At 59.5% G+C, this 54,903-nt stretch carries 55 protein-coding genes (1 of these 55 only partly in view); 28 read left to right on the top strand and 27 right to left on the bottom strand.

The window, feature by feature from the left end; translation table 11 throughout:
* On the bottom strand, window positions 1-287 hold the 5' portion of the coding sequence (locus AC1DKH_RS09985; protein ID WP_477756911.1) for a lysophospholipase. It extends 658 nt beyond the left edge of the window; the window shows 287 of its 945 coding nt (coding positions 1-287); the start codon lies at window positions 285-287; its stop codon lies off the left edge, out of view.
* Between the two features lie 245 nt (window positions 288-532).
* Between AC1DKH_RS09985 and fadD2 the strand changes: the two genes are divergently transcribed.
* A complete protein-coding gene (gene fadD2 / locus AC1DKH_RS09980) occupies window positions 533-2,221 on the top strand; it encodes a long-chain-fatty-acid--CoA ligase FadD2 (RefSeq protein ID WP_477760563.1) in 1,689 nt (562 codons plus the stop codon).
* A gap of 381 nt (window positions 2,222-2,602) precedes the next feature.
* Window positions 2,603-4,303 (top strand): long-chain-fatty-acid--CoA ligase FadD1, encoded by a 1,701-nt coding sequence (fadD1, locus tag AC1DKH_RS09975; protein WP_477760564.1) that lies wholly within the window; start codon window positions 2,603-2,605, stop codon window positions 4,301-4,303.
* 152 nt (window positions 4,304-4,455) lie between these two features.
* On the opposite strand, the gene AC1DKH_RS09970 is transcribed toward fadD1, so the two are convergent.
* Window positions 4,456-4,833, bottom strand: a complete 378-nt coding sequence (locus tag AC1DKH_RS09970; protein WP_223457969.1) for a hypothetical protein — start codon at window positions 4,831-4,833, stop codon at window positions 4,456-4,458.
* Window positions 4,834-5,188: 355 nt separating this feature from the next.
* Between AC1DKH_RS09970 and AC1DKH_RS09965 the strand changes: the two genes are divergently transcribed.
* A complete protein-coding gene (locus AC1DKH_RS09965; RefSeq protein ID WP_477798080.1) occupies window positions 5,189-6,145 on the top strand; it encodes a YihY/virulence factor BrkB family protein in 957 nt (318 codons plus the stop codon).
* A gap of 2 nt (window positions 6,146-6,147) precedes the next feature.
* Window positions 6,148-6,687 (top strand): peptide deformylase, encoded by a 540-nt coding sequence (gene def / locus AC1DKH_RS09960; protein WP_007990355.1) that lies wholly within the window; start codon window positions 6,148-6,150, stop codon window positions 6,685-6,687.
* A gap of 146 nt (window positions 6,688-6,833) precedes the next feature.
* On the opposite strand, the gene AC1DKH_RS09955 is transcribed toward def, so the two are convergent.
* The gene (locus AC1DKH_RS09955; protein ID WP_477798079.1) at window positions 6,834-7,250 is read right to left on the bottom strand and encodes a GNAT family N-acetyltransferase; all 417 of its coding nucleotides are present in this window, start codon (window positions 7,248-7,250) and stop codon (window positions 6,834-6,836) included.
* A gap of 329 nt (window positions 7,251-7,579) precedes the next feature.
* On the opposite strand from AC1DKH_RS09955, the gene AC1DKH_RS09950 reads away from it, so the two are divergent.
* From AC1DKH_RS09950 to AC1DKH_RS09935, 4 genes are all read left to right on the top strand, one after another.
* Window positions 7,580-8,521, top strand: a complete 942-nt coding sequence (locus AC1DKH_RS09950) for a fatty acid desaturase (protein WP_477798078.1) — start codon at window positions 7,580-7,582, stop codon at window positions 8,519-8,521.
* 56 nt (window positions 8,522-8,577) lie between these two features.
* A complete protein-coding gene (locus AC1DKH_RS09945) occupies window positions 8,578-9,369 on the top strand; it encodes a phosphate/phosphite/phosphonate ABC transporter substrate-binding protein (protein ID WP_477798077.1) in 792 nt (263 codons plus the stop codon).
* Between the two features lie 197 nt (window positions 9,370-9,566).
* Window positions 9,567-10,115 carry a sigma-70 family RNA polymerase sigma factor gene (locus AC1DKH_RS09940; RefSeq protein WP_477762812.1) on the top strand — a complete coding sequence of 183 codons (549 nt, stop codon included), beginning with the start codon at window positions 9,567-9,569 and terminating at the stop codon, window positions 10,113-10,115.
* Window positions 10,112-11,125, top strand: a complete 1,014-nt coding sequence (locus AC1DKH_RS09935) for an ABC transporter substrate-binding protein (RefSeq protein ID WP_477798076.1) — start codon at window positions 10,112-10,114, stop codon at window positions 11,123-11,125. Before AC1DKH_RS09940 ends, AC1DKH_RS09935 begins: the two co-directional genes overlap by 4 nt.
* Window positions 11,126-11,269: 144 nt before the next feature.
* Here the strand turns inward: AC1DKH_RS09935 and gstA are convergent, their stop codons facing one another.
* Window positions 11,270-11,872, bottom strand: coding sequence for a glutathione transferase GstA (gstA, locus tag AC1DKH_RS09930; protein ID WP_477798075.1), 603 nt, complete (start codon window positions 11,870-11,872; stop codon window positions 11,270-11,272).
* Window positions 11,873-11,971: 99 nt separating this feature from the next.
* On the opposite strand from gstA, the gene AC1DKH_RS09925 reads away from it, so the two are divergent.
* A complete protein-coding gene (locus AC1DKH_RS09925) occupies window positions 11,972-12,844 on the top strand; it encodes a LysR family transcriptional regulator (RefSeq protein ID WP_477798074.1) in 873 nt (290 codons plus the stop codon).
* A gap of 111 nt (window positions 12,845-12,955) precedes the next feature.
* Here the strand turns inward: AC1DKH_RS09925 and AC1DKH_RS09920 are convergent, their stop codons facing one another.
* Window positions 12,956-13,591, bottom strand: a complete 636-nt coding sequence (locus tag AC1DKH_RS09920) for a glutathione S-transferase family protein (protein ID WP_477798073.1) — start codon at window positions 13,589-13,591, stop codon at window positions 12,956-12,958.
* 399 nt (window positions 13,592-13,990) lie between these two features.
* On the opposite strand from AC1DKH_RS09920, the gene AC1DKH_RS09915 reads away from it, so the two are divergent.
* Entirely contained in the window at window positions 13,991-14,239 is a 249-nt protein-coding gene (locus AC1DKH_RS09915) for a DUF6124 family protein (protein WP_007974480.1), read from the top strand.
* A gap of 20 nt (window positions 14,240-14,259) precedes the next feature.
* Here the strand turns inward: AC1DKH_RS09915 and gntR are convergent, their stop codons facing one another.
* Window positions 14,260-15,291, bottom strand: a complete 1,032-nt coding sequence (gene gntR, locus AC1DKH_RS09910) for an HTH-type transcriptional regulator GntR (RefSeq protein ID WP_223445746.1) — start codon at window positions 15,289-15,291, stop codon at window positions 14,260-14,262.
* Window positions 15,292-15,506: 215 nt separating this feature from the next.
* Between gntR and AC1DKH_RS09905 the strand changes: the two genes are divergently transcribed.
* Window positions 15,507-16,040, top strand: coding sequence for a gluconokinase (locus AC1DKH_RS09905; protein WP_477762819.1), 534 nt, complete (start codon window positions 15,507-15,509; stop codon window positions 16,038-16,040).
* Between the two features lie 81 nt (window positions 16,041-16,121).
* Window positions 16,122-17,474, top strand: a complete 1,353-nt coding sequence (locus AC1DKH_RS09900; RefSeq protein WP_477762820.1) for a GntP family permease — start codon at window positions 16,122-16,124, stop codon at window positions 17,472-17,474.
* 186 nt (window positions 17,475-17,660) lie between these two features.
* Here the strand turns inward: AC1DKH_RS09900 and alaC are convergent, their stop codons facing one another.
* Window positions 17,661-18,878 carry an alanine transaminase gene (alaC, locus tag AC1DKH_RS09895; protein ID WP_108215157.1) on the bottom strand — a complete coding sequence of 406 codons (1,218 nt, stop codon included), beginning with the start codon at window positions 18,876-18,878 and terminating at the stop codon, window positions 17,661-17,663.
* A 138-nt stretch (window positions 18,879-19,016) separates the two neighbouring features.
* Here alaC and AC1DKH_RS09890 point away from each other — a divergent pair, with 138 nt between their 5' ends.
* The 3 genes from AC1DKH_RS09890 (at window position 19,017) to AC1DKH_RS09880 (ending at window position 20,819) form a co-directional block, all read left to right on the top strand.
* Window positions 19,017-19,679 (top strand): LysE family translocator, encoded by a 663-nt coding sequence (locus AC1DKH_RS09890; protein ID WP_477798072.1) that lies wholly within the window; start codon window positions 19,017-19,019, stop codon window positions 19,677-19,679.
* A 67-nt stretch (window positions 19,680-19,746) separates the two neighbouring features.
* Window positions 19,747-20,232 carry a GyrI-like domain-containing protein gene (locus AC1DKH_RS09885; protein ID WP_477755784.1) on the top strand — a complete coding sequence of 162 codons (486 nt, stop codon included), beginning with the start codon at window positions 19,747-19,749 and terminating at the stop codon, window positions 20,230-20,232.
* Window positions 20,233-20,330: 98 nt separating this feature from the next.
* Window positions 20,331-20,819, top strand: a complete 489-nt coding sequence (locus tag AC1DKH_RS09880; protein WP_477798071.1) for a GNAT family N-acetyltransferase — start codon at window positions 20,331-20,333, stop codon at window positions 20,817-20,819.
* Window positions 20,820-20,964: 145 nt separating this feature from the next.
* Here the strand turns inward: AC1DKH_RS09880 and AC1DKH_RS09875 are convergent, their stop codons facing one another.
* Window positions 20,965-21,450, bottom strand: a complete 486-nt coding sequence (locus AC1DKH_RS09875) for a GNAT family N-acetyltransferase (protein WP_223509179.1) — start codon at window positions 21,448-21,450, stop codon at window positions 20,965-20,967.
* A 141-nt stretch (window positions 21,451-21,591) separates the two neighbouring features.
* On the opposite strand from AC1DKH_RS09875, the gene AC1DKH_RS09870 reads away from it, so the two are divergent.
* The 3 genes from AC1DKH_RS09870 to AC1DKH_RS09860 all read left to right on the top strand — a co-directional run bounded on the left by AC1DKH_RS09870 (window position 21,592) and on the right by AC1DKH_RS09860 (window position 23,671).
* Window positions 21,592-22,017, top strand: a complete 426-nt coding sequence (locus tag AC1DKH_RS09870) for a YybH family protein (RefSeq protein ID WP_477755782.1) — start codon at window positions 21,592-21,594, stop codon at window positions 22,015-22,017.
* A 72-nt stretch (window positions 22,018-22,089) separates the two neighbouring features.
* Window positions 22,090-22,434: a YciI family protein gene (locus AC1DKH_RS09865; RefSeq protein ID WP_477798070.1), complete on the top strand. Its 345-nt coding sequence runs from the start codon at window positions 22,090-22,092 to the stop codon at window positions 22,432-22,434.
* A 1-nt stretch (window position 22,435) separates the two neighbouring features.
* On the top strand, window positions 22,436-23,671 hold the full coding sequence (locus AC1DKH_RS09860) for an RNA polymerase sigma factor (RefSeq protein ID WP_477798069.1): 1,236 nt from the start codon (window positions 22,436-22,438) through the stop codon (window positions 23,669-23,671).
* A gap of 106 nt (window positions 23,672-23,777) precedes the next feature.
* Here the strand turns inward: AC1DKH_RS09860 and AC1DKH_RS09855 are convergent, their stop codons facing one another.
* Window positions 23,778-24,632: a LysR family transcriptional regulator gene (locus AC1DKH_RS09855; protein WP_477798068.1), complete on the bottom strand. Its 855-nt coding sequence runs from the start codon at window positions 24,630-24,632 to the stop codon at window positions 23,778-23,780.
* 90 nt (window positions 24,633-24,722) lie between these two features.
* On the opposite strand from AC1DKH_RS09855, the gene AC1DKH_RS09850 reads away from it, so the two are divergent.
* Entirely contained in the window at window positions 24,723-25,157 is a 435-nt protein-coding gene (locus tag AC1DKH_RS09850) for a multidrug/biocide efflux PACE transporter (protein WP_477798067.1), read from the top strand.
* A gap of 147 nt (window positions 25,158-25,304) precedes the next feature.
* On the opposite strand, the gene AC1DKH_RS09845 is transcribed toward AC1DKH_RS09850, so the two are convergent.
* Window positions 25,305-26,063 (bottom strand): SDR family NAD(P)-dependent oxidoreductase, encoded by a 759-nt coding sequence (locus AC1DKH_RS09845; protein ID WP_477798066.1) that lies wholly within the window; start codon window positions 26,061-26,063, stop codon window positions 25,305-25,307.
* A gap of 122 nt (window positions 26,064-26,185) precedes the next feature.
* On the opposite strand from AC1DKH_RS09845, the gene AC1DKH_RS09840 reads away from it, so the two are divergent.
* On the top strand, window positions 26,186-27,082 hold the full coding sequence (locus AC1DKH_RS09840; protein WP_477798065.1) for a LysR family transcriptional regulator: 897 nt from the start codon (window positions 26,186-26,188) through the stop codon (window positions 27,080-27,082).
* A gap of 147 nt (window positions 27,083-27,229) precedes the next feature.
* Here AC1DKH_RS09840 and AC1DKH_RS09835 read toward each other — a convergent pair whose 3' ends face one another.
* From AC1DKH_RS09835 to AC1DKH_RS09820, 4 genes are all read right to left on the bottom strand, one after another.
* Window positions 27,230-27,952 (bottom strand): TylF/MycF/NovP-related O-methyltransferase, encoded by a 723-nt coding sequence (locus tag AC1DKH_RS09835; protein WP_108215167.1) that lies wholly within the window; start codon window positions 27,950-27,952, stop codon window positions 27,230-27,232.
* The gene (locus AC1DKH_RS09830; RefSeq protein WP_477760706.1) at window positions 27,949-28,815 is read right to left on the bottom strand and encodes a hypothetical protein; all 867 of its coding nucleotides are present in this window, start codon (window positions 28,813-28,815) and stop codon (window positions 27,949-27,951) included. Before AC1DKH_RS09830 ends, AC1DKH_RS09835 begins: the two co-directional genes overlap by 4 nt.
* A gap of 186 nt (window positions 28,816-29,001) precedes the next feature.
* Window positions 29,002-30,615 carry an inorganic phosphate transporter gene (locus AC1DKH_RS09825; RefSeq protein WP_477798064.1) on the bottom strand — a complete coding sequence of 538 codons (1,614 nt, stop codon included), beginning with the start codon at window positions 30,613-30,615 and terminating at the stop codon, window positions 29,002-29,004.
* A 242-nt stretch (window positions 30,616-30,857) separates the two neighbouring features.
* Complete coding sequence (locus tag AC1DKH_RS09820) at window positions 30,858-31,880, bottom strand: transporter (protein ID WP_477756221.1); 1,023 nt, start codon at window positions 31,878-31,880, stop codon at window positions 30,858-30,860.
* 273 nt (window positions 31,881-32,153) lie between these two features.
* Between AC1DKH_RS09820 and AC1DKH_RS09815 the strand changes: the two genes are divergently transcribed.
* Entirely contained in the window at window positions 32,154-33,779 is a 1,626-nt protein-coding gene (locus AC1DKH_RS09815) for a methyl-accepting chemotaxis protein (RefSeq protein ID WP_477798063.1), read from the top strand.
* A 60-nt stretch (window positions 33,780-33,839) separates the two neighbouring features.
* Here the strand turns inward: AC1DKH_RS09815 and AC1DKH_RS09810 are convergent, their stop codons facing one another.
* Together AC1DKH_RS09810 and AC1DKH_RS09805 are read right to left on the bottom strand one after the other, a co-directional pair.
* The gene (locus tag AC1DKH_RS09810; protein WP_108215173.1) at window positions 33,840-34,145 is read right to left on the bottom strand and encodes a PepSY domain-containing protein; all 306 of its coding nucleotides are present in this window, start codon (window positions 34,143-34,145) and stop codon (window positions 33,840-33,842) included.
* A gap of 207 nt (window positions 34,146-34,352) precedes the next feature.
* Entirely contained in the window at window positions 34,353-35,486 is a 1,134-nt protein-coding gene (locus AC1DKH_RS09805; RefSeq protein WP_477798062.1) for a glycerophosphodiester phosphodiesterase, read from the bottom strand.
* A 211-nt stretch (window positions 35,487-35,697) separates the two neighbouring features.
* On the opposite strand from AC1DKH_RS09805, the gene AC1DKH_RS09800 reads away from it, so the two are divergent.
* On the top strand, window positions 35,698-36,024 hold the full coding sequence (locus AC1DKH_RS09800; protein WP_477754440.1) for a DUF2025 family protein: 327 nt from the start codon (window positions 35,698-35,700) through the stop codon (window positions 36,022-36,024).
* Between the two features lie 142 nt (window positions 36,025-36,166).
* Here AC1DKH_RS09800 and AC1DKH_RS09795 read toward each other — a convergent pair whose 3' ends face one another.
* Both AC1DKH_RS09795 and AC1DKH_RS09790 read right to left on the bottom strand, forming a co-directional pair.
* Window positions 36,167-36,490 (bottom strand): antibiotic biosynthesis monooxygenase family protein, encoded by a 324-nt coding sequence (locus AC1DKH_RS09795; protein WP_477754439.1) that lies wholly within the window; start codon window positions 36,488-36,490, stop codon window positions 36,167-36,169.
* Window positions 36,487-37,194 (bottom strand): CTP synthase C-terminal region-related (seleno)protein, encoded by a 708-nt coding sequence (locus AC1DKH_RS09790; protein ID WP_477754443.1) that lies wholly within the window; start codon window positions 37,192-37,194, stop codon window positions 36,487-36,489. Before AC1DKH_RS09790 ends, AC1DKH_RS09795 begins: the two co-directional genes overlap by 4 nt.
* A gap of 15 nt (window positions 37,195-37,209) precedes the next feature.
* On the opposite strand from AC1DKH_RS09790, the gene AC1DKH_RS09785 reads away from it, so the two are divergent.
* On the top strand, window positions 37,210-38,151 hold the full coding sequence (locus AC1DKH_RS09785) for a LysR family transcriptional regulator (protein WP_477798061.1): 942 nt from the start codon (window positions 37,210-37,212) through the stop codon (window positions 38,149-38,151).
* Window positions 38,152-38,157: 6 nt separating this feature from the next.
* Here the strand turns inward: AC1DKH_RS09785 and AC1DKH_RS09780 are convergent, their stop codons facing one another.
* Both AC1DKH_RS09780 and AC1DKH_RS09775 read right to left on the bottom strand, forming a co-directional pair.
* On the bottom strand, window positions 38,158-38,691 hold the full coding sequence (locus AC1DKH_RS09780; RefSeq protein WP_477798060.1) for a DUF1003 domain-containing protein: 534 nt from the start codon (window positions 38,689-38,691) through the stop codon (window positions 38,158-38,160).
* A gap of 125 nt (window positions 38,692-38,816) precedes the next feature.
* The gene (locus AC1DKH_RS09775) at window positions 38,817-39,428 is read right to left on the bottom strand and encodes a TetR/AcrR family transcriptional regulator (RefSeq protein ID WP_477765449.1); all 612 of its coding nucleotides are present in this window, start codon (window positions 39,426-39,428) and stop codon (window positions 38,817-38,819) included.
* 215 nt (window positions 39,429-39,643) lie between these two features.
* Between AC1DKH_RS09775 and AC1DKH_RS09770 the strand changes: the two genes are divergently transcribed.
* Window positions 39,644-40,702, top strand: coding sequence for an MBL fold metallo-hydrolase (locus AC1DKH_RS09770; protein WP_477798059.1), 1,059 nt, complete (start codon window positions 39,644-39,646; stop codon window positions 40,700-40,702).
* Window positions 40,703-40,846: 144 nt separating this feature from the next.
* Here the strand turns inward: AC1DKH_RS09770 and AC1DKH_RS09765 are convergent, their stop codons facing one another.
* Together AC1DKH_RS09765 and AC1DKH_RS09760 are read right to left on the bottom strand one after the other, a co-directional pair.
* The gene (locus AC1DKH_RS09765; RefSeq protein WP_477754433.1) at window positions 40,847-41,164 is read right to left on the bottom strand and encodes a helix-turn-helix domain-containing protein; all 318 of its coding nucleotides are present in this window, start codon (window positions 41,162-41,164) and stop codon (window positions 40,847-40,849) included.
* Between the two features lie 119 nt (window positions 41,165-41,283).
* Window positions 41,284-42,249: a hypothetical protein gene (locus AC1DKH_RS09760; protein WP_477798058.1), complete on the bottom strand. Its 966-nt coding sequence runs from the start codon at window positions 42,247-42,249 to the stop codon at window positions 41,284-41,286.
* A 261-nt stretch (window positions 42,250-42,510) separates the two neighbouring features.
* Between AC1DKH_RS09760 and AC1DKH_RS09755 the strand changes: the two genes are divergently transcribed.
* The 3 genes from AC1DKH_RS09755 (at window position 42,511) to AC1DKH_RS09745 (ending at window position 48,263) form a co-directional block, all read left to right on the top strand.
* Window positions 42,511-44,277, top strand: coding sequence for a SulP family inorganic anion transporter (locus AC1DKH_RS09755; protein ID WP_477798057.1), 1,767 nt, complete (start codon window positions 42,511-42,513; stop codon window positions 44,275-44,277).
* A 173-nt stretch (window positions 44,278-44,450) separates the two neighbouring features.
* Window positions 44,451-47,954 carry an alkaline phosphatase family protein gene (locus AC1DKH_RS09750; protein ID WP_477798056.1) on the top strand — a complete coding sequence of 1,168 codons (3,504 nt, stop codon included), beginning with the start codon at window positions 44,451-44,453 and terminating at the stop codon, window positions 47,952-47,954.
* Window positions 47,955-48,017: 63 nt separating this feature from the next.
* Window positions 48,018-48,263, top strand: a complete 246-nt coding sequence (locus AC1DKH_RS09745) for a type II toxin-antitoxin system Phd/YefM family antitoxin (RefSeq protein WP_477760702.1) — start codon at window positions 48,018-48,020, stop codon at window positions 48,261-48,263.
* 236 nt (window positions 48,264-48,499) lie between these two features.
* On the opposite strand, the gene AC1DKH_RS09740 is transcribed toward AC1DKH_RS09745, so the two are convergent.
* The 5 genes from AC1DKH_RS09740 to AC1DKH_RS09720 form a co-directional block, all read right to left on the bottom strand.
* On the bottom strand, window positions 48,500-49,213 hold the full coding sequence (locus AC1DKH_RS09740; protein WP_477798055.1) for an HNH endonuclease: 714 nt from the start codon (window positions 49,211-49,213) through the stop codon (window positions 48,500-48,502).
* 115 nt (window positions 49,214-49,328) lie between these two features.
* On the bottom strand, window positions 49,329-49,862 hold the full coding sequence (locus AC1DKH_RS09735) for a BRO-N domain-containing protein (RefSeq protein WP_477798054.1): 534 nt from the start codon (window positions 49,860-49,862) through the stop codon (window positions 49,329-49,331).
* 1,089 nt (window positions 49,863-50,951) lie between these two features.
* Complete coding sequence (locus tag AC1DKH_RS09730; RefSeq protein WP_223534276.1) at window positions 50,952-52,199, bottom strand: ribonucleotide-diphosphate reductase subunit beta; 1,248 nt, start codon at window positions 52,197-52,199, stop codon at window positions 50,952-50,954.
* Between the two features lie 527 nt (window positions 52,200-52,726).
* Window positions 52,727-53,002 carry a hypothetical protein gene (locus tag AC1DKH_RS09725; RefSeq protein WP_477756284.1) on the bottom strand — a complete coding sequence of 92 codons (276 nt, stop codon included), beginning with the start codon at window positions 53,000-53,002 and terminating at the stop codon, window positions 52,727-52,729.
* Window positions 53,003-53,192: 190 nt separating this feature from the next.
* Window positions 53,193-53,456, bottom strand: coding sequence for a DUF2790 domain-containing protein (locus tag AC1DKH_RS09720; protein WP_477798053.1), 264 nt, complete (start codon window positions 53,454-53,456; stop codon window positions 53,193-53,195).
* Window positions 53,457-53,932: 476 nt separating this feature from the next.
* On the opposite strand from AC1DKH_RS09720, the gene AC1DKH_RS09715 reads away from it, so the two are divergent.
* Window positions 53,933-54,903: AMP-binding protein (locus AC1DKH_RS09715; RefSeq protein ID WP_477798052.1), on the top strand; the 971-nt coding region annotated here is incomplete at its 3' end.

Here is a 54,903-nt window from a genome sequence, read left to right as displayed (position 1 = left end):
TGGTTGAGGCAGGCCAGGTCGCTCACGACCTTGCACCAGCCATCGTCATCGGCGAAATGCCCGAGCGTCCCGTTTTCGGCAGTTTTGCCATGTCCACGCACGTCCGGCGCGCACACGCCATAGCCCTGATCACAGAGCTTTTGCGCAAGGGGGCCGTAGCGACCGCTGTGTTCGGCCATGCCGTGGGCCAGCAGAATCATTGCCTTGAGGCTGCCGTCGGGAAGCCACTGGTTGACGAAGAGGCGGCTGTGGTCGCTCGTGGTCAGCCAGAAAGTGTCGTGGATCATGGCGGTTCCTTTGCATGAGGCTGCCTGGTCGCAAACAGCTCGTTGCAGTTTATAGCGCATCCTTGGCTGGGCGTCTGATCAGCCTACGCCACGGCGAGTAGATTCATACGGTCAATGACGGCTGTGGGCATATTTGCCTGCTACGTCATAACTGCTAGTGTCCGTGAAGCTCCGCTTTTTGCATTTTTTTTGAAAAGTGACAGAAAAGTGGCCCCGGATAGATTCAGGTAAAGAGGACAACAACAATGCAACCTGATTTCTGGAATGACAAACGCCCGGCCGGCGTGCCCATGGATATCGATCTGGGAGCCTACAAGTCGGTAATCGAGGTGTTCGAGCGTTCCTGCAAGAAGTTTGCTGATCGCCCGGCGTTCAGCAACATGGGCGTGACCCTGACCTACGCCGAACTGGAACGCCAGAGCGCTGCCTTCGCCGGTTACCTGCAAGCCCACACCGACCTGGTGCCGGGGGACCGCATCGCGGTGCAGATGCCCAACGTCCTGCATTATCCGATTGCCGTGTTCGGTGCCTTGCGCGCCGGGTTGATCGTGGTCAACACCAACCCGCTGTACACCGCGCGGGAAATGCGTCACCAGTTCAAGGATTCCGGTGCCCGGGCACTGGTGTACCTGAATATGTTCGGCCAGAAAGTCCAGGAAGTGCTCCCCGACACCGATATCCAGTACCTGATCGAAGCGAAGATGGGCGACCTGATGCCCACTGCCAAGGGGTGGCTGGTCAACACTGTAGTGAGCAAGGTCAAGAAGATGGTCCCGGACTATTCCTTGCCCCAGGCCATTTCTTTCAAGAGTGCATTGCACATGGGCCGTGGCCTGGGCATCAAGCCGCTGAGCGTCGGCCTCGACGACATCGCCGTGCTGCAATACACCGGCGGCACCACCGGTCTGGCCAAGGGCGCGATGCTGACGCACGGCAATCTGGTGGCGAACATGCAACAGGCGCGGGCCTGTCTCAGCCAGTCGGCCAGCGACGGCCAGCCGCTGTTGCGCGAAGGCCAGGAGGTGATGATCGCGCCGCTGCCGCTGTACCACATCTATGCTTTCACGGCGAACTGCATGTGCATGATGGTGACGGGCAACCACAACGTGCTGATCACCAACCCGCGTGACATCGGCGGCTTCATCAAGGAGCTGAAGAACTGGCGGTTCTCGGCGTTGCTGGGGCTCAACACGCTGTTCGTCGCGCTGATGGATCACCCGGACTTCAAGACCCTGGACTTCTCCAGCCTCAAGCTCACCAACTCCGGCGGTACTGCGCTGGTCAAGGCCACTGCCGAGCGTTGGGAACAACTGACTGGATGTCGCATCACCGAAGGTTACGGCCTGACCGAAACTTCGCCGGTTGCCTGCGCCAACCCCTACGGCGATCAATCGCGGATTGGCACGGTCGGCATGCCGGTGCCGGGTACCACGCTGAAAGTCATCAATGATGACGGCGTCGAGCAACCTTTGGGAGAACGCGGCGAGTTGTGCATCAAAGGCCCGCAGATCATGAAGGGCTACTGGCAAAAACCCGATGCCACCGCCGAAGTGCTGGATGCCGAGGGCTGGTTCAAGTCCGGTGATATCGCGGTGATCGACCCGGACGGTTTCGTGCGCATCGTCGATCGCAAGAAGGACATGATCATTGTTTCGGGGTTCAACGTGTACCCGAACGAGATCGAAGACGTGGTGATGGCACACCCGAAAGTCGCCAACTGCGCGGTCATCGGTGTGCCCGACGAGCGGTCGGGGGAGGCGGTGAAGTTGTTCGTGGTGGCCCGTGAAGCCGGGGTCAGCCTTGAAGAGTTGAAGGCTTACTGCAAGGAAAATTTCACGGCGTACAAAGTACCGAAGCACATCGTGCTGCGTGAGTCGCTGCCGATGACGCCGGTGGGCAAGATCCTGCGGCGGGAGTTGCGTGATATCGCCTGATTGGTGAATGGCCGATCCCTGTAGGAGCGAGCTCGCTCGCGATGGACGTCAACGATAACGCTCCCTGTTTGAATGATCGCGTTGTCCGGACGTTTTTCGCGAGCAAGCTCGCTCCTACAGTTTTAGCGCGAAAGCCCCGATTTTCGGGGCTTTCGGAGATGTATAGAATTTTTGCTCTAAAATGACCGCTTGCAAGCCTTGAGTCACAAACGTGACCGTAGAGGCCTCTTTTGGCTCTAGTCGACCCTTGGCAAAGCTGCTACTCTCGGCGCGCTTTGTGACTTCTCGGCCTTCTATCAGCCAGATTCACCAATGACCAAACACCAATAATAATCGCATCAAATGCGGTGCTGAATTCGCGTTGCTGAGGAGTGGGCTTCCATGATCGAAGACTTTTGGAAGGATAAGTACCCAGCTGGGATTGCTGTCGACATCAATCCAGACGAGTATCCGAATATTCAGGCAGTGTTGAAGCAATCCTGCCAACGCTTCGCCAACAAGCCGGCATTCAGCAACCTGGGCAAGACACTCACCTACGGTGAACTGTACGAATTGTCCGGTGCGTTTGCCGCTTACCTGCAACAGCATACCGACTTGCAGCCCGGCGATCGAATCGCCGTGCAACTGCCCAATGTGTTGCAGTACCCGGTTGCCGTCTTCGGGGCCATCCGCGCCGGGCTGATCGTGGTCAACACCAACCCGCTGTACACCGCGCGGGAAATGGAACACCAATTCAACGACTCCGGTGCCAAGGCCCTGGTCTGCCTGGCCAACATGGCGCACCTGGCCCAAACCGTGGTGCCGAAAACCGGCGTCAAGCACGTGATCGTCACCGAAGTCGCCGACCTGCTGCCGCCGCTCAAGCGTCTGCTGATCAACAGCGTCATCAAGTATGTGAAGAAGATGGTGCCGGCCTATCACTTGCCCAAGGCCGTCAAGTTCAACGACGTGCTGAGCAAAGGCCTGGGCCAGCCAGTGGCGGAAGCCAACCCGGCCAGCGGTGATGTCGCGGTACTGCAATACACCGGCGGCACCACCGGCGTGGCCAAGGGCGCGATGCTGACCCACCGCAACCTGGTGGCGAACATGCTGCAGTGCAAGGCGCTGATGGGTTCCAACCTCAATGAAGGTTGCGAGATCCTGATCACGCCGCTGCCGCTGTACCACATCTATGCGTTCACCTTTCACTGCATGGCGATGATGCTGGCGGGCAACCACAACATCCTGATCAGCAACCCGCGTGACCTGCCGGCGATGGTCAAGGAATTGTCGAAGTGGAAGTTCAGCGGCTTCGTCGGCCTGAACACGCTGTTCGTGGCCCTGTGCAACAACGAAGGCTTCCGCAAGCTGGATTTCTCCGCGCTGAAAGTCACCTTGTCGGGAGGCATGGCCCTGCAACTGGCGGCGGCCGAACGCTGGAAAGCGGTGACCGGTTGCGCCATCTGCGAAGGCTACGGCATGACCGAAACCAGCCCGGTGGCCACGGTGAACCCGATCCAGCATATCCAGGTCGGCACCATCGGCATTCCGGTGCCGTCGACCCTGTGCAAAGTCATCAACGATGCCGGTGTCGAGCAGCCGCTGGGCGAAATCGGCGAGCTGTGCGTGAAAGGCCCGCAGGTCATGAAAGGCTACTGGCAGCGCCAGGAAGCCACCGATGAAATCCTCGACAGCGAAGGCTGGTTGAAGACCGGTGACATCGCGCTGATCCAGCCCGATGGCTACATGCGCATTGTCGATCGCAAGAAAGACATGATCCTGGTGTCCGGTTTCAATGTGTACCCGAACGAGCTCGAAGACGTGCTGGCGACCCTGCCGGGCGTGCTGCAATGCGCGGCCATCGGTGTACCGGACGAGAAGTCGGGCGAGGCGATCAAGATTTTCATCGTTGCCAAGCCGGGCGTGACCCTGACCAAGGAACAGGTGATGGAGCACATGCGCGCCAACGTCACTGGCTACAAGGTCCCGCGCTCCGTGGAGTTCCGCGATGCACTGCCGACCACCAACGTCGGCAAGATCCTGCGTCGTGAATTGCGCGATGAAGAGCTGAAGAAGATCAACGCGAAGAAAGCCACCGCGTAATCAACAAAAAAGCCCCGCAGATGCGGGGCTTTTTGTATGTATCTGTAGGAGCGAGCTTGCTCGCGATGGACTCAAGAGCGCTGCGTTTAATCAATAAACACGCGTTATCGTTAACGCCCATCGTCGGAACGCCGCCCGGAGCAAGCTCGCTCCTACAAGCGAAACGGCGCAAAGTTGACGTTGGTGCCCGTCGGGCGCATGTCCTGCAGGAAGGAGTCCTTGTCGGCGCTCAGTTCCAGGCTCAATGCAGCCTTGCGCTTGCCTTCATTGCGCACCACCAGGCCTTCGAGCTTCTCGCGCAGGAACACGGTCGGCACTTTCAGGTGCAGCAGCTCGTCAGTGTCCGGCGTGTGCATCAGCAGGTGAATCCACTCGTACTGACCGATTGCAAGGCGCGTCACCGGGAGGTCGAACCACCAGATGTTGCGGTTACGGTTCAGTTCGGCGAAGTGGCAGTTGTTGACGCCAAGCACAGCACCGCCGAGTTCCTGGTTTCTGCGGGCAATGGCCTGCTTTTTATCGAGTTTCATAACATTCCTACGGGATTGGATCTTCAGCGCCATGGCCTGAATGTGTTGCGCATTCTCAGGGGTTGGCCCGCAAACATAAAGCGCAACCTGCACTGAACGATGAAATGTCGTGGTGAAAATTAATGAAACTCCCTGCAAAAGCCCCCGGTCAACCTTGTGTAACGACTTTCCTGCATTGAAATGTCTTTAATGAAATGAAGACGCGGCCATCTTCAGATGGCCGTTTTTGTGTCAGCCTGAACTTGCACGCTGAATTTGTTTCAAAGTCGCCAACTGGGCTACCTTGATGAAAGAAAACGGCCCCTGAGTCGCCACGACTTCAACCCAAATCCGTATGCGGCGAATGGAGACGCGAATGATTTTCCCGGACATGAGAGGCTTGCCCCTGCACCGTGTGATGATGCGCACGGTCACCGAGTTCATCGCCGACGAGATGTCGACCTATGCCTCGGCGCTGGCCTATCAAATGCTGTTTTCGCTGTTTCCGTTCATCCTGTTCCTGATTGCCCTGATCGGCTTCCTGCACCTGCCGGATTTCTTCTCCTGGCTGCGCCTGCAATCGGAACTGGTGCTGCCGCCCCAGGCGCTGGAGCAGGTCAACCCGGTGATCGACCAGCTTCAGCAGTCCAAGGGTGGTTTGCTCTCTGTGGGTATCGTGATTGCGCTGTATACCGCCTCCGCCGGCGTGCGGCTGATGATGAGCGCGATGAACGCTGCCTACGACGTGGTTGAAGGGCGTCCGCTGTGGAAACGCTTTCCGTTGTCGATCATCTACACCGTCGGCATTGCCGGCATGCTGCTGATCGCCGCAGCGCTGATGGTGCTCGGGCCGCAGGTGATGGAGTGGATCGCTGCGCAAGTCGGCCTTGAGTACTTTATCGTCACGCTCTGGACCATCGCGCGCTGGCCGGTGATCGTGATTCTGATGATGGTCGCGGTGGCGTTGATCTACTACGTCATGCCCGACGTCAAACAGGAATTCCGCTTCATCACCCCAGGCTCAGTGCTGGCGGTGGTGGTGTGGATCATCGCTTCCCTGGGCTTCGGTTTGTACGTCAAGGAGTTCGCCAACTACAACGCCATGTATGGCAGTATCGGTGCGATCATCGTGCTGTTGCTGTATTTCTACATTTYCGCCGCGGTGCTGCTGCTGGGCGCGGAGATGAATGCCGTGATCGAGCACATGTCACGAGAGGGCAAGGACCCTGGTGAAAAAGTGGCTGGCGAGCATGGTCCCGTCCATGAGGAAAAACACCACGTGTCGGGCCTGGGCCGCGATCACTCACACAAACCGACCATTGATGAAACCTGATCATGATTCGTGAAATTCTGAAAATGGGCGATGAGCGCCTGCTGCGCATTGCCCCGCCAGTGCCAGCCGAGATGTTCGACAGCCCCGAGTTGTGGCAACTGATCGATGACATGTTCCAGACCATGGAAAGTGTGGGGGGCGTTGGCCTCGCGGCTCCGCAGATCGGCGTCGACCTGCAACTGGTGATCTTCGGTTTCGAGCACAGCGAGCGTTATCCGGATGCCGAGGCGGTGCCGCAGACGATCCTGATCAACCCGTTGATCACGCCGCTGAGCCCGATCCTGGAAGAGGGCTTCGAAGGCTGTTTGTCCGTGCCTGGCCTGCGTGGCGCGGTGCAGCGTTACCAGCAGATTCGCTACGAAGGCGTCGACCCCAAGGGCGAGCCCATCGTGCGCATTGCCTCAGGGTTCCACGCGCGGGTGGTGCAGCATGAGTGTGATCACCTGATCGGCCGCCTGTACCCGTCGCGCATCACCGACTTCAGCAAGTTCGGCTTCACCGAGGTGATGTTCCCGGACCTGGACCCCAACGCGGACGACTAGATTCACAGTAGAACCCTGTGGGAGCGAGCTTGCTCGCGATGAGGCCAGGTCAGTCAACATTGTTGGCGACTGATACGCCGCCATCGTCGGATCGCCGCCCGGAGCAAGCTCGCTCCCACATTGGATCTCCATCAGGTTTTAGTGTGTCACCGGCCTGGCGCCAACCCCATCGCAATCATCGGCTTGCTGCGCGCATAACGGCTCAACCGTTCAACCATCGCGAAAGGCATCGGCGGATCGAAGGTAAACCCGCGACGCTCATAAAAGCCCCGCAAGTCCGGGTGACAGAACAACCACACCGGCAGTTCGCAATCCTTCACCGCGGCCGCAATCAACCCGGCGGCAAGCCCCTGTTCGCGACACCCCGGATCGACAAACAAGCCGGTCAGCCAATGCCCACCGGACACCGGACGCAAACACAGCACGGCAACAATCTGCTCACGGCGGGCCACCCACAGCTGCGCGTCGCGCACGGCTTTCATCGACGATTGGTGAGCGCGGTAGAACTTGTTCATCAACGGCCATAACGGCTCGTCGAGCAGGGTGTATTGGGTGTCGGGCATGGTCTCGGACTGTCGGTGGGCAAAGCGGGCGATTATAAAAGAACGCGCGCGCCGGGATAGGTGTATACCTGATCTCACATCCCCATGAGTGGAGTACGCATCATGTCCAAAGGTATGGATTCAAAGAAAGCGGCGAAAAAGAAACCGGTGAAAACGGCCATTGAAAAGCGTGCGGACAAGAAGGCCAAAAAGGTCGGCGTGTTCGGCCACTGATTCCGCGTTGATTGATCGCTCCCATGCAACATGGGAGCGATCCTCCAGAAAATAATCTGCAAGATTTCCCAAAGCCATTGCACAGAAGGGGACTGGTCCCCGATCTGAGCAACGCCATGCCCCATTACTTTGATAGCGCCCATCAAGAAGAAATCGAAACCCTGCGCCGACGCTTCACCGCGCGCACAGAATGGCCGACCTGGTTGCTGTTGATCGGTGTGTATGGCTGCTGGTTTGGCATTGTGTTGAACAGCCATCGATTGGGTTTGTGGTGGAGCACGCTGTTGCTGATTCCATTGCTGGTGCTGTGGTTATCCGTGCAACACGAACTGCTGCACGGTCATCCCACGCGCTGGCCAACCCTGAACAAAATCCTTGGCTACGCACCGATTGCCGTCTGGTATCCGTACACCTTGTACCGCGATAGCCATTTGCTGCATCACCGCGACGAGGACCTGACGATCCCCGGTCGTGATCCGGAAAGCCGTTACCTGAGTGCCGGGCAGTGGCAGGGCAGTTCACTGCTGGTGCGCAGCCTGCACTGGCTGAACAAAACCGTGCTCGGCCGCTTTGCCCTGGGTGCACCGCTGGCCCTGCTGACGCTGGCCCGTGAAGAGGTGCAACGCCTCAGAGCAGGCGAGCGCCAGGCCTGGCTGATGTGGTTGAGTCACGGCTCGATGACCGGGTTGATGCTGCTGTTCATCGCGAACCTCAGCGTATTGCCGGTTTGGCATTACCTGTTTTTGATCAGTGTGCCGGCGCTGTCGATCGCCATGATTCGCTCCTACTATGAACATCGACCTCAGGCTGCGCCGGAGCAACGAACCGTGCTCAACGAAGCGGCGTGGCCGTGGCGCTGGCTGTTCCTGAACCTCAATTTTCATCTGGTGCATCACGAATTGCCGGGGTTGCCCTGGTACGACTTGCCCCGCGCTTACCGGGCCCGCCGCGAGCAATGGCTGGCGCGCAGCGGCGGTTTTCTGGTGCGGGGTTATGGGCAGTTGTGGCGTGAACATGGCGTCAAAGCCATCGACAGCCCGAGGCATCCGTTTCACTGATTTTTTGCTACCAACTGAGTTCCCACATTGGAAATGTGCCGCATGGGACGATATCGATGACCCAACACATCGCCGAACTGCTGATGTACACCGCCCCCGAACCCATCCACCAGGCCAACGCACGCTGGCTGGCGCGAGTCCTCGAGCACCTGGGCGAAACCCGCCGTGATGCCGAAGGCCTGTCACTGATGGAGATGTGGTTGTCGCCGCACTTGCTGCTGACACAAACCTGCGGCTATCCGCTGATGACAGCATTGCGCGGTGAGGTCCGGGTGCTGGGGCGGCCTCGTTATGAGCTGCCGGACTGCAGTGGCGGCAATCATTGCAGCCTGATTCTGGGACGCCTTGATGATGCACGGCCAACCCTGGCGGATTTTCGCGGCAGCCGAGGCGTGATCAATGGCCAGGACTCCAACAGCGGCATGAATTTGCTGCGCCACCGGTTGGCGCCGCTGCAACGTGACGGGCGGTTTTTTGCTCAGGTCGGAATCAGCGGCAGTCATCGCGAAAGCCTGCGCTGGTTACGCGAAGACCTTGCCGATCTGGCGGCCATCGACAGCGTGACCTTTGCCTATCTGGCGCGCCACGCTGCAGAGGAAGTGGCCGGTTTGCGCGTGATTGCCCGCAGTGCGCTCAGTCCTGCCTTACCGTTCATTTCCGCCGCGACGGTCAGCGATGAGCAGGCCGTTGAGCTCTTGCGGGTGATGAACCTGGCGTTGCGCGAGTTGCCGGACGTTGCCCAAACCCTCGGTTTACCGGAGGTACTGCCCGCCAGCGAAATCGACTATCAGGTTGTGCTCGATTATCAACGTGAGGCCGAAACATTGGGTTATGGACGATTGAGGTGATAGGTCCATTTTCGCTGTAGGAGCGAGCTTGCTCCGGGCGGCGTTCCGACGAAAGCGGCCTATCAGGCACACCTTTTTTTAATTCCATAAACGAATATAAAAATAAGTTTTAAATATTATTAATGAATAAGGCTCCTTGCTAGGATTCGCCTCACCGGACCACCGGACATTCAGCGACCCCTAACCCAGGAGCCCCTATGTCCGGCGCCGATATTCTTCATCGCAAACACGTGGACGGATTGTTCCGTGCTCACTACCACTGGCTCTGCACGCGCCTGCGTCAGTCTCTGAACGATGCCGCCGCTGTCGAAGACATTGCCTGCGAAACCTTCGTGCAATTGCTCCAGGCCCCTGGCCTGACGGCCATCCGTGAACCCCGTGCCTTGCTCACCACCATCGCCCGGCGCCTGCTCTATCAGCGTTGGCGTCGAGGTGATCTGGAGCGCCAGTATCTTCAGCAACTGCAACAGGCCGAGCCGATACACGCCGAATCGCCGGAGGCACTGGCTCAGATGTCCCAGACCCTGACCCGTGTGGATCGCAGTCTTCAGCGGCTGCCAGGCAAAGTGCGTTCGACCTTCCTGCTGTCGCGGATCGACGGCCTGACCTATCCGCAAATTGCCGCTGCGCTGGGCATCTCGTTGCGTTCAGTCAGCGACTACATGACCCGTTCCCAGGCCCTGTGCGACCGGCACAGCGCCAACCAATCCCTGAACCGTCCACTCCAGAACAAGAGGTCCGCATGAGATCGATCAAAACCCTGCTCGGCAGTTCGTTGCTGGCCCTGAGCCTGTTGTCCCACCCGGCCTCGGCCACGGAAAAAGCCGCGCCTATCCACTTTGGCGACATCACCTGGGAAAGCGGCAGTTTCATCACCGAAATCCTGCGCCTGATCGTTGAAAAAGGTTACGGCTACCCGACCGACACGCTGCCGGGCAGCACCGTCAGCCTTGAAGCGGCGCTGGCGAAAAACGATATCCAGGTCATCGGTGAAGAGTGGGCCGGACGCAGTCCTGCCTGGGTCAAGGCTGCCGCGGAGGGCAAGGTGTTCGGCCTCGGCGATACGGTCAAAGGCGCCACTGAAGGCTGGTGGGTGCCGGAGTACGTGATCAAGGGCGATCCAGAGCGCGGCATCAAGCCATTGGCTCCGGAGCTGAAGTCCGTTGCTGATCTGGCGAAGTACAAGGACGTATTCCGCGACCCCGAAGACCCGAGCCGCGGACGCTTCCTCAACAGCCCGACCGGCTGGACTTCGGAAATCGTCAACAGCCAGAAACTCAAGGCCTATGACCTGACTACCAGCTACGTCAACTTCCGCACGGGCTCCGGTGCCGCACTGGATGCCGAGGTGGCGTCGTCGATCCGTCGTGGCAAAGCTGTGCTCTTCTACTACTGGTCGCCGACACCGCTGTTGGGGCGTTTCAAACTGGTGAAACTCGACGAACCGCCGTTCGACGCCGAGGCCTGGAAAACCCTGGCCGACGCCAACGACCCGAACCCCAAAGGCACGCGCTCGATGCCGGCGAGCCTGGCCATCGGCGTATCGGCACCGTTCAAGGCGCAATACCCGGACCTGGTGACGTTCTTTGAAAAGGTCGATTTGCCGATCGATCTGCTGAACCAGACCTTGGGCCAGATGAGTGAAAAGCGGCAGAAACCCCGCGAAGTCGCCGAAGCGTTTTTGCGTGAACAGCCACAAGTGTGGAAGGGCTGGGTGCCGGGGGAGGTGGCCACCAAGGTGAGTGCCAGCTTGTAGTTTTGTAGTGCCTGGAAGGTAGCCATCGTCGGAACGCCGCCCGGAGCAAGCTCGCTCCCACATTGGGTCGGTTGTGTCCACAAATCCCGTGGCCAACCAAGATCCCCTGTGGGAGCGAGCTTGCTCGCGATGCGGTCTGAAGTCTTACGCCAACTCGGCGGCCAACGCCGCTTTCACCGCCGGCCGTTGATCCACCCTGGCTTGAAACCTTGCCAACGCCGGCCACTCATTCAATTCAATGTCGAACAACCGAGCCCAACGCAACACCGTAAACAAGTACGCGTCAGCAATGCCGAAGCCGCCCGCCATCAAATAATCCTGCCGCTCCAACGTCTGGTTCAACACGGCAAAACGCTTGAACAGTTTCTCCTTGATCAACGCTTTCACTTCATCCGGAAACCGTGCGTTAAACAGCCAACCGAGCCCGCCATGAATCTCCGTCGAGATGAAGTTCAGGCATTCCTGCAACCGTACTCGCTCGAATGTCCCCTGCGCTGCGGCCAGTTTCGCTTGCGGCTGTAGATCAGCCAGGTATTGCAGAATCGCCGGCCCTTCGGTCAAAACTTCGCCGTTATCCAGTTGCAAGACCGCGACGTAACCCTTGGGGTTGATGGCGAGAAAGTCGTCGCCGTCGGCCGTGGTTTTGCTGATGTTGTCGACACGGATCAATTGGAAAGGCAGTTCCAGTTCACGCAGCACGATATGCGGCGCCAGCGAGCAGGCTTGGGGGGCGTAATACAGCTTCATGGGGCGGGCTCTGGTTGTGGATTTACGCCAGTGTCATAGTGCGCGGCGCCCCCGGTAAAATTAATCTTTCAGAAAACTGCCATAAGGAAAGCTACTGCCATGATGAACCTGATGCACTGGCGAATGGTGGTGGCCGTGGCAGACACCGGCAACATCACCCGGGCCGCCGAACGGGTCGGCATGACCCAGTCAGGCGCCAGCCAGGCCCTGGCATTGATCGAGGAAAACCTCGGTGTTCAATTGTTCACCCGGGAAAACCGCCAGACATTGCCGACAGCCATCGGCCTGCCGGTCATCGAGCAGGCACGGACCATGCTCGGCGCGCTGCAAGCCATTCGCAGCACCGTCGAGGCCGCAAAAGGTGTTGAACGCGGGACGATTCGCCTGGCCAGTTTTCCCATGGTACTGGCGACCTTTCTGCCGCCGTTGCTGCGTCAGTTCAACCGGCTTTACCCCGGCATCGAGGTGGTCGCCCTGGAAGTCAGCGATGACGAAGTGGAAACCCTGCTCGGCGCGGGGCTGGTGGATGTCGGCGTGGTGCTCAATCCGTCCGCCGAGCGCAAGGCCAGTCCATTGGGACGCGATGCCTGGATGGCGGTATTGCCCGGGGGCCATCCGCTGGCGCGGCGAACTCATGAAGAGGGCGTCTCCCTCGACGAATTGTCGAAGCAACCTTTTGTACTGGCCACGGGCGGTTGTTCGACCAATGCGCGAAGCCTGGCTGCCGATGCAGGGCTGCAACTGCAGGATGTGCGTGTCGAGGTCCGTGAATGGAGCAGTGCGTTCACCCTGGTGCGGGAAAACCTCGGCGTGAGCCTGGTGCCGGAGATGACGCTGCCGGGCAATCGGCAAGGTTTGCGCGTCATACCGGTGTTGCCGCGGATCGAGCGCGAGTTTGCCTTGGTGGTCGCGGCGAACAAACCACCGTCGGCGGCGGTGCAGGCACTGCTGGACATGCTCGACGGACGGTAACCCCCCGGCAAGCCGCTCAACTGTTTTTTGTCCTCGATGCTGACCGGCTAGTGGCCTTGCAGCCCAAGGCTGCCTTGCTGTGTGGCGATCCAGGCGGCAACCTGCGGCCATTCAAGGCAAGCCATTGCAACAATGCTTCAGGAAACCTTGGTGTTGCGCCAGGCGTTTGAAATATTCATCGACGGCGGGGTAGTCAGGACGGTCGATCGGCGTCATCAGCCAGCGATTGACCGACAAACCGATGACAACGTCGGCCAGAGTAAAGCTTGGCCCGGCGACATACGCCTTGGTGGTCGCGAGTTGATGTTCGAGGATGCCCATCTTCTGGTTCCAGCCGCGGATGCCGACTTCGAGGCGATGCGCGTCCTGGAACTCCGGGTCCTTGCGCACCAGCGCCATGAACGCATAACTCCACGACGGATTGAGCTCGGTGGCTTGCCAGTCCATCCACTGTTCCACCCGGGCGCGTGCCGCCGGTTCAGCAGGCAGCAGCTCGTGGTGGTGTTGGTGTTTGCCGGCCAGATAGCGGCAGATGGTATTGGATTCCCACAACGCGCCGGCGTCATCGATGATCACCGGTACCTGAGCGTTGGGATTGAAGCGCAGGAACTCGGGGCTGTGGGTGGACGCGAAGCCACTGCCCCAGTCCTCGCGTTCGTAGGTTATGCCCAGTTCTTCGCAGGTCCACAGGACTTTTCTGACGTTGATGGACGAGGCTTTGCCGAGAATCTTCAGGGTGTGTTCCATTTGAGCAACTCCATCGCGAATGGCGTGTATGTAATTGTAGGAGCGGTCTGTAGGAAAGGCGTTTCAACAGGTTTCCGCTGCCTACGATTTATTGCGTCATTGCCTACAACTACGCCAGAATCCGCCGGCTTGTGCGCCTGGTATCCGGACTCTATCGTTCCGCGTCGCTGCAAATTCAGCGATCGGGTCTAGCAGCCTGGATACTTTAGGCGCATAGCGTCCACCACTCGTGAACAGGTGTTTTTTATGCCTGTCAGTTCATGTTATGGCGGCTGTGCGCGGGAAGACCTTCGGGTCTACCGGGCTCTAGAGTCCTGGTCTGCTAGCCCGCGCACGGCTGCCACCTTATTTTCGTCTAGCAGCGAATCGTGGCAGCTCCATCACTCTAGGAGCATCACCATGTTCAAACCCACGCCCAACCCCCCACGCAATCCCAGCCCAATGTTCTCCATCTCACCCGGCATCAATAACGAAACCCTGTTGGCGCACGCCTGCGAATCACTGGCCTCGGCGAGCGTCATGACCAATGATTTTGCTACGTTTCTGGAAGGCAGTCAGCGCAATACGGCATTGGCGATTGCACAGATCATCATGCTGGCTGAACTGGCGGTGAACCGGGTGCTGGATAACCTCGATCCGCAAGATTAGTCGCGGAACCTGTGTCGCGCCTACGTACTCTCCCGCACCTTCAACTCAAACCCCATGTCCTGCACCGGTTTGGCCACGGTATTGCCGGCCATCAGCGTCAGCATCTGTTCCGCTGCGCGGCGGCCGATGGCTTCGCGCGGGGTGTTGATGCTGCTCAGGCGCGGGACCATGTGTTCGGACATGGGCAAGTCGTTGAAGCCGAGGATCGCCACCTGCTCGGGGATCTTGATCCCATTGCGCATGGCTTCGAGCAGGGCGCCCTGGGCCAGGTCGTCGTTGCCGAAGAAGATCGCATCGACATCCGGATGACTGGCCAGCAGTTGCAGGAACAGTTCGCCGCCGAGGCCGACGGAGGATGAGCGGGGCGTCAGCACTTCCAGGTCCGGGTCATACAGACCGGCCTTTTGCAGGGCTTTGCGGAAGCCTTCGCCACGGAGCAAGGTGCGCTGGTCCAGTTGCGCGCCGATGTAGGCCAGGCGTTTGCGGCCGCGGGACAGCAAGTGTTCGGCCGCCGTTTCTCCGGCCGCCAGTTGCGAGAAACCGACGCAATTGAGCCCGGCGGCGCTGTCCAATTCCATCATGTACACGCAAGGAATGTTGCTGGCCTCGATCATCCGCCGCGAACTTTCGGTGCGGTCGAAACCGGTCAGCAACAAGCCGCGCGGCTGATAGGCCATGTAATTTCGCAGCAGGTTTTCTTCTTCATCACGGGAGTAATGGAAGTTGCCGATCAGCACTTCGAAGCCCTTGGGGCGCAAAACCTGATGAATGGCTTCCAGGGTGTCGATGAACAAAAGGTTCGACAACGACGGCACCAACACCACCACCGATTGGCTCTGGGCCGAGGCCAGGGCGCGGGCGGCAGGGTTGACCACATAGTTGAGTTCCAGCGCCGCTTTCTGCACCTTTTCCACAAGTTCAGTGGCCACGGTGCTGACGCCGCGCAAGGCGCGGGAGGCGGTGATCGGGCTGACGCCGGCCAGTCGGGCCACTTCGTTCAGGGTAGGGCGGCCAGTGGTGCGGGTATTTTTATCGTTTTTAGTTGGATTCATCGACGGCTTGCCAAACAAAATTCAAGGCACTAAGGTAGCGCTGTCTCGATGCAGCTGCAAATGCGTGAGCGAGGGTTCGCCTGATCCTCGCTTTTTGGTGTCGGGACCTAACCTGCTGCAACCCATAAAATGACAAGAAAGGCGTCGGCAACTTCTGCTTTTGATCTAGTGTCATAACTGGCAAAGGTAGCGCTGTCTGCGCGCTGAGGTGTTACATGAATCATCCCATCACCGCCCTGGTCATCATGGGCGTTGCCGGTTGCGGCAAGACGTGCGTCAGCGAGGCCCTGTGCCATTTGAGCGGCGCCACGGCCATTGAAGGCGACTCTTTCCACCCTGCCGCCAATATCGAAAAGATGAGCGCGGGGATCCCCCTGAACGATGAAGACCGCGCCGGCTGGCTCGACAGCCTGTGCGATGAACTGCGCCGTGTCGACGCCAAGGGCCAGCGCCCGGTGCTGACGTGTTCGGCGCTCAAACACATCTATCGCGAACGTTTGCGCAGTGCCTTGCCGGGCCTGGGCTTCGTGTTCCTTGAACTGACCCCGGAAGTGGCCACCGACCGCGTCTCCCATCGGCCAGGCCACTTCATGCCGTCGACCCTGATCGACAGCCAGTTCGCCACCCTCGAATCGCCCGTCGGCGAGCCGTTGACCCTGGCGCTGGATGCTTCGACCCATAGCGTCGATGAGCTGGCCGTTCAGGCTCACCACTGGTGGCTTGAGCATGGCTTGAAGCGTGCCGGTTAATTTTGCTTGCAGAGATAGCGCTGTCCTTATGGCTTTCGAATTTCCCGCTTTAATAACAACAACAACCAGGAGACACCCCTAATGTTTGGCATGTCCCACGAGACGTTCCTGCTGCTCGATGCAGTGGTCACGGTGATCGGGCTTATCGTCCTGATTACCAAGTTCAAGTTGCACCCGTTCATTGCCCTGATCATTGCCGCCGCTTTCCTCGGGCTGACCTCCGGCATGCCGATCGGCACCATCATCAAGGCGTTCCAGGACGGCTTCGGTGGCGTGCTTGGCTTTGTCGGCATCATCCTCGCGCTGGGCACGATGCTCGGCAAAATGATGGCCGAATCGGGTGGTGCGGATCAGATTGCGCAGACATTGATCCGCGCCTTCGGCAAGGACAAGGTGCAGTGGGCGATGATGTTCGCAGCGTTCCTGGTCGGTATTCCGCTGTTCTTCGAGATCGGCTTCGTGCTGCTGATCCCGTTGGTGTTCATCGTGGCCCGCCGCACCGGCGTGTCGATCATCAAGATCGGTATCCCGTTGCTGGCCGGTCTGTCCGCCGTGCACGGCCTGGTGCCACCGCACCCGGGTCCGCTGCTGGCCATCGGTGTGTTCGGTGCCGACATCGGCAAAACCATTCTGTACGGCCTGATCGTTGCGCTGCCAACCGCCATCATCGCTGGCCCGATCTTCGGTACGTTCATTGCCAAGCACATTCCCGGTCATCCGAATCAGGAACTGGTGGATCAACTGGTGCGCGATGAGGATGCAGGCGATCTGCCTAGCTTCGGCATTACCCTGATCACTGTGCTGTCACCCGTGTTCCTGATGTTGCTCAAGACCTTTGCCGATGTGGTGCTGCCGGACGGCAATTTCTTCCGCACCTTCATGGACCTGATCGGTCACCCGATCTCGGCCCTCCTGCTGGCGTTGCTGCTGTCGCTGTACACCTTCGGCTACAAGCAGGGCATCGGTTCGCAACAGATGCTCAAATGGCTGGATGCGAGCCTTGCGCCGACCGCCGCGATCATCCTGATCATCGGTGCCGGTGGTGGCTTCAAGCAGATGCTGGTAACCAGTGGTGTAGGTGATGTGATCGGTCACATGGCGGTGGCTGCACAGATCTCGCCGATCCTGCTGGCCTGGCTGGTGGCAGCGGTGATTCGTATCGCGACCGGTTCGGCGACCGTGGCGACCATTACCGGTGCCGGTATCGTAGTGCCGGTGGTGGGGATGATTCCGGGTGTGAACCGTGAGTTGCTGGTGCTGGCCACTGGTGCAGGTTCGTTGATCCTGTCCCACGTCAACGACGCCGGTTTCTGGCTGGTGAAGCAGTACTTCAATATGACCGTGGCGGAAACCTTCAAGACCTGGACGGCGATGGAGACCATCCTGTCGGTGGTGGGCCTGGGCTTTATCCTGTTGTTGTCGCTGTTCGTCTAAGCGATTTTGCAGTCACAAAAAAACCGCAGCGATGCGGTTTTTTTGTGGGTGATGTTCAGGTTGTACACAAATCCACTGTAGGAGCGAGCCTGCTCGCGATGGTCGTTAACGATAACGCGGGGCATCTGATTTTCCGCGGTGGTCTTGCGTTTTTCGCGAGCAGGCTCGCTCCTACAGGTTTTTGGGTCAGGCGTTGGTTTTTGCGACTAACCCATCCGCCCGGAACATCCCGCGAATCCCGCGTACAGCCTGACGAATCCGGTCCTGGTTTTCGATCAGGGCAAAGCGCACGTGATCATCGCCATACTCGCCAAACCCGACGCCCGGCGAGACACACACCTTGGCCTCGGACAGCAGTTTCTTGGCAAACTCCAGCGAGCCCAGGTGCGCATAAGCCTCGGGAATCTTCGCCCAGACGTACATCGAGGCTTTCGGGTTTTCCACCATCCAGCCCAGCTCATGAAGGCCCTTGACCAGCACGTTGCGGCGCTGCCGATACTGTTCGGCGATGTCGCGCACGCATTGCTGATCGCCTTCCAGCGCGGCAATCGCCGCCACTTGCAGCGGGGTGAAGGTGCCGTAGTCGTGGTAGCTCTTGATCCGCGCCAGGGCGTTGACCAGTTCCGGGTTGCCGACCATGAAGCCAATGCGCCAGCCGGCCATGTTGTAGCTCTTGGACAGGGTGAAAAATTCCACCGCAATGTCCTTGGCCCCTGGCACTTGCATGATCGACGGGGCTTTCCAGCCGTCGTAGACGATGTCGGCGTAGGCCAGGTCGTGCACCACCAGCACGTCGTACTGCTTGGCGAGGGCAATGACCCGTTCGAAGAAATCCAGTTCCACACACTGCGCGGTGGGGTTGGACGGGAAACCGAGGATCATCATCTTTGGTTTCGGAATCGAGCCGCGAATCGCCCGTTCCAGTTCAGCGAAGAAATCCACCCCCGGCACCAGCGGCACCGAACGCACCTGGGCGCCGGCAATCACCGCGCCGTAGATGTGAATCGGGTAGCTCGGGTTCGGCACCAGTACGGTGTCGCCCTGATCCAGGGTCGCCAGCATCAAGTGCGCCAGGCCTTCCTTGGAACCAATGGTGACGATGGCTTCGCTTTCCGGGTCGATGTCGACCTCGTAGCGGTCCTTGTACCAGTTGGAAATCGCCCGGCGCAGGCGCGGAATACCCTTGGAGGTGGAGTAACCGTGGGTGTCTTCGCGCTGGGCCACCGTGACGAGTTTTTCGACAATGTGCGGCGGCGTGGCGCCGTCGGGGTTACCCATGCTCAAGTCGATGATGTCTTCGCCACGACGACGGGCGGCCATCTTCAGCTCGGCAGTGATGTTGAAAACGTAAGGGGGGAGTCGATCTATGCGCGCAAAGCGGCGCGGCGAACCTTGTTCGGCCATTGTTGCCTCGGATAACGTAAGCGCCCGGAACCGTCCGAGCGACGCTGGTCACTGCGGTGACCTGTGGCGGAATGTAAGGGCAGCTGTGGCAGACTGTCCAGCCTCAATGTAAAAAAATTGTCCGAAGGAAAAGGTTCGATGGAATTTACCAGCGGCTTCTTGCTGAGCCTCTCGCTGTGCCTGGATATCGGCGTGGCCAACATCGCGATGATCACCCTGGCCATGCAGCGCGGCTACTTCCAGGGCTTTGCCCTGGGCCTCGGGACCTGCGTCGGCGACCTGATCTACGCGGTGCTGGCGCTGGCCGGCATGACCGTGTTGCTGCAATACGAAACCGTGCGCTGGGTGCTGTGGATCGGTGGCTCGACGCTGCTGGTGTATTTCGCGGCGAAGATGATCTATTCGGCGATTCACCATGAGGCGCTGTTGGCCGAGACCGCCGAGGTGGGCCACAACTCCCATCGCAAGGAGTTCTTTCGCGGGATTTTCCTGGCCATGTCGTCGCCCAGTGCGATTCTCTGGTTCGCCGCTGTGGGCGGTACGCTGATCGCCCGTTCCGGTGGCGGTGGCGCCCTCAGTTCCGCGCTGTTTCTCGGCGGCTTTCTCTGCGCGGGGATTCTCTGGTGTGTCGGGCTGTGCTTTGCCGCGAGCCACGGCGGCAAGTTGCTCGGCGACAAATTGCTGCGTTACTCCTACATGGCATCGGCGGCGATTTTCTGCTATTTCGCGGTCTACGTGATTCTATCTGGCTATAACGAGTTCGTTGGCGCCGCTGCCGTCGAGCAATTGAACGCACTGTAATTGGGCGAATCGGGTTTGGCTTCTATACTCCCAGCCGAACCCATTTTTTCGTTTCAGGAGTCGAGCCATGGATGAGCAAACACGCGTCGAAGTGACGGAACCACGCTTTGAACACGGACATTTCCTGCTGATCGCAGGGCTTCGCGAACGATTTACCCAAGAGACCACTAAAGACATTCCCGATCTCTGGGAAAAACTCGAGCCCCACATTGGGAACATTCCGGGGCAAAAAGACGAAGTGACTTACGGCGTCTGCTGCAATTTCGACGGCAAGGGCGGCTTCGATTACATCGCGGGGGTCGAGATCAGCAAACTCGACGATTTGCCGGACAAGTATCGTTGGGTAGAGATTCAGCCCCAGCAGTACGTCGTGTTCGAACATCAAGGACCGCTGGCCACATTGCCGCAAACCTTCCAATACATCCATGGCACGTGGTTGCCACAGTCCGGGCATGAGTTGCTGGCTGCCCCGGAATTCGAGCGCTACAGCGAAGACTTCAACCCCAGGCTCAACACCGGAAAGCTGGAAATCTGGCTGCCAATCAAGGCGTGACACCTGCAGCGAGAGGCGGATCAGCCGATTCGTCTCTCGATGTCCCACGGCGGCTGATTTATCATCCCCTGCCTTTCCCACGCTGATTCCGAGCTGCCATGAACACCGTCATCCGCAACGTCACCCCCGCCGATCTGGACCGCTGCTTTGCCATCGAAACCCTTGCCTATGAAGGTGACGAAGCCGCGACCCGCGAGAAGATCGCCACCCGCATCGCCACCTGGCCCGAGGGTTTTATCGTTGCTGAAGTGGACGGGGCAGTCGCCGGTTTCATCAACTCCGGTGCGGCGTTCCAGGTGGAAATGTCGGACGAGGCGTTCAAGGAACTGATCGGCCACGACCCGGCCGGGCCGCATGTGGTGATCATGTCGGTGGTAGTGCACCCGGATTATCAGGGGCAGGGCCTGGCCAAGCGCCTGATGGGTGAGTTCATCGAGCGCATGCGCGCGATGGGCAAGGTCAGCATCAACCTGATGTGCAAGGAACGGCATATTCCGTTGTATGCCAGTTTTGGCTTTGCCTACATCAAACCCTCGGCGTCTGACCATGGCGGCATGGCGTGGCATGAGATGGTGCTCGAGCTCTGATCCGACGTAGATCCCCTGTAGGAGCGAGCCTGCTCGCGAAGGAGTGTCAGCATAAGTGATGTCGACTGACACTCCATCGCGAGCAGGCTCGCTCCTACAGGGGGCGGTGTTGTGTCAGTAATGTCTGCAAAAAACTAACGCGCAGTCAAAACACCAACCCCATCCGCCGCTCATAACCGATCCGGCCCTTGTACGCCTCGCCACTGTCGACAAAGCCAAACCTGGCGTACAGGGCGATGGCAGCCTCATTGTCGGCATCCACCGACAACTCCAGCCCCCTGATTTCCGGCCAGGCCAGGCGTGCCGCCTCAGGCAGCGCTTGCAGGCAGGCCTTGCCATAGCCTTTGCCCTGAGCACGTTGATCGACTTGCAGTGCATGCAGGGTGGCGCTGTGCTCATCGGCCCAGGCCGGCAACACCGGCGGGCGCTTGAGCAGCAGGAACGCGACGGGCACATCCTCGGCCAGCAGGGCAAATCCCTTGACGCCGGGTCCGGGCTTGGACAACAAGGTGTGCAATGCGCCGTGGATGTCACCCGAGAATCTGATCTGTTCCGAATGCACTTCAATGGCCTCGACCTGTTGGCGTTGCAGTGCATTCAGGCTTTCATAAGGCACGAGTCGGGCTGTCACTGGAGTGTCCTTTTTCCAACGGGAAAGAACCTCGGATTCTAGCGAGTTTGGCTTTATGGTTTATTTTTATTTCGTCTGTCGATTTGCCGGATCGCCGGACGACTATGGGTGTCTTCACTATAAAAACCACGGAGAACCACCATGAACTCGCAAACCCAGATCCAGAACCTCATCGAGAACTATCGTCAGGCGGTCATGGCCAAGGACATTGAAAAAGTCATGGCCCTTTATGCCGATGACATCGTCTCCTTCGATGCGGTCAAGGCCCTGCAATTCAAGGGCAAGCCTGCCTACCGCGCACATTGGCAAGCGTGTATGGAGATGTGCGCAGGCCCGCACACCTTCGAGTTCGAGGAGATCAGCATCGAGTCGTCCGAGAACGTCGCATTCGCCCACTGGCTGGCCCATTGCGGCGGCACCAACGAGAAGGGCGAAACCCAGGCCTGCTGGATGCGCGTCACGGCTTGCTATCGGCAGGACGCCGGGCTGTGGCAGATCGTCCATGAACACTGGTCGGCGCCTTTCGACATGCAGACCGGTGCGACGCTGTTCGACCTCAAGCCCTGAGGTTTTCATCGGCAAGCCGTGCCGGATTGCCGATCTGCGGCCATAGTTGATCCGTTCGATAAGGAGAGCGTGATGAAGTACTTATGCCTGGTCTACAGCGACGAGCACCTGCTGCATTCGCTACCGGAAAGCCCGAAGGACGAAGAGTGCATGGCCTATGCCGAGTCGATCCAGGGCAGTGGCCGGATGGTCGCCGCCGAGGCCCTGGAATCGGTGCAGACCGCCACCACGGTACGCATGCGCAACGGCAAGATGTCGATCACCGACGGCCCGTTCGCCGAAACCAAGGAGCAGTTGGCCGGCTTCTACCTGATCGATGCCAGGGACCTCAACGAAGCCATTCAGGTTGCGGGCAACATTCCGGCGGCCCGGGTCGGCAGTGTCGAAGTGCGCCCCGTTCGGCAGTTGTACCCTTAAGATGCCGGGGCTGCCGGTTCAGGCGCAGGTCGAGCGGGTCTATCGCGAAGAGTCGCGGCGCATTCTTGCGACCCTGATTCGCTTGCTGGGGGATTTCGACCTCGCCGAAGAGGCCTTGCACGAGGCGTTTTTCGTCGCGGTCGAACGCTGGCAGCGTGACGGCGTGCCGGACAATCCGCGGGCCTGGCTGGTGTCCACCGGGCGTTTCAAGGCCATCGATGCCTTGCGTCGGCGCGCGCGTTTTGCCGCATCGCAGCCCTTGTTGATCGCGCAACTGGAGGCGCTGGAACAGGCAGACTGGAGTGATGAAGACGTGGAAGACGATCGCTTGCGGCTGATCTTCACTTGCTGCCACCCGGCCCTGGCGGCGGACGCGCAAGTGCCACTGACGCTGCGGGAAGTCTGCGACCTGACCACGGAAGAAATCGCCCGGGCCTTTCTCTCGGCCCCGGCCACCATCGCCCAGCGCATCGTGCGCGCCAAGGCGAAGATCCGTGATGCGAAAATCCCTTATCAAGTGCCGACGCTGGCTGAGTTGCCTGAGCGTCTGGACAGCGTATTGCGGGTGATTTATCTGGTGTTCAACGAGGGTTATTCGGCGTCCATCGGAGCCGAACTGATCCGCGAGGATTTGACCCGAGAAGCGATCCGTCTCGGTCGGTTGCTGGTGGAACTGCTGCCGGAGCCGGAGGTAATGGGCTTGCTGGCGCTGATGCTGTTGCACGAGTCGCGCCGCCCGGCCAGGACCTCGGCGAGCGGCGAGCTGATTGTGCTGGACGAGCAGGACCGTTCGCTGTGGGACGCCGGGTTGATCACTGAAGGCTGCACGCTGATCGAACAGGCACTGATCATGGGACGATTCGGACCCTATTGCCTGCAAGCGGCCATCGCGGCGGTGCACGCCGAAGCTCCGACGGCGGGGGAAACCGATTGGCCACAGATTGTCGGTCTGTATGACGTGCTGCTGCGGGCGGTACCTTCGCCGGTGATCGAGTTGAATCGTGCGGCGGCGATTTCGCAACGGGATGGACCGTTGGCGGGGCTGACGTTGGTCGATGCGATTCTGGATCGGGGAGAACTGCTCGACTACCACCTGGCGCATTCGGCGCGGGCAGAGTTTTGTCGGCAACTGGGTCGCAAGCAGGAGGCGCGGGCGGCGTGGGAACGGGCGCTGGCGTTGACCCGGCAAGAGCCGGAGCGGCGGTTTATCGAAGAGCGGCTCAAGGCGTTGGATTGATGTGATCTTGCGGGCCTCATCGCGAGCAAGCTCGCTCCCACAGGGATTGATGGCGTACTCGATACCTGTAGGAGCGAGCCTGCTCGCGATAAGGGCCGAAGGACCTTCACTCCAGCATCTTGCCCAGCAACCAGCTCCCCGCCGGCCCCGGCGGATTCAGCCGCGACCACAACGCATCCACCGACACCGTTTTCGGCCAGCCGCGCACCACCAGTTCCTGCAACGTGCCAGGCCCGAACCGCTCGACCAGCCAGCGGGGCAACGGTGCCCAGCCGAATCCGCCCTGGGCCATTTCCAGCAGCATCAGATAACTCGGCGCCGACCAGACGCGGCCTTTCGCCCGACTTTCATAGGGATTGATGATGGTGGCCAGGCGCAACTCGCGGTGCTGCTGCAGCACGTCCCGGTCGATGTAGTCCAGCGTGGCCAACGGGTGTGCCGGGGACACGAACAAGGCGATCTCCGTGCGCTCGTCCACCGTCGAGCTGACCAGGTCCGGCGGGTAGCTGTCCTGCATTTCGGCAAAGGCAATCTGCGCCCGGCCGCTTTGGACCAAGGACACCAGGTCATCGCATTCGGCGATCAGGCATTCGAGCTCCAGGTCCGGGTAACGCTGCTCGAAGGCGCTGAGGGCGGTTTCGAAACGGTCCGACTGATAGGTATCGGACAGCGCCACCGTCAACTTCGGCTCCACCCCTTGGGACAGTTGGCTGGCGGTCATTTCCAGGCGACTGGTGGCGGCCAGGATGTCTTCGGCCCGTTGCAGCATGACGTGCCCGGCCGGGGTCAGTCCGGGCTTACGGCTGCTGCGGTCGAACAGCGTCAGATTCAGGTCGATTTCCAGGCTGGCCACTGCGGCGCTGATGGTCGACTGACTGCGGCCCAGCTTGCGTGCCGCGGCAGAGAATGAGCCCTGGGTCGCCGCTTCGACAAACGCCAGCAACACTTCGTGAGAAGCCATGAACTATCGCCTTGATCGATGGTTATTGGTTATGAAGTATCGGTGTGGTGACAGATCATGGCAACCACAGTCACTCAAGGGAGTTCGGCCATGAGCGCCAACAAGTCCATTACTGAACGTATTTTCCAGGCCATCGGTTTCGAACTGCTGGCCATCCTGATCTGTACCCCGTTGCTGGCCTGGATCATGAACAAACCGATGCTGGAAATGGGCATGGTCACCGTCCTCATCGCCGGCCTGGCCCTGGCCTGGAACGTGGTCTTCAACGGTATGTTCGATCGGCTGCTCAAGCGCTTCGCCATCGCACACAACGCCTGGGTCCGTGTGGTGCATGCGCTGTTGTTCGAAGGCGGTCTGGTTGCTCTTGGCGTACCGCTGATCGCCTGGTGGCTGAATGTCAGCCTGTGGCAGGCGTTCCTGCTGGATATCGGTGTGTTGCTGTTCTTCCTGCCGTACACCTATATCTATCACTGGGTGTATGACGTGGTTCGGGAGCGGGTGGTGATGACTCGCGAGGCTTGCTGAGTACCGTTTTTGTGGCGAGGGAGCTTGTCGGATCGCCGCACCGTCCCGCTCGGCTGCGCAGCAGTCGTAAAGCTTGGGACCGCTTCGCGATCCAGCGGGAGCAAGCTCCCTCGCCACAGGGTTTTGTGCAATGCCTGCTGTTGAACGTTACAGAAACATCCCCCCCGACGCCTCGATACGCTGACCATTGATCCACTGGCTGCCCGGCGCCAGCAGCAGCGCAATCGCGGCGCCGATGTCATCCGGCAAACCGGCGCGACCCAGGGCGGTGTTATTCGCCACCAGCGTGTTCAACTCGGGGTTGTCGCGCACGGCGCCACCGCTGAAATCGGTTTCTATCGCACCCGGTGCCAGGATATTCACCGCGATGTTGCGCGCGCCGAGTTCCTTGGCCTGGTAGCGGGTCAGCACTTCCATCGCGCCTTTCATCGCCGCGTAGGCGCTGTGACCCGGCAGGCTGAAGCGGGCCAGGCCACTGGAAATGTTGACGATGCGCCCGCCGTCATTGAGCAATGGCAACAGCGTCTGCGTCAGGAAAAACGGCCCCTTGAAATGAATGTTCACCAGCAGGTCGAACTGCTCGACGGTGGTGTCGACGAAGTTGGCGTGCAGGCCGATCCCGGCGTTGTTCACCAGAAAGTCGAAGCGCTCGCGCCCGAAGTGGCTTTGCAAGACCTTCGCCACTTCGCTGCCGAAGGCGCCGAAATGCTCACTCTGGGCAACGTCCAGTTGCAGCATGGCGGCGCGACCGCCCAGGCTTTCAATCTCGGCCACCAGGGCCTGCGCCTCATCGGCGCGGCTGTTGTAGGTGCCAATGATGTCGATGCCTTGGGCGACCAGATGCAGGGCTGCGTTTTTGCCGAGGCCGCGACTGGCGCCGGTGATCAGTGCGATTTTACGGTTCATGGGATTTCCTCAAGTGCAGTGGACGGTTGATGCGAGGAAGTTTATTTATCCGCTGAGGGGTGATAAATAGAGTGAAACCGGAATCACTGGTCGGATAATCCGAACAATAAAAGAGCAGGCCAATGAACAAACTGGAACTGTTGCGCACCTTTGTCCGTGTCAGCGAGATGTCGAGTTTCACCCTGGCCGGAGAAAGCCTGGGCCTGCCTCGCTCAACGGTGTCCGAGCATGTGCAGGCGCTGGAGGCATTGCTTGGCACCCGTCTGTTGCAACGCACCACGCGCAAGGTTCAGGCGACCCAGGATGGCCTGGTGTTGTATGAGCGCAGCAAGGACCTGCTGTCGCACATGGACGAAATCGAGGGTTTGTTCCGCCAGGACGAGGCGTCGCTGGTCGGGCGGATTCGCATCGACCTGCCGAACATTCTCGCTCGTCGGGTGGTGATGCCGCGCCTGCCGGCGTTCATGGCGCAGCACCCGCTGCTTGAACTGGAAATCAGCAGCACCGACCGCCGGGTCGATCTGCTCGCCGAAGGCTTCGATTGCGTGCTGCGCATCGGCGCCCAACCGGATCAATCGGTGGTGGCGCGACACCTGTGTGACTTCACCATGGTCAACTGCGCCAGCCCTGCGTATTTGCAGCGTTATGGCGTGCCGGAGCGACTGGAGGATCTGGCGCAGCATCGGCTGGTGCACTACGTCGGCGTACTGGGCGGGCGTTCGGAAGGGTTCGTGTACGTCGACAAGGGTCAGGTGCAGCGACTGCCGATGGCTGGCAGTGTCACAGTCAACAGCACCGATGCCTACGAGGCCGCGTGCCTGGGTGGCTTCGGCCTGATTCAGGCGCCGAGGATGGGCATGCAGCAATACCTGCAAAGCGGCGAATTGGTCGAGGTGTTGCAGCCGTTCAATGCACCGTCCATGGAGGCGTCGCTGCTCTATGCCCGGCAGCGGCATTTGCCGTTGCGGGTCAGGGTGTTCATGGATTGGCTGGGAGAAGTGATCCGCTCAGAAGTTTGAGAGCGGTCCCAGCAGGAGACTGGCCCCTGTGGGAGCGAGCTTGCTCGCGATGAGGCCATAACATTCAACATCACTGTTGACTGAACCACCGCTATCGCGAGCAAGCTCGCTCCCACAGGTTTTTGCACCAATTTCCAGGTCTTTGGATCAGACGTGGAAGTAACCCACGCACGAATCGAACGGCAGGCGCTTGAGTTCGATCTTGTTCAGGTCGAGCACTTCACGCAGGGCCTTGGTTTCGCCCGGGAAGTTGCGGTAGGCGACTTCGTCGAGCACCACGATCGCGCCTTTGGGCATGTACGGCAGGAAGGTTTCCAGCGCGACTTTGGTCGACTCGTACAGGTCAGTGTCGAGGATCAGCATGGCCACGACCAGGTCCGGACGGGTCTTGACCCACTCCGGTACGGTCTGGACGATGTCGCCCTTGACCAGCTCGCAACGCGGAATGCGGTTGACCGGGCGCAACAGGTCGTTGGCGTCGATCATGTCCTGGATCAGCGACTGGTCGGTGTCGGCGAACATGGTTTCGTTGACGTCGGCCGGGTCTTCTTTCTTGTCGATGCTCTGGAAGCCTTCGAAGGTGTCGAAGCCCACGATCGAGCGGTTGATCGCATACGGCTCGAGAATCATCGACAAGTGCATGTAGAGCATCAGCGAGTTGCCCTTGTACACGCCGCACTCAATGATCGCGCCGGGCACTTCGGCGACCTTTTTGAACAGCTCCATGCGCGACAATGCAGCCGTCACGCCGATACGGTTGGCGAAGACGAACGGCGCGTCGGCCACATATTCGGCATCGACCCGTTTCAGGACATTGGTACGGGTTTCGTTGTACTGGGCCTCGGCGGGCGTGATGCGACGCTTGGTCATTGCTGGATTCCTCGGAAATTCGAAAAGTCGTGGACGTGGAAGTAGTCTTTGAAACCGGCGCCGACATCCGGGCAGGCGCTGTCGACGTTGATCGCGCCGCGCTGCTGCTTGAGGTCGTCGAGGTGCATCAGGCGAAAGTCCACGCTGAAGCGGGTTTGTTGCGTGTAATTGGGCACGGTGCCGTGCAGGTGCGAACCCGAGAACACCAGCATCTCGGCGGTGTTGCCGGCGATGCGCAGTTCAGAGGTGGTGTTGATCGCTTCGGTGGGCACCGGGTGCTGGCGCGCCTCTTCCTTGACGTTGTCCTTGGCGCGCTGACGTTGCACGTCGATCCAGTCGGACAGGCTCCACTGCGCCGAGGTGTTTTTCACCGCGACGTCGAAGTAGGCCGGGTTGATCATCATGGTCTGGTCAGGCTGGATCGTGTAGACCGGCATCCAGGTATTGATCTGGCAGTCGACACCGCCGTACCAGGTATCGCGATGGGGCTTGTAGGCGTAGCTGACGCCAGCGTGCAGGTAGTCGTAGTTGGGCACGACACGGATGCGCGGTACGTCGAAAATGAACTCTTCGGGAGCGGCACCGATTTCGTCGGTGAAGCTGCGGATCAGTTCCTTGGCACGCAGGCTGTTGGTGAACTGGCCCTTGAGGCGAGTCACCAGCACCACGAACTCTTCCACTGGCATCAACGTGTGCAGCGCCTGGTGGTTGGTCTCGCCATCGAAGGCGGCCGTGATGCTTTCCTGGGCAAAGGCACAGAGTTCCTTTGCCGCTTTCAGTTCGGTGTTGAGGAAGATGTCGCCAGCGTAGATCGCACTTCTGAAATCAGCGTGCTTGTGCAACTGATTGATGAATAAGTTCACGGTTCTCACCCAGGAATACTTTGGCTCTCATAAGAGTCGGCAACAGGCTGACAAACTGAAGCGCCATCCTCGAATGAAACGATCAATACCTTGAGTTGGCGATGAAATGCGCGGCTTTGCGCCGGGCTGAAAGCAAACATCCCGCAGCGATTGCTCGCTGCGGGATGTGAGTACAGGCGGGAGTGATCAGAACAGTTGGGTGAACAACCAGTACAGGCTACCCGACAGCAGGATCGCCGCCGGCAAGGTCAACACCCAGGCCATCAGCAGGTTGCGGATGGTCCTCATCTGCAAGCCGCCGCCGTTGGCGACCATGGTCCCGGCCACGCCCGAGGACAGCACGTGAGTGGTCGACACCGGCAGGCCGAACATGTCGGCGGCGCCGATGGTCAGCATCGCCACGGTTTCTGCCGAGGCGCCCTGGGCGTAGGTCAGGTGGGTCTTGCCGATTTTCTCGCCGACGGTCACCACGATGCGCTTCCAGCCGACCATGGTGCCCAGACCCAGGGCGATGGCCACGGCGATTTTCACCCACAGCGGAATGAACCGCGTGGAGTTGTCGATCTGTTGCTTGAACAATTGCAGCTTGCCGTTGGTGTCGGCGTCGAAATTGCCGACCTTGTTCTTGTCCATCAGGCGAATGGTTTCGCTGCTCAAATACATGTCGTTACGCACGTTGCCCACGGCCTCGGCCGGGACTTTCGACAGCGAGCCATATCCCTTGACCTGGGCGCCGATGCTGCCGGTCAGCGCAGCCAGCGCCGGCACCAGTTGCGGGGTCGCTTCCTTGCTGCGCATGTATTCGGACAGCACCGCGCGTGGGTCGGCGGGGGGCGATTGCGGTGCCGCCTTGACCAGCGCTTGCTGGGTCACTTCGGCGACCGCGGCGAACTGCAACGCTTGATCGGCCGGCATGGTGCGGTTCAAGGCGTAAGCCATTGGTAGCGTGCCCACCAGAATCAGCATGATCAGGCCCATGCCTTTCTGACCGTCGTTCGAACCGTGGGCAAACGACACACCAGTGCAGGTCACGATCAACAGGCCGCGAATCCACCACGGCGGCGGGGTCTCGCCCTTTGGCTCCTTGTACAGCGCACGATTCTTGACGAACGCGCGCAGGGCCAGCAACAGCAGTGCGGCGCAGCCGAAGCCGACCAGTGGCGAGAGCAACAGCGCGTAACCGATCTTGGTGGCTTGCGCCCAGTCCACGCCACTGGTGCCGTCGCGGCCGTGCATCAGGGCGTTGGCCACGCCGACCCCGATGATCGAGCCGATCAGGGTGTGCGATGACGACGCTGGCAGGCCCAGCCACCAGGTGCCGAGGTTCCACAGGATCGCGGCGATCAGCAGGGCGAAGATCATGGCGAAACCGGCGGACGAACCGACTTGCAGGATCAGCTCCACCGGCAGCAGGGCGATAATGCCGAACGCCACCGCGCCACTGGACAGCAGCACCCCGAGGAAGTTGAAGAAACCGGACCAGACCACCGCAACGTTTGGCGGCAACGAGTGGGTGTAAATCACCGTGGCCACTGCGTTGGCGGTGTCGTGGAAGCCGTTGACGAACTCAAAGCCCAGGGCAATCAGCAGCGCCACGCCGAGCAGCAGAAACGGCGTCCAGGTGGTGACCACCGTGCCGAGTTCGCTCATGTCGTGCATCAGGCTGTAGGCGGTAAACAATAAGCCGATGGCCAGCACGGCAAAAAACACCACGATGGTGAGCAGGCCGGGTTTCTTGTCGAATAGTGGTTTGGCGCTACTGGCGGGTGCCGGGGCGGCGGTGTAGGAGGGCGTAGCCATCACGGACATTCCTGAGGGGGGAGGTGTACCAGTGATAATCGTTGCCAATTGTTACAGGGAGACTGCTTTGGGCCAGTGTTTAGGTTTTTGCAGCCCGCTGATCTGAAGTCACCTGTTTGTGGAAGTGAATCCTGGAACCTGTGTGCGAGCTTGCTCGCGATGGCGTCGGTACAGCCAGCATTGATGTTGACTGATCCACCGCTATCGCGAGCAAGCTCGCTCCCACAGGGGGCCGGGTGCGTTCAATAATCCTGCTGCTTGCGAAACGCCCAGCGCCCGGCGATCACGGTAAAGGTCGCGACCAGCGCCACCAGGATCCAGAAACCCTCCGGATCACCGGCCAGCGGAATGCCGCCGACGTTCATGCCGAAGAAACCGGCGATGATGTTGATCGGCAGCGCCAGCACCGTTACCACCGTCAGGGTGAACAGCGTGCGGTTGGTCTGTTCGTTGATGTTGGCGGCGATCTCTTCCTGCAACAGCTTGATCCGCTCACCCAGCGCCGTGAGGTCGTTGATGATCAGCGCAAACTCCTCGGTGGATTTGCGCAACTCCTTCACGTCTTCCTTTTGCAGCCATTGCGGTGGCCGGTTGAGCAGGCGCAGCAAGGAGCCTGGCTCCAGCGCCAGCAGCCGTTGCAAGCGCACCAGCACCCGGCGATTGGCGCCCAGCTCAGCGCGGTTGGTCGACAGGCGCGAGGAGAGCAATTCGTCTTCGATCTGATCCACGCTCTGGCTGGTCTTGCGCACGATCTGGGTCAGCACTTCACCCTGGTCGCGCAGCAAATGCACCAGCAACTCCAGCGGGGAGCGAAAGCATTCCCGGGCCTTCACCGACGAGCGCAGTTTGTCCACCGAGTGCAGCGGTTGCAGACGGGCGCTGATGATCAATTGGCTGCGGGCGCACACCCACAGGGTCGAGACATCCGACGAGACCATGTTGCTGAGGTTGAACACCACGTCGTTGACCACCGCGAGCAGCGCCGAATCGACATGCTCGATGCGCGTCGAGCGCGAGCCTTCGTGCAGCGCCTCGAAAAATTCCTCGGGCAACTCCAGATGACTTTTCATCCAGCGTTCGCACGCGGCATGGGCGAGGTTCAGGTGCAGCCAGAGAAATTGCTCATCGCTTTGCGGTTGTTGCAGGTACTGCAAGGCCTCGGCGGAATTGATTTCCCGACCGGCCTCACCGGGGCGAAAGCTGAAACCATAGAGCAGGCCGAACAGATCCGTGTCGCGATGACTGTGATCGATGCTGTGGTTCATGAGGGCTCGCAAGGGGAGACGCCTGTCGCAGGTTTCGCAGGTTCACTTGAACGGCATCATCGCAAGCGGGGATGACGGTTTTGTGACGGGAAAATAACGCAAACGATTGCACTACCGGCGGTCGGAATTTTCTCAAGAACCGCTCTGGCTTGCCGATCACGCTTGGGTTGAGTTGCGCGCCGCCGGCCATCGGCCGGGACCGCAGACAGGGAAGTCCGGACACTTTTCACGCCTTACCGGGGCGTGCCTCATTCCCGTCATGAGTACCATCCGATGCTTTTGCAAAAGTCCCTGAGAGCACAAATTCTCGCCCTGCTGAGCGGCAGCCTGCTGGCGACTCTGTTGATCGCGCTGGCGTGCTTTCACTTCCTGTCCAGCGGCGTGCAGAGCTACGCCAATCTGATCGAAGGCCCGCTGCATACCTCGCAATTGATCGATGAAGCCAACCTGCAATTCAAGGTGCAGGTGCAGGAGTGGAAAAACGTCCTGTTGCGCGGCAAGCAACCGGCGGACCTGAGCAAGTACTGGGGGCAATTCGAAGACCGTCAGCGCGATGTGCAGAACATCCTCGGCGAGCTGGCCGGGCAGAAGGGCATCGAGCCGCAACTCAAGAGCCGCATCGAGCGCTTGCGTGACGAACATCGCCAGTTGGGCGCGGCCTATCAGAAGGGCCGGGACGCGTTCGTGGCCGCCGGTGGTGACCCGACGGCAGGCGACGCGGCGGTCAAGGGCGTGGACCGCGCGGCCAGCGATCAAATGAGTGAACTGGTCAGCGAGTTGCGCAAGCAGGGCGCCGAACAATCGACGCTGATCAGCGCCGCTGCCGATCGCACGGTGATGCTGGGGATCATGGTGATGCTGGTTTCGGGTTTGCTGATCGGCCTGCTGAGCCTGTGGCTGGTCAACCGCAACCTGGTCGAGCCGATCCGCAAACTGATCGAATACGTGGCGCAACTCAGCCAGGGTCGTTTTGGCGAGCGCGTGGCCAGCACTCGCCAGGACGAGTTGGGCAAACTGGCGATGGCCGCCAACACCCTGCGCGATTTCCTCGCCGAAACCTTCAGCCGTTTGCAGCGCAGCGCGTCTGACCTGGACAGCGCCAGCGGTGAGTTGAACTCGATCGCCACCGTGATGGCCGGCGGTACCAACGAGCAGTTCAACCGCACCGATCAGGTGGCCACGGCGATGAACGAAATGTCCGCTACCGCACAGGAAGTGGCCCGTCATGCCGCCGAAGCGGCACGGGCCGCCGATGATGCCGACCAGTCCGCCCAGCAGGGCGAAAAAGTCATGCAGGGCACCATCCACACCATCACCCAAATGCGCGGCGAAATCGCCAACACCGCCACGGTCATCCGCCAACTGGAAACTGACAGTGGGCGCATCGGCAAAGTGCTGGAAGTGATTCGCGGCATCGCCGAACAGACTAACCTGCTGGCACTCAACGCGGCCATCGAAGCGGCCCGCGCCGGTGAGGCCGGACGCGGTTTCGCGGTGGTGGCCGATGAAGTGCGCAGCCTGGCCCAGCGCACGGCAGCGTCAATCATCGAGATCAACCAGATCATTCAGACCGTGCAGACCGGTGCAATCGAAGCAGCCCAGGCGATTGAAAGCGGTCAGTCGCGCAGCGAGCAGAGCGTGCAGCAAGTGACCGAGGCCGGCGCCATGCTCGAACGCATCACCCTGGCCGTGGAAGCCATCCGTGACATGAACCGCCAGATCGCCACTGCCGCCGAAGAGCAGACCTCGGTGGCCGAAGACATCTCGCGCAACCTCACCGAGATCACCAGCATCGCCAGTACCAACCTGGACAACGTGCAGCGCACTGAAGCGGCCAGCAGCAACCTGCATGGTTTGTCGGGGCAGTTGAACGAGGTGACGGCGCGTTTGAGCGCTTGAGTCCAGAATGCACAAAAGCCGCACGACTTCTCAATCGTGCGGCTTTTGTGCGCTTCGGGATCAGGTGTCCTGTTTGTTCTTCAGGACCTTGCCGTTGGAGGCATCGATGTCCACATCCCACTCGACGTTTTTGGCATCACGCAGTTCGACTTCGTACTCGTAACCGTTGAAGTAGTTGTCCAGTTCGGTTTTGGTGATCGTTGCACCCGGATGCAGATCCAGCGCGATCCTGTTCAGATCTTCCAGTGACTTGATCTTGCCGTCCTTGACCAGTTGCGGGATCTCATCGACTCGCACATCGGCCTGGGCCAGGCCCGCGGCGAAGGTCAGGGTTGCAGCGGTCAACAAAGCAGTCAGGGTCTTCATGGGCTTCTTTCCTTGGGTGATCCGTTCAAGTGAGATCAGGTTACCTTGTGTAAATTAATCCACCCTTAAAACCCCCGACATGTCCTGCATCAATCCCTGTGGGAGCGTGGCTTGCCCGCGAAAGCGGAGGGTCAGTCAACGTGGATGTTGAAGCTGATGGCCCTATCGCGAGCAAGCTCGCTCCCACAGGTTTTGTGCAATTCGGCATCAGTAGCCGTTGTTCTGTAGCACCTGCGCCACACTCGCCGCCGCCGGGCGTTTATAGAACTTCAGCAATTCACTGGCGCGATTGGTGAAGATGCCGTCGACACCGGCTTCCATGACTTTCTGGTAGTCCACCGCTTCGTCGATGGTGTACACGTGCACCAGCAAGCCCTGATCGTGGGTGTACTGGTTCATCCACGGTTGCACCAGATCGGAGTAACTCTGGTCGCCACCCTGGGTCAGTGCGGCGGACGGGCCGGTACCGATGGCGCCTTGAGTCTTGGCGTAGTCGACCCAACGCTGGAATTCGGCTTTGTCCTTCGGTTCCTGTGCGGCGTAGTACGCGGCCTTGTCCTTTTCGCCGGACTCGGCAAATGTCACCTTGGACCTGGGCTCGATACTGCCTTCACCGACCCACAACAGCAGGATTTTCGGCACCGTTGGCATCTCCTTTTGCAGCAGTTCGAGGCTGCTCTTCTCGAAGGTCTGCAGGACCACCTTGCCTTTGCCCTGGCCGACTCCCAGTTCGCTTTTCGCCAGTTTCGAACCGGTCGGGCTCAGCCAGCCACGGTCCTGAAGTTTTTCCTTGAGGTCGTGTTCGATGCCGGGAAACTGCTTCGGCTCCTTGGTCTCGATGTACAGGCCGGGCTTGTGCAGGGCGTTGCCCTCGGCGATGTCGATGATTTCATCGAGGGTCAGAATCTTCAGGCCCGCGAAGGCGGGACGTGCGCGATCCGGGTACGCGGCATTGAACCAACTGCCCGCATCCAGGGTTTTCAGCTCGGCCATGGTGAACGCATTGGCCGGGCTGTCCTTGCGCTCGGGGAATTTGCTGGCGACGTCGGTGGTGCGTTGCAGATTGTTGTCGTGCAGGGCAAACAGCACGCCATCCTTGCTGCGCTGCAGGTCCATTTCCAGATAGTCGGCGCTCAGGTCGCGGGCAGTCTTGTAGGCGGCGGCGGTGGATTCCGGCGCATCGAACGACGCGCCACGGTGGGCGATCACCGCTGGATGCGGAATGCCCAAGCGGGTCGCCAGTGCCGCAGGGCCGGGTTCGCTGGCGGCCTGTGCATGGCCGAGGCCGAGGCCGAGCAACAGGCTCAGTAACAGGGCGCTTTTAGTAAAGGTTGTGGGCATGGTCGAGATCCTTTCGCAATGAGTGAGCGGTCCCTTTTAACAACTGATCTTTGCAGGCGCTATCGCGAGACCGACACAAACCTGTCTAAAGCTGATTTTCGTCAGCGCTTTTGTGCACCCGTTTGCAGTACGCTGGGGCCCTGCAATTTCCCCGGCAGAGGGAAACGCAGGCCCTGCGTGCAAACCAACGATCACCATTGCGGGGTTTACCATGCGCATCACTTCCCAGCTCATCTGCCAGGCTGCCGACCAACTCAAAGGCTTCGTCGGCCTCAACCGCAAGACCGGGCACTACATCGTGCGCTTCAGCGAAGACTCGTTCGGCATGGACGTGGCGGACGACGGCATCATCCCGACCAGCGAATTCGTCTGGGCCACTGGTCCCGGGCAGACCGTGACGCTCAAGCGCGAATTGATTCAGTTGTTGCTGGACCAGAACATCGATGACCGGATCAACATCACCGAGCCGTTGCGGGTGTACATGAACCGGCGGGAAGTGCCGGAGATTTCGGCGGTTCGCAGTTTGGTTCAGGGGTGAGTTTTGGTGGTGATTTGACTGGCCCCATCGCGAGCAAGCTCGCTCCCACAGGGTGTGTGGGTGTACGCAAGTCATGTACCCGACACAAAACACTGTGGGAGCGAGCTTGCTCGCGATGGCGGCCAGAAGAACTCTAAATCAGTTACTGATTGAACCCGTAGGCCCGCTCAACCCTGCACACCCGCGTATGACACCGCGAATACCAGGTCGAGCGCCCACGCTCGCGAATCGCACTGTGCTCCGGATGATGCTTCCACGCCAGAATCGCCGCCTCACTGGCCCAGTACGACACCGTAATCCCAAGCCCATCCTCGCCCCGCGCCGATTCCACCCCGAGAAACCCCGGCTGTTCACAGGCCAGTTCCAGCATCCGTGCGGCTGCTTCTGCGTAACCCTGGTCACCTTCGGTGCGCACCGAGGTGAAGATCACTGCGTAATAAGGCGCGGCTGGCGTATCGGCGATCATGATGACCGCCCCGCACAGGCTTCGACAAAGGCGCCAACCAACGGCGGCAAGACGCCCTTGAGCGCCGCTCGCTCGGGCTGGAACAAGGTCGCGACAAAGAACGGATGACCGCTGAGTTCGACCACGCGCAGTCCTTGTTCCGAATCGTGGCCGACGGCGTGCAGTTCGCGCTTGAGCAGCTCCCTTTCGAACTGCGGATTCACCCCATAACGACAGCGATAGCCTTCACGAGTTTCGGTGCTTTCGTACGCATCGGCGATCAACGAACCCTCAAGCAAATGAATCGTATCGACTGCCTCCACCAGCGCGCACGACAGTGGCGTCAGCAGCGCCCGCGTTGCATCGGGTGAAGTCTCGCCGTGTTCGGCATCCGACCAGCCCAGCACATTGCGCGCGTATTCCAGCACCGCGTGTTGAAAACCACCGCAGGTGCCGAGGAACGGTCGCCGTCGTTCGCGGGCAAAACGGATCGCTGTCAATGCGCCGTCCGTACTGCGGTAAGGGCTGGCCGGTACACACCAGAAGCCATCGAAGGTGTGCAGCGGTGACTCGGCGTGGATTTCATCGGTGGGCAGCCATTGCCATTGCACATTCAGACCGCTGTGTTCAGCGGCCTTTTCGAGGGCGACGGGAATGGCCTGGTGGGCGGTGACGTGTGGGTCGCAGTCGCCGATCAGGGCGATGCGAATCGGGCGGTTTTCCATGAGTGGCCTCTGCACTTGTTGATTCCTGGTGCCCACTATAGATTGGCGTTCACGCACTCAATATTGGCGTTCTCCCAAGTGATCAATGCAGTGGCGCACTATCGACTGGACTACCCGGACCTGGCACTGATCCTCGCACTGGTGCGCGGCGGCTCTCTGGCCCGGGCCGCGCAGCTGTTGAAGGTGGATGTCTCGACGGTGTTTCGAGCGGTGCGCCGGCTGGAGGCTGCACTGGGTCAGCAATTGTTCGAAAAAAGCCGCGCGGGTTACCTGCCCACCACCCTGGCGCAGTCCCTGGCTGAACAGGCCGAGCGCGCGGAGCAGGCGCTGGAGGCTGCGCGCATCGGTGTCGAGCAGGGCGGTGAAGTGATCAGCGGCATCGTGCGCCTGACCTGTACCGATTCGGTCCTGCAAGGTTTGCTGTTGCCAGCGCTGGCGCAGTTCATGCCGAACTATCCGGCGCTGACCCTCGAACTCAGCACGTCCAATGATTTTGCCAACCTCAGCCGTCGGGATGCCGATATCGCCCTGCGCCTGACCCGCACGCCGCCGGAGCATCTGGTGGGACGGCGACTGGCGGATATTGCCTACCGCGTGTGCGCCAGCGAGCGATACCTGCAATCGGTCAACACCACTGACCTGGCCTCATTGACCTGGATCGCCCCGGATGAATTCCTGCCTGATCACCCGACCGTTTCCTGGCGTCGCCAAGCCTGGCCTGGCGTAACGCCGGGTTATCGCTGCAACAGCATGCTGTCGGTGACCGAGCTGGTCAGGGCGGGGCTGGGGGTCGCGGCGTTACCGGACTTTTTGATCGGCGACGGATTAAAGCCGCTGGGCGAGCCGTTGCACGGATACGACACCGCGCTGTGGCTGCTGACCCGTCCCGACTGTCGCGCCTTGCGCTCGGTGGTCACCTTGTTCGATGAGTTGGGACGGGCGCTGAAACTGCCGTGAAACCGTTCAGGTTCTTGGCTCATCCTTGCGCACCAGGTGCTGATGCATTTCCGTGGTCAGGTTTTCGATGCGCTCGGTAAGGCTCTTGGTCATCTCCGTGAGACGGGTGTTCTGCTCAAGCAACTCCAGCAGTTGCGCAGTGTTTTTCGCGGCCTCCGCCTGTCGCTCACTGTTGGCGGTCGCCAGCGCTTCGCGGTGCTGCGCATCGGCCTCGGATTGGGCTTTGTCCCTCGCAGCCTGGCGAGTCTGGGCCAACAGAATCAATGGCGCGGCATAGGCCGATTGCAGGCTGAAAGCCAGGTTGAGCAGGATGAACGGGTACAAATCGAAATGGGTGAAACCGGACAGGTTGAGGCACACCCAGATCACCACGATCAGCGTTTGTGCGCCGAGAAAAGTCGGTGTGCCGAAGAACCGCGCAAAGGCTTCGGCGCGCAGGGCAAACTTGTCATTGCCAAAGGTCGGCGCGAGGTGGGCATGAGGGCGATGGAAACGCAGGTGATCGACGTGGGCGGCGGTTTCGTGGCTCGTGCTGGTCATGATGCTCTCTGTCTGTTGCTGGGACTGAGGCTCACTATAGCCTCAGTGCCAGTTTCATTCTGAAACACATCGCGCCATTCAAATCAGAGCCATCAATCCATCGACACTGCCGTCGACCTTGTCATTTATTGCACCTGATAGCAGGCCAGAAACATGTCCAGCGCGGAATCCGCCACCGTGTTTTGCTCCTTGGCTGACAAGCCGGGTTGCCCCATGGAAATCTGTGGCCAGAATGCAAAGGACTTGAGCAGGCCATGGATCTGTTGAGCGGCGAATTCGGGAGCCACGGGCTTCAATCGGCCATCCGCTTGAGCGGCTCGAATCCACACCGTCAGTCCCTCTTCGCGTTCGCCCATTCGGGCCACCATGTCCTGCGCCCGCTCCGGGGAATGAATCGTTGCCGCAATGGCGACCCGTGCCAGGTCGAGAAAATTGTCATCGCCCAACATTTGCAGTTTGGCCATCAGCAACGAACGCAACTGCTCGCGCAGCGGCAGGTCGGGACGGTAGGCCGTTTCCTGTTCTGCCGTCACCCGGATCCATAACTGATTGAGGATCTCGGCGAACAACTCTTCCTTGCTGGGAAAGTGGTTGTACACCGTGCGCTTCGACACACCGGCAGTGGCAGCAATCTTGTCCATGCTGGTGATCTCGAAACCGTTGTCACGGAATTCGTTGATCGCGGCTTGAATGATCGCTTGGCGTTTTCGGTCGGTGAGGCGCTGTGGAGCTGTCATAAGTACGCTTCGGCAGGGAGAAGGGGGTAATTACACTCAGCAGTTTACTTGTCATCGACTTTGATGCAACCTAGAAACTACACTGTGCAGTGTAATGTTTTGTTAATCCTGCCCAGTAAAAATAGAAAGTCCGGCTGATGCGTGCGTGCCTTGGCCATTTATCGTCCCAAAGCGGAAAATCGCGTCATGCGCGGTTTTTCTGGAGTCATTCAGTCATGGCCAATTCAACCTCCCCGGCGGACAACGCCTCCACACCTGAAGCGTCCCGACAGGCTCAAGGGCAGTATCAAAACTTCACGCCGGTGCAACGTTTAAGCTTTGGCAAAACCATGGGCATCCTGTGGAACGCGCTGTTCCACAAACCGCAAAACACCCGCCCGAGCGCACCCGTCCCGGTACAAGCCCTGACTCGAGCCGCATTGATCGCCGCGCCCAACCACAGCGTCTATCGCCTGGGCCACTCTACGGTGTTGCTCAAGCTGCGCGACAAATTCTGGATCACCGACCCGGTCTTCGCCGAGCGTGCCTCGCCCGTGCAATGGGCCGGCCCCAAACGTTTCCACCAGCCACCGATCAGCCTGGAAGAATTGCCACCGATCGAAGCGGTGATCCTGTCCCATGACCACTACGACCACCTGGATTACCAGGCCGTGCTGAAGCTCGCGGACAAGACCAAATACTTCCTTACCCCGCTGGGCGTAGGCGACACCCTGATCAAGTGGGGTATCGACGCCAGCAAAGTCCGCCAGCTGGATTGGTGGCAAGGCACGGAAGTCGATGGCATCCAGTTCATCGCCACCCCGTCGCAGCACTTTTCCGGCCGTGGCCTGTTCGACAGCAACAGCACCCTCTGGGCCTCGTGGGTGATGATCGACGGCGACACACGCATCTTCTTCAGCGGCGACAGCGGCTACTTCGACGGCTTCAAACGCATCGGCGAACAGTACGGCCCATTCGACCTGACCCTGATGGAAACCGGTGCCTACAACGTCGACTGGCCGCACGTGCACATGCAACCCGAACAAACCCTGCAAGCCCACCTCGACCTCAAGGGCCGCTGGCTACTGCCGATCCACAACGGCACCTTCGACCTGTCGATGCACGCCTGGTACGAACCCTTCGACCGCATCCTGGCCCTGGCCTGGGAACGCAACGTATCGATCACCACACCGCAAATGGGCGAGGCGTTCAACCTGATGCATCCGCAGCGTGGTGGAACGTGGTGGCTGGCGGTGGAAGGGGAGAGTGATCGGGTGGTGGTGCAGAACGCGTAGAGTGATGGGCCCTGTAGGACCGAGCTTGCTCGCGATGGACTAAAGGGCGACATGTTTAGCCAGGAAATGCGCGTTATCGTTAACGTCCATCGCGAGTAAGCTCGCTCCTACAGGGGACCATTTATCGTCAGTCAGTGAGTTGGCTCACTCCACCATCGCAAAATCCGCCCGACCAACCGGATTCGGCGTAGACCCTTTCACATTCATCCCTCGACCCGGCGCAAACCCCGGGAAGAACACCAACCCCTCCGATTCGAACCGATAGGCCAACGCCAGGCGCGTGACATCCAGCACCTCCTGGCGTGCCTCGAAGCGTTGAATGGCCTCCACCGAAACCCGGGATTCCCGCGACAGCTCTTGCACACTCCAACCCAGCATCGCTCGGGCCTGGGCGCAGTGGGCCGGGGTGAATTGGAAGAGGGCGATACGTTCCAGGGTGATTTTCATCGCTTGAGAGGCCATGGTGTTCTCCGGGCTCGAGAGTGTTGGTCAAAATATACTGTGTTTTTGTACAGTTGTTTTGAGCCCGGATCAAACGCATTTTTTGATTTGTCTTTTCAGCCAGACGAACGGCACTGCGCTTATTTGCCCGCCAACCCCGGCGCTTCCCGCACAATAAAGTGATCCAGGTTTTCAATGTTGGCGCTGAACACCCCGAACGTCTGCTCGGGGTTTTTCTTGCTCGGCACCTGCTTCAGCTCGGGCGTCACCCCGTAAAAGAAGCAATACAGCTCCCGCCCACTCTCGATGGCGTGCTTGATCTCCTCCAGGAACGCCTTGCGTTTGCGGTAGCTGTCGATGAGTTTTTTGCTCAGGTAGACATTGACCGAGTAAGGCTTTTTCTCGAACCAGACCTTCTTCTCGAAGTCGATGCGAAAACTCTGGGTGTAGTCCTTGATCTCCTTGACCTTGCCCCAGTAAATCAGTCCCTTGTTGTCTTGCAGATACTCAATCTTCTTGAAAAACGACCCGTAAGGCGCGGTGTGCTCGCCAATCTTCAGGGGCACGCGCTTGAGCAAATCCTTGTCGTCGAAGTTCGATACGAAACACTCCACCGGGTGGGCGAAGATGCTGGTCTTGTCCGGGGCCGGTTCCCTGCCCGGTTGCTCGAGGTTACTAGCAGCCTTAGGCGCCAATGGCTTATCCCGAACCACATCGGCAATCACCACCGGACTGGACGGCTTACGCACATACTCACGCCGAGCCAGTAACAATTCCGACGGGAAATGTTCCTCGCGACTGTCATCCGTTTCCGCCTCATCCGCCCCCGACGCCGGCGACTTCAAACTGACATAAGGGCAACACTCGACATGTCGCGTACTTGGCAAGTTCTTGAAGTGCGGCGTGCGCACGTAATTCACGTTCTTCGCGTTGAACGTACCCAGCTCATTGGCCGTGTCGAACGCCAGGCGACAGGCATCGTTCGGGCATTGGAAATGTTCCCTGGCGGAATCGAAATCCATCGTCTCGTCGAAATTCAGATCCCGAACGTCGTAGATCGACAACTTGTCGTTGAGGCTGAGGCAGTAGGCGAGGTCGAATTTCATGTCGGGTTCCAGGTCCTTTAGTTGGCCAGCTTCCAGTGATGGCGCATTCGAAGCAATAGCTACACTGAGATCACTTCGATACCGCCGAGTCTGCACAGTCCATCAACGAGGGAATGCTCCACTGTAGGAGCGAGCTTGCTCGCGATGGTCGTTAACGATTACGCGTGTTTACAGGTTAAACGCAGCGCTCTTGAGCCCATCGCGAGCAAGCTCGCTCCTACAGTTTTTAAATGAACAGCATTACATCAACGAGGGCGGTTAATGAGCCATTCAGATGCTTCGCCGCCCGTTTCGGAGCCGGGTCGGATAGCCCGCCGGGACGAGCAGACCGGTTGGCGCCGCTGGCTACCGGGACTGGGCATGCTGCGCGAATACCAATTGGCATGGCTGCGTTACGACATCGTGGCCGGCCTGGTGCTGACCACGATGCTGGTGCCCGTCGGTATCGCCTATGCGGTGGCTTCGGGCGTGCCGGGCATTTATGGCCTCTACGCGACCATTGTTCCGCTGCTGTTCTATGCCTTGTTCGGCCCCAGCCGAATTCTGGTGATGGGGCCGGATTCCTCCCTGGTGGCCGTCATCCTTGCCGTCATCCTTCCACTCTCCGGCGGCGACCCGCAGCGTGCCGTCGCCCTGGCGGGGATGATGGCGATCGTCTCGGGAGCGGTGTGTATCCTGGCCGGTATCGCACGCCTGGGTTTTATCACCGAGCTGCTGTCCAAACCGATCCGCTACGGCTACATGAACGGCATCGCACTGACCGTATTGATCAGCCAGTTGCCCAAACTGTTCGGTTTTTCGATTGAGTCCAACGGTCCGTTGAGAGACCTGTGGGCTATTACCTCAGCGGTGATGGAGGGAAAGGTCAACTGGACCACCTTCATAGTGGGCGGGCTTACCCTGGCGGTGATCCTGCTGCTCAAACGATGGCCGCGGTTGCCGGGCATCCTGATCGCGGTGGTTGGCGCGACGGTCGCGGTGGGAGTACTCGACCTTGCGACACGCTCCGGCGTGAAGGTCCTCGGTTCGCTCCCGCAAGGCTTGCCCGGATTCGCCATCCCCTGGATCACCACCGCCGATATGGTCCCGGTGTTGATCGGTGGTTGCGCCGTCGCACTCGTCTCGTTCGCCGACACCAGCGTGCTCTCCCGTGTCTATGCGGCGCGGACCCGCACCTACGTCAACCCGAATCAGGAAATGGTGGGCCTGGGCATCGCCAACCTGGCGGCCGGATTTTTTCAGGGTTTCCCGATCAGCAGCAGTTCGTCACGTACGCCCGTGGCCGAGGCCGCCGGTGCCAAAACCCAACTGACCGGCGTCGTCGGCGCACTGGCGGTTGCCTTGTTGCTGGTGGTGGCGCCGGACCTGTTGCAGCACTTACCGTCCAGCGCACTGGCGGCGGTGGTGATCGCCTCGGCCATTGGCTTGATCGAGATCACCGACCTGCGCCGGATCTATCGCATCCAGCGTTGGGAATGCTGGCTATCGATTGTCTGTACGGTCGGCGTGGCCGTGTTCGGCGCGATCGAGGGCATCGGCCTGGCCATCGTGATTGCGATCATTGAATTCCTCTGGGATGGCTGGCGCCCGTACTCCGCGGTGTTGGGCCGCGCCGACGGGGTCAAGGGCTACCACGACATCAAACGCTACCCCGACGCGCGTCTGATACCCGGCCTGGTCCTGTTTCGCTGGGATGCGCCCTTGTTCTTCGCCAATGCCGAGCTGTTCAGCGACCGAGTGCTGGACGCCGTGGCGGCATCGCCCACGCCCGTGCGTTGGCTGGTGGTCGCCGCAGAACCAGTCACCAGCGTCGACGTGACCTCCGCCGACATGCTCGCCGAACTGGACGACACCCTGCACGCGGCGGACATCGAGTTGTGCTTTGCCGAGATGAAGGACCCGGTCAAGGACAAGCTCAAGCGGTTTGGATTGTTTGCGCGTTTGGGGGAGACGGCGTTTTTTCCAACGGTCGGGGCGGCTGTGAATAGCTATGTCGCGATGTATTCGGTGGACTGGGTGAAAGGATAGGTGCTCCCGTCATTGGACAAGCCCCCATCGCCTGACTAGCGTTGTCTGGCAGATCGAATCGCCGCATGCCGCTGGCTCAAGCGCCGGATCAGGCGGATTGTCCAGCCATCCAAGCCTTGATTGCCGTGAAACCCGAGAGGTTGAAATCGAGACTTCACAGCAAGGAGCGCACCATGCCGAACAACTGGCCCGCCGGGATTGAGCACGTTGTCGTGTTGATGATGGAGAACCGATCATTCGATCATCTGCTGGGGGATTACACCCGCATCAACCCGGCGTGTGACGGTATCAACCGTCACACGCCCAGCACCAATCCGCTGAAGCTGGCCAATGGCAACTCGACGGTGATTACCCAGGCATCGGAGTTCCCGGAGAACTACAGCCTGTGGGCGCCGCCACCCCCTCTGCCTCCGGCGCTGCCGCCGAGCAACAGCGAGGGTTTCGACCTTGGCCACGAGTTCGTCAACGTAGAGAAACAACTGGGCGTCTCCTTCAAGACCAGCCCGGCCAACCCCACGCTCAATGGTTTTGCCCAGGACGCCTACGACAAGGCCCGCACCGACCTGAAGGTGTACAAGACCTGGTCGCAATCCATGGCCCAACGGGCGATGAACTACATCCCGTTCGGCGCCACCCCGGCCGACGATACGTTACCGGCAATTCATGGACTGGCACGCAATTTCACCGTGTGTGATCGCTGGTTTTCCTCAGTGCCAGGCCCAACCTGGCCGAACCGTTTTTTTGCCATGCTCGGCAGTTGCAATGGCCACTTGCTGATGCCCTCCACCGGCACGGTACTGGCCGGCATCAAAAGCCTGATCGCACAGTTTGGCGGCGAGAGTATTTTTTCGCTGCTGCGCAACAATGGCCACGACGCGCGCATTTATTCCGACGGCGCCGTTCCGCTGGCGGCGCTGGTCAAGGGTGGTTTGCAGCACCTGAGCATCGACGACTTCAAGTCGGACGTCGCCGGAAACAAACTCCCCGAACTGTCCTGGATCGAGCCGAGCTATGGCCTGCTCAACGGTAAACTCGGGCCAAACGTGTCGCATCATCCGCCTGAAGACCTGCGCTTTGGCGATCAGTTTGTCGGTGAGGTATTCAATGCCTTGTCGGCCAACACTGCTGTCTGGAACAAAACCCTGTTCGTGCTGCTGTACGACGAGCATGGCGGTTTCCATGACCACGTGGTGCCGCCGACTTGCGTGGCGACCGGTTCAACGGTCGATGTCCCCTGGAAAAATCCTTTCACCCGGCTCGGCGTTCGTGTACCGGCGATCCTGGCTTCGCCGTGGCTCAAGCCAGGCTTGATACCCTGGACAGGCGATGTCCAGGCGCAGCATTACGATCACACCAGCCTGCTGGCGTTTCTTTGCGATCACTTCAAATTGCCCCGCAGCGCCCTCGGTCCACGGGTGGTCGCCGCGCAGCACTTCGGCAATGCGCCCATCTGGCGCACTGCACCGGGTGTATCGGCTGCGCCAAAGTTGACGGCCACCGTGGTGCCGAGTCGCGCCGGGTTGCCATTGATCGAGTCCGAACTGGCGACCCAAAGTCGACAGGTGGTGGACAGCGCCACCGGTTACCTCGACGGCCTCGATCCAGAGCAGATCTGGAAGAGCAGCGCCCAATGGGTCAGCGGTTTTCTCGGCAACCGCAGCCGTGCCTTGGCTGATCCGGGGCAAGCGGCACTCACGCCTGCCGCGCCCAGTGCAGATAGCCTGGAGGCAAAACTGCGGCGCCTGCAGGATTTGATGGTCACTGCCCAAGGGCAAACGGTGCCTCCGGTTGCGGCGCCGGCCAGCAAAGCCCTGGTCGAGCCAGGGGCGGAGGTCGCGCCAACACGGCTGCGTGTCCTGTGCCTGCCCGGTGTCGGGTTCAGCCGGGCAGCGGGCGGGCAGGGCGGCATCGACGCGAACTGGCAGGAGCAATGGCGCACATTGATCCGCACTCAACTGGCACAGAACGGTCGCCCCATCGATGACCAGGACATCGACTTTCTGACTTTCGATGACCAGCTCAAGGAAGGACCGGATTTCGCCCAGATCACCCGAGGCCTGGCGATGCTGAGGGCCGACGCCAGGGGCAAGGCCGACGAGAACTTCGGCAGTTGGGGCTTGCCGGTCAACCAGATGTTGCGCACCACGGTGGGCGCCCTCGTGCAATGGATCGAAGACGCCGATTTGCGCACGGAGTTGACTCAACATCTGCTGGCAAAGATCGAGGCATTCAATCCGCAGATCATCTTCGCCCAAGGACTGGGCAGCCTGATCGGCTACGACGCCCTGCGCCGTTCGGTGGCGAAAAAGGGGGCGGCGCTCAAACGCATCGATGGCCGAGTGTTCGTCAGCTTCGGCTCACCAATCGCATTGCCGCTGGTGATGCGCGAAGTGTGGGGCGGGCGGGTCCTGCGCCTGAGCGAAAACGGCCGAGGCATCCGCCGCTGGTTCCACCTCCATAACCCCAATGACGGCTTGCTGACCCGGCCAATCACCTCGCCGGATTCCGCGCGGGTCGACCTGCAAACCGAATTCACCTTGCCATTGCGCGATGACCTGCTCGACCTCAATCACGCCGCCCAGGCCTACCTGTCGTCACCCACCAGCCAGACCGGCCTCTGGCCGCAACTGGCCCGCGATGTGGTAGCCGCACGGGCACTGGAAGTGCCGGCGTTCCTGTCCCGCAGTGGCCAACGCAAACGCCGCGCCCTGGTGGTCGGCATCAACGATTACCGCGACCCGAGCGCACGCCTCGACGGCTGCATCAACGACACCTACCTGATCAGCCGCATGCTTCAGGAAAGCGGCTACGACGCCGGCGACATTCGCTTGCTGCACGACGCCCGAGCGACCCGGGCCAACTTCGTCGAGCGCCTCGAATGGCTGGTGGAAGGCGCCCGCGCCGGCGACGAGCGCGTGCTGTTCTACTCCGGCCACGGCACCCAACTGCCGGTCTACAGCAGCAGCGGCGAAGCCGACTGCATGGACGAAACCCTGGTGCTCCACGATTTCGACTGGGACGACGAAAGCACCCACTTCACCGACAAACTGTTCCGCCAGTTCTACAGCCACCTGCCATTCGACCCGGACGGCCACGGCGCCAAACTCACCGTCATGTTCGACTGCTGCTACGCCGGCGGCATGACCCGCGGCAACGGCCGCGTGCGCGGCATCACCCCACCCAGCGACATCCGCCACCGCATGCTGCGCTGGGACCCCTACGCCGGCGACTGGGACCGCCGCGTCTACGCAGTCGACGCCGACCGCCGCGACTTCAGCGAACAAGACAACAAAACCCGCGGCCTCACCCGCACCCGCACCACCCAAGGCGCCGCCACGGGCCTGCGCCCCGAGAAAAAAGCCCAACTGCTGCGCCAAGGCAAACTCTACGGCCACCACGGCCCCTACATGCCACTGATGCTCTATGCAGCGCGGGAAAACGAAAAGGCCAGCGAATATGTGGCGGGCTCCAACCACTACGGCGCCTTCACCTATGCCCTGGTTGAACAACTGCGCAAATTGCACCAGGAGGATGCGACGTTGGGGTTTGATCAGTTGATTGAGCGGGTGGGGAGTGTGCTGAGCGCCAGGTCGTTGGGGCAGACACCGGAGATCGTTGGGCCGAGTGGGGTGAGGGCGGCGGTGTGTCCGTGGCGGATTAGTGGGTTGGGGAGGTGAGGGGGCTGGCCTATCGAAAAGCTACGGCTTCGGCTAGTTTGGCTAACTCCATGGAGGTGCCAAATGACTGAGCGGGTAAAAGTAAACATGCGCGAAGCCAAATCACAGCTTTCTCAACTTGCTGAGCGCGCATGGAATGGTGACAACGTTGTGATTACCAAAAACGGTAAGTCTTACCTGGATCTGTTACCCCATCTCGATACAGCCCGGGCGCGAAAGCCTGGGCGGTTGAAGGGGGCAATTCGGATGTCTGCGGATTTCGACAAGACTCTCGATGATCTAATCGATGGATTTGAGGACCGTCTATGAGGTGCTTGCTGAATTGATGTTTCCCAAGCCGACGCAGATCCCCTGTAGGAGCGAGCCTGCTCGCGATTCGCAAGACCAACGCAGCAACCAAGCCAGCCACCAACCTTGTGGCGAGGGGGCTTGCCCCCGTTGGTCCGCGAAGCGGCCCCAAATGCTGCAACTCGGAAGCATCAGGCAATCCGAATTGTGCGGATTGACGATTTGCACTCGGAACGAGGTCGAGCAACAGGCGCCAATTACTCGCGCATCAGCCGCTCCACCTTCGTATATAGCGACAAGGTGAATTCAACTTTGTCGCTCGAAAGATGACAACGCCGATGACAGTTTGGGCAAAGTGCGACAGCGTTGGTGATGCTATCCGAACCTTTCTGCGCCAAGTGCTTAACGTGATGAACCTCAAGAAACGGCAAACCATCGGCTTCAAACGGTGCTTTCTGGCCACAGCCTTCACAAATCCCCTTGGCTAGGTCCGTAACCCAGGCTCTAACCTTCGGGTCGCGGACATAGGACGTAGTGAGGGTGCTAACTTGTGGTGGGCTCGGGTTACCGGCAGGCTCAACCTTGAGCCCCTGCTTTTGCAGCTTGGATGCTCGGCTTATCAAAGTCTCATGGTTGGCAGTCGGGGCGTATTCGCTTGCACCAGGCACGATTTTTTTGTCCAACACCTTGCGAATCCGCTCGCTGATCCCTGCTCCAATATTCTTGGCGGGTCTGTAGCCATTAATTCGCGGTAAATCCATCTGCTCCAGCACGGCAGAGATATTTTGCATGCGGTACTCAACCGAAGAGGCGCTGCGTTTGCTTAACGGGCCTTCACGCAAAAGCTGATTCTCGACTGACTTCTTAAACGTCTGTCTGCTTTGCTCCAGGCCCAGCATCTTCAGGTAAGCATCGACCGAAGCCTCAAGTTCCTGATCGCTCCAGCCACTTTTTTCCTTTGGGGTATCCATACTATCGCCGAGGGTTGATAACCCTCGGACGATACTGAGTGGCCACTACGACTGTCTACGAAAATTCCTACAGAAGAAAGCGACAGATCTCTCGTTCGATCCTACAAGGCTGTCGCTAACTCATCGAGTGCTTCGACAACTGAAACACCTGCGCAACCTTCCGCCACCAAGACTTAACCACCGGCGTCCGCTTTTGCGTGTGATCAAGCAACAGATAAGGCATGTCCCGCAGTCGAATCCAACCTTCATCCTGCCAATGCAGCAGGCTCAACGACATCTCCGGCCAATCCAACAAACTCAACATCGGCTGGTCCGAATTGCCCGACTGTTCCGCATCACGTAAGGCCGGAACCACTTGATGAGTGATCCACTCTCGCAGCAACCGATTTTCTGGTGCGTAGTGATACACCAACAGCGCGTACACACCCGACTCGCTGAGCATCAGCTGCTTTTCTGGTTGCCGGTAATAGTCAATCCACAGCGTGCGGTGCTGGTCTTTGTCTAGCTTGTTGACCATGCGTTCACTTAGATGGAAACCCATCAAGCGGCCGATATCGCGGGCGCAGAACCATGGTTGGTTTTCAAGGAGGAGGGCATGGAGAGGGAGGTTGTGGCGGGTGAAGACTGTTACAGAAAAGAGATCAGACATGACCGATCTCCATGATTCGGAGAGTGACGAGAAGGTTGTGTTCAGGCATATCCATTACCTCTACGTTTGGACTTTGGCGGGCCTGACCCCAACGTAGAGTGGACATAAGAAGCTCCAACGAGCAAAAGCCTCACACAGCTGTACGATAAATCACCAAGGGTGACTGCTCGTCTGTGTAATTGGCTAGCTTTCTACGTTGGGCGTTTCTTAGGCACCTGCGGTAGAGCTTAGGGCCGCTTGGAATGGCACTCAATACAGAAGGTGCTGGAATACATGTAGGAGGTTTAGCTGCTGCTGATATTGCGAGTAAGAGTTTTCCTACCCCATAAAAAAATAGCCGCGGAATCCGCGGCTATTCCTACTTGAGGTCAAAGTTGAGCAAAAATGCTGACCATATGACTATCTCCTTTTTGATATCCCGGCCGAGGTCCCTGAAAGTAATCACCGGAGACTCTAAGGTTGGAAATCTTACTTAGTTCACAGAGATCCCATTCGTGCCTTGGCGTGACATGACACTCCCAGTGTCTGAAAGCACCGTAGCAATACTTTTCCCGTGCGAGAAATACCAATTGCATGTGGTTCAACTACACGATCAATACCGCTATAGGTGAATTTCAGCACTTGAAGGGTATTGATTGCATCAGTAATGAGCTGATTCATAAGTCGTTACTCTGAACATGATTATAGAGCGGGACAGTCACCTGTCCCGCGCCCCTACGCTTTGACAAAAAAGCAGAATGGACGGCCGTCCTTACGGAAAACGTCCTTACCACTACGCCAGTGCTTAAAGCTCATACAGAAAACGGCTCTGTATCCTGGCGGCGCCACTGGACCTTCGTTCATAAAACGAAATCTCCGACGCGAGGCCGTTGTAACCGTCCGAAAGGGGTCTATAATCACGTCGCGCATTTTCCCAATGCATCGTGATTTGAGATCTTTCAGTCACGGCCCGCACCCTCGGGCTTCGGTTCAATGGTGCGGTCAAGACCCGCAGCAATCGTTGGCGCGATTACTGCGGGTTTCTTGTTTTTGGTTACTACTAAATTTTTTCGACCTGCTGCTCTGAAGGAGCAGCAGGTGACGTGGTAATCAATCCCAGCTCAAAGCCCCACCAGTCTGATACTCAATAACCCGAGTCTCAAAGAAATTCTTCTCTTTCTTCAAGTCCATGATCTCGCTCATCCAAGGGAACGGGTTAGTGGTCCCTGGGTACTCTTCCTTCAAACCGATCTGCGACAGACGACGGTTAGCGATGAACTTGAGGTAGTCCTCCATCATCGCCGCATTCATGCCCAACACCCCACGAGGCATGGTATCCCGCGCGTATTCAATCTCCAGCTGAGTCCCCTGCAGAATCATCTGCGAAGCTTCTTCCTTCATCTCGGCATCCCACAAATGCGGGTTTTCGATTTTGATCTGGTTGATCACGTCGATGCCGAAGTTCAGGTGCATGGATTCGTCGCGCAGGATGTACTGGAACTGCTCGGCGACGCCGGTCATTTTGTTGCGGCGGCCCATGGAGAGGATCTGGGTGAAGCCGCAGTAGAAGAAGATGCCTTCCAGGACGCAGTAGTAGGCGATCAGGTTGCGCAGCAGTTCTTTGTCGGTTTCGACGGTGCCGGTTTCGAACTTCGGATCGGAGATCGAGCGGGTGTATTTCAGGCCCCAGGTGGCTTTTTTCGCGACCGACGGGATCTCGTGGTACATGTTGAAGATTTCGCCTTCATCCATGGCCAGCGATTCGATGCAGTACTGGTAGGCGTGGGTGTGGATCGCCTCTTCGAAGGCCTGGCGCAGGATGTACTGGCGGCATTCCGGGTTGGTGATCAGGCGGTACACGGCCAGGACCAGGTTGTTGGCAACCAGGGAGTCGGCGGTGGAGAAGAAGCCGAGGTTGCGCATGACGATGCGGCGCTCGTCGTCGGTCAGGCCTTCCGGGTCTTTCCAGAGGGCGATGTCGGCGGTCATGTTGACTTCTTGCGGCATCCAGTGGTTTGCGCAGCCGTCCAGGTACTTCTGCCAGGCCCAGTCGTACTTGAAGGGTACGAGTTGGTTGAGGTCGGCGCGGCAGTTGATCATGCGCTTTTCGTCAACGGCGACACGGGCGGAGGCGCCTTCGAGTTCGGCGAGGCCTTCGGCGACGTCGAGGGAGTCCAGGGCGGCTTTGGCGCGGGCAACGGCGGCGGAGTCAGCGGCGGTCACGGCACGGGCTTCCAGGGCGGCGGCACCGCCGGCGCTGTCGAGACGGTCCATGTTGGCTTCGGTGGCGTGGCCAGCGTTAGTGCCCTTGACTGCTACTTCCGTGTCTTCTTTGTCGAATTCGTCCCAGCTCAGCATGACGTGTCGTCTCCTGCGTGAGGGCCAGTGTGCCCGTGTGAAATTGGATAGGTCGGTTTTTCACACGGCCTTACTGGCCGCGTTGGATCTAAAGGAATTGTTTTTTGCAGCAGCTATACGCAGGCATCAAACAGAAATTTGTACGGGGTTCCGAGAGCCACTGATGGGCGCAGCAAGCTTTGATCGCTTGTGCGGGGCTTCAGACTGGCTTTTCATCCCTGTAAGGGAATATTGCAGTCCCGTTTAACGCCGCATTATAGGGAAGTTTTGCGTGCTGTGGGGCGGCGAAATGGCTCACGGATCGGTCGACGGGGGCCGTATTTCGGTCGGAGCGAGGGTTTACAGGGCTTTGAACGACGTTGGCGGGGGAAGATTTTTTTTCCTGATTTTTTGCCCTGGAATATTTTTGCTCAAGAAATAACCAAAAAAGGCATTTTTCACTACATCTTGTGTTTCGGTGGGGTTTTCTCAGGCTCCAGACACAACTAAGCCCGACCGAAGTCGGGCTGTGAAGTCACGCTGGCGGATCAGCTCAGGCGAGCGGCACCGATGTGGTCGGCACCATCGGCGGCGAGGCGGGCGGCGCCAGTGCGGTCAGCGCCGTCGGAAGCCAGTTTGCCGGCGCCAATGTGGTCTGCGCCATCGGCGGCGAAGGACGCGGAACCGGTGTGGTCGTAACCGTCGGAAGCGACAGCCGCTTCGCTGGTGTAAGCGGCCGAGCCGGTGCGGTCGTAACCATCGGCGGCGAAGGTGTTGGCAGCCAGGACGGAGAGGGTCAGGGCGAGGATCAGTTGGGTTTTCATGGTCGTTGCTCCAGTTTCGCAGGCGTTGTTTGTCTTGGGTTGCAGTTGATACTACGCCGACTATTTCGATTAAAAAGCGCAAATAAATGCTTATAATAATCGATTTAATCGATCATTAAGGTTCGGCGCTTCATCTGCCTGATCGTGGCGGGTGGGTCGAACCTTATTGGGGGAGGGGTGAAGCAGGAGGTCAGCCGTTAGAGCAACCGTTGCCCATCGCGCTGTAACGCAGGATATGCCGTTGACCGTTGGAATCTTCGTATTCCATTTTCATCGGTACCACTTCACACACATTCGGGGCTTCGCTCATGGAGATCACTTTGGCGATGTCCAGATTCATCGAGTAAGTGTATTCCTCAACGGGCGGTTGTTGCTGTGCGACATCAGTCGGGACCTCGCCGGCCATGGCGGTTACGCACACGCAGCTGAGGGCCAGAACCAATAAAGCTTTCATTTGATATTTACCTTTTGGAGGTCGAAAGGGGGCACGCAATCCTTTTGAGATTGCGTGTGGAACTTCAGTACCAGGGTGTTTTGATTAACTGCCTTCGTGGGGGCTGCAACTGGGTTAATCAGGTTGCCTTGTTGGCGTGGCAGATTTTAGAGGCGGGGGATACGTTCATATAGACGTGGTTTTGATAAACACCTTTGACAGATCCTGTAACAATCCTCGAATAGCCTCTTCATTTTGTAGGAGCGAGCTTGCTCGCGATGAGCCAGAGAGCGCCGTGGGGTGTCAGATTGGGCGCGTTATCGTTTACGACCATCGCGAGCAGGCTCGCTCCCACAGGTACCGCGGCGGTAGTGGGTTTGACGGTTTTTCATGACAATTTGTAGGGGCTTGTTACTACCATCGTCGAATGGTTCTATAGGCCCGGCCCGGCTAAAACGTGGTCATACAAAAACAACTATTCCACCGAGGTAAGAAAGATGAGTGCGGCTTCCCTGTATCCCGTTCGTCCCGAGGTTCTGGCTAACACGCTGACCGACGAGGCGACCTACAAGGCCATGTACCAGCAGTCGGTCGTCAACCCGGACGGCTTCTGGCGCGAGCAAGCCAAGCGCCTCGACTGGATCAAGCCTTTCACCACGGTGAAGCAGACTTCCTTCGACGATCACCATGTCGACATCAAATGGTTTGCCGACGGCACCCTGAACGTTTCCTACAACTGCCTCGACCGGCATCTGGCCGAGCGCGGCGATCAGGTCGCGATCATCTGGGAGGGCGATGACCCTGCCGAAAGCCGCCACATCACTTACCGCGAACTGCACGAGCAAGTCTGCAAGTTCGCCAACGCCCTGCGTGGTCAGGACGTGCACCGCGGCGACGTGGTGACCATCTATATGCCGATGATCCCYGAAGCCGTGGTCGCCATGCTGGCCTGCACCCGGATCGGCGCGATTCACTCGGTGGTGTTCGGCGGTTTCTCGCCGGAAGCCCTGGCCGGTCGCATCATCGACTGCAAATCCAAAGTGGTGATCACCGCCGACGAAGGCATTCGTGCCGGCAAGAGGATCCCGCTCAARGCCAACGTCGACGACGCGCTGACCAACCCGGAAACCAGCAGCATCCAGAAAGTCATCGTGTGCCAGCGCACCGGTGGCGAKATCAAGTGGAACCCGCATCGCGACATCTGGTACGAAGACCTGATGAAAGTGGCCGGCACCGTGTGCGCGCCGAAAGAGATGGGTGCCGAAGAGGCGYTGTTCATCCTTTACACCTCCGGCTCCACCGGCAAGCCGAAGGGTGTGCAGCACACCACCGGCGGTTACCTGTTGTACGCGGCCATGACCCACGAGCGCGTGTTCGACTACCGCCCGGGTGAAATCTACTGGTGCACCGCCGACGTCGGCTGGGTCACCGGCCACAGTTAYATCGTCTACGGCCCGCTGGCCAACGG

It is taken from the genome of Pseudomonas sp. 05L36 (assembly GCF_056398125.1).
Note: the sequence above shows the minus strand (reverse complement) of the source record. Positions and strands in the feature narration are given on the sequence as shown.

Excerpts from the sequence above, each read along its gene's own strand:
- AC1DKH_RS09835 (WP_108215167.1), bottom strand. The coding sequence starts at position 27,952 with ATGACCAAGCGTCGCATCACGCCCGCCGAGGCCCAGTACAACGAAACC.
- AC1DKH_RS09810 (WP_108215173.1), bottom strand. The coding sequence starts at position 34,145 with ATGAAGACCCTGACTGCTTTGTTGACCGCTGCAACCCTGACCTTCGCC.
- AC1DKH_RS09765 (WP_477754433.1), bottom strand. The coding sequence starts at position 41,164 with ATGGCCTCTCAAGCGATGAAAATCACCCTGGAACGTATCGCCCTCTTC.
- AC1DKH_RS09920 (WP_477798073.1), bottom strand. The coding sequence starts at position 13,591 with ATGGAACACACCCTGAAGATTCTCGGCAAAGCCTCGTCCATCAACGTC.
- AC1DKH_RS09755 (WP_477798057.1), top strand. The coding sequence starts at position 42,511 with ATGAGCCATTCAGATGCTTCGCCGCCCGTTTCGGAGCCGGGTCGGATA.
- AC1DKH_RS09925 (WP_477798074.1), top strand. The coding sequence starts at position 11,972 with ATGATGAACCTGATGCACTGGCGAATGGTGGTGGCCGTGGCAGACACC.
- AC1DKH_RS09945 (WP_477798077.1), top strand. The coding sequence starts at position 8,578 with ATGACCCAACACATCGCCGAACTGCTGATGTACACCGCCCCCGAACCC.
- AC1DKH_RS09790 (WP_477754443.1), bottom strand. The coding sequence starts at position 37,194 with ATGGAAAACCGCCCGATTCGCATCGCCCTGATCGGCGACTGCGACCCA.
- AC1DKH_RS09740 (WP_477798055.1), bottom strand. The coding sequence starts at position 49,213 with ATGGATACCCCAAAGGAAAAAAGTGGCTGGAGCGATCAGGAACTTGAG.
- AC1DKH_RS09955 (WP_477798079.1), bottom strand. The coding sequence starts at position 7,250 with ATGCCCGACACCCAATACACCCTGCTCGACGAGCCGTTATGGCCGTTG.
- alaC (WP_108215157.1), bottom strand. The coding sequence starts at position 18,878 with ATGGCCGAACAAGGTTCGCCGCGCCGCTTTGCGCGCATAGATCGACTC.
- AC1DKH_RS09730 (WP_223534276.1), bottom strand. The coding sequence starts at position 52,199 with ATGCTGAGCTGGGACGAATTCGACAAAGAAGACACGGAAGTAGCAGTC.
- AC1DKH_RS09915 (WP_007974480.1), top strand. The coding sequence starts at position 13,991 with ATGTTCAAACCCACGCCCAACCCCCCACGCAATCCCAGCCCAATGTTC.
- def (WP_007990355.1), top strand. The coding sequence starts at position 6,148 with ATGATTCGTGAAATTCTGAAAATGGGCGATGAGCGCCTGCTGCGCATT.
- fadD1 (WP_477760564.1), top strand. The coding sequence starts at position 2,603 with ATGATCGAAGACTTTTGGAAGGATAAGTACCCAGCTGGGATTGCTGTC.
- AC1DKH_RS09850 (WP_477798067.1), top strand. The coding sequence starts at position 24,723 with ATGAGCGCCAACAAGTCCATTACTGAACGTATTTTCCAGGCCATCGGT.
- AC1DKH_RS09940 (WP_477762812.1), top strand. The coding sequence starts at position 9,567 with ATGTCCGGCGCCGATATTCTTCATCGCAAACACGTGGACGGATTGTTC.
- AC1DKH_RS09885 (WP_477755784.1), top strand. The coding sequence starts at position 19,747 with ATGGATGAGCAAACACGCGTCGAAGTGACGGAACCACGCTTTGAACAC.
- AC1DKH_RS09720 (WP_477798053.1), bottom strand. The coding sequence starts at position 53,456 with ATGAAAGCTTTATTGGTTCTGGCCCTCAGCTGCGTGTGCGTAACCGCC.
- AC1DKH_RS09900 (WP_477762820.1), top strand. The coding sequence starts at position 16,122 with ATGTTTGGCATGTCCCACGAGACGTTCCTGCTGCTCGATGCAGTGGTC.
- AC1DKH_RS09795 (WP_477754439.1), bottom strand. The coding sequence starts at position 36,490 with ATGATCGCCGATACGCCAGCCGCGCCTTATTACGCAGTGATCTTCACC.
- AC1DKH_RS09820 (WP_477756221.1), bottom strand. The coding sequence starts at position 31,880 with ATGAACCACAGCATCGATCACAGTCATCGCGACACGGATCTGTTCGGC.
- AC1DKH_RS09725 (WP_477756284.1), bottom strand. The coding sequence starts at position 53,002 with ATGAAAACCCAACTGATCCTCGCCCTGACCCTCTCCGTCCTGGCTGCC.
- AC1DKH_RS09870 (WP_477755782.1), top strand. The coding sequence starts at position 21,592 with ATGAACTCGCAAACCCAGATCCAGAACCTCATCGAGAACTATCGTCAG.
- AC1DKH_RS09770 (WP_477798059.1), top strand. The coding sequence starts at position 39,644 with ATGGCCAATTCAACCTCCCCGGCGGACAACGCCTCCACACCTGAAGCG.
- AC1DKH_RS09750 (WP_477798056.1), top strand. The coding sequence starts at position 44,451 with ATGCCGAACAACTGGCCCGCCGGGATTGAGCACGTTGTCGTGTTGATG.
- fadD2 (WP_477760563.1), top strand. The coding sequence starts at position 533 with ATGCAACCTGATTTCTGGAATGACAAACGCCCGGCCGGCGTGCCCATG.
- AC1DKH_RS09855 (WP_477798068.1), bottom strand. The coding sequence starts at position 24,632 with ATGGCTTCTCACGAAGTGTTGCTGGCGTTTGTCGAAGCGGCGACCCAG.
- AC1DKH_RS09905 (WP_477762819.1), top strand. The coding sequence starts at position 15,507 with ATGAATCATCCCATCACCGCCCTGGTCATCATGGGCGTTGCCGGTTGC.
- AC1DKH_RS09735 (WP_477798054.1), bottom strand. The coding sequence starts at position 49,862 with ATGTCTGATCTCTTTTCTGTAACAGTCTTCACCCGCCACAACCTCCCT.
- AC1DKH_RS09890 (WP_477798072.1), top strand. The coding sequence starts at position 19,017 with ATGGAATTTACCAGCGGCTTCTTGCTGAGCCTCTCGCTGTGCCTGGAT.
- AC1DKH_RS09805 (WP_477798062.1), bottom strand. The coding sequence starts at position 35,486 with ATGCCCACAACCTTTACTAAAAGCGCCCTGTTACTGAGCCTGTTGCTC.
- AC1DKH_RS09865 (WP_477798070.1), top strand. The coding sequence starts at position 22,090 with ATGAAGTACTTATGCCTGGTCTACAGCGACGAGCACCTGCTGCATTCG.
- AC1DKH_RS09745 (WP_477760702.1), top strand. The coding sequence starts at position 48,018 with ATGACTGAGCGGGTAAAAGTAAACATGCGCGAAGCCAAATCACAGCTT.
- gstA (WP_477798075.1), bottom strand. The coding sequence starts at position 11,872 with ATGAAGCTGTATTACGCCCCCCAAGCCTGCTCGCTGGCGCCGCATATC.
- AC1DKH_RS09760 (WP_477798058.1), bottom strand. The coding sequence starts at position 42,249 with ATGAAATTCGACCTCGCCTACTGCCTCAGCCTCAACGACAAGTTGTCG.
- AC1DKH_RS09880 (WP_477798071.1), top strand. The coding sequence starts at position 20,331 with ATGAACACCGTCATCCGCAACGTCACCCCCGCCGATCTGGACCGCTGC.
- AC1DKH_RS09950 (WP_477798078.1), top strand. The coding sequence starts at position 7,580 with ATGCCCCATTACTTTGATAGCGCCCATCAAGAAGAAATCGAAACCCTG.
- gntR (WP_223445746.1), bottom strand. The coding sequence starts at position 15,291 with ATGAATCCAACTAAAAACGATAAAAATACCCGCACCACTGGCCGCCCT.
- AC1DKH_RS09800 (WP_477754440.1), top strand. The coding sequence starts at position 35,698 with ATGCGCATCACTTCCCAGCTCATCTGCCAGGCTGCCGACCAACTCAAA.
- AC1DKH_RS09970 (WP_223457969.1), bottom strand. The coding sequence starts at position 4,833 with ATGAAACTCGATAAAAAGCAGGCCATTGCCCGCAGAAACCAGGAACTC.
- AC1DKH_RS09840 (WP_477798065.1), top strand. The coding sequence starts at position 26,186 with ATGAACAAACTGGAACTGTTGCGCACCTTTGTCCGTGTCAGCGAGATG.
- AC1DKH_RS09860 (WP_477798069.1), top strand. The coding sequence starts at position 22,436 with ATGCCGGGGCTGCCGGTTCAGGCGCAGGTCGAGCGGGTCTATCGCGAA.
- AC1DKH_RS09815 (WP_477798063.1), top strand. The coding sequence starts at position 32,154 with ATGCTTTTGCAAAAGTCCCTGAGAGCACAAATTCTCGCCCTGCTGAGC.
- AC1DKH_RS09775 (WP_477765449.1), bottom strand. The coding sequence starts at position 39,428 with ATGACAGCTCCACAGCGCCTCACCGACCGAAAACGCCAAGCGATCATT.
- AC1DKH_RS09935 (WP_477798076.1), top strand. The coding sequence starts at position 10,112 with ATGAGATCGATCAAAACCCTGCTCGGCAGTTCGTTGCTGGCCCTGAGC.
- AC1DKH_RS09780 (WP_477798060.1), bottom strand. The coding sequence starts at position 38,691 with ATGACCAGCACGAGCCACGAAACCGCCGCCCACGTCGATCACCTGCGT.
- AC1DKH_RS09845 (WP_477798066.1), bottom strand. The coding sequence starts at position 26,063 with ATGAACCGTAAAATCGCACTGATCACCGGCGCCAGTCGCGGCCTCGGC.
- AC1DKH_RS09825 (WP_477798064.1), bottom strand. The coding sequence starts at position 30,615 with ATGGCTACGCCCTCCTACACCGCCGCCCCGGCACCCGCCAGTAGCGCC.